We start from the raw sequence: 57,344 nt of genomic DNA, 5'->3' as shown, positions 1-57,344 counted from the left end.
AGGTCCGCGACCTGCCACTCCGGGCAGGTCGGCACCTTGGCGCCGGTGCCGGCCTCCTCGGCGGCCGCGGCCAGCAGTCGGCCCTCCTGGTCCAGGATCGCTACGTACTCGGCAGTCTCCATGGGGGTGAGTGTGCCGGATGGAGTGTGCTCCATCCAGAGCTTCAGCGAGGTGGCGCTGCGCACCGGTTGCTCCGGGGCCACGCCGTCACCGCGGTAGGCCTTGCCCGGGTCGTTCGGCGCATCCACGTGCTCCATGCCCTCAGCTGCGGCCGTGGGTTCAGCCCTCTGCCGCACGTCGCGTGACGAAGCCGATGACGGCTGCCGTGGCGGCCAGGGCCGCGACACTGGTCAAGGCGACCGGGAGGGAGAACCAGTCCGCCATGAACCCGATGGCGGGCGGCCCCAGGAGCATGCCGCCGTAGCCGAGAGTGGACGCGATCGCGACTCCGTCGGGGCCGGCCAGCGCCCCGGCGCGTTCCACGGCGACGGGGAAGAGGTTGGCGAGGCCGAGCCCGGTGATCACGAACCCGAGGATCGCTGCCCACAGAGAGGGGGCGAGGGCGCCGAGGAGCATGCCGGCCGCGGCGGTCGTGCCGCCGGATATCAGGGTGCGGGTCCGACCCAGGCGTTCGAGCAGCCTCGTGCCGGTGAGCCGGCCGATGGTCATGGCGAGCGCGAAGCAGGAGTAGCCGACTGCCGCGGCGCCTGGTGAGGCATCCAGGTCCTGCTCGATGTGCAGGGCGCTCCAGTCGGCCAGGGCTCCCTCGCCGTAAGCCGTGCACAGTGCGATCAGACCGAAGGTGATGACGAGTCCGCGTGTGCGGGTGTCCAGGCGCCGTGGCGCGGAGTCCTGCTGCGGTGTGCTCTCCGATGGCGCCGGGGGCGGGACGCGTAGCAGGGGACGGCCTGCCAGGGCGGTGACGAGCAGGCCGATGAGAGTCAGGCCGAGTAGATGGCGGGCCGGGGACAGCTGACCGGCGACCAGTCCGCCGAGCCCGGCGCCGATCATGCCGCCCAGGCTGAAAGCGGCGTGGAAGCTGGGCATGATGGGCCGTTGCAGCGCCCTCACCAGGTCGACGGCCGCGCTGTTGAACGCCACGTTCAGCCCGCCGTACGCGCTGCCGAAGACCAGGAGTACGGCGCCCAGTGCGAGCGCCGAGTGGGTGAGAGGTGGCAGGGCGACGCTGAGGGACAGGAAGGCGGCGCAGACGACGGTGACCCGGTGGCTGCCGTAGCGGCGGCAGAGCCGGCCGGTGAGGATCATCGTCACCACCGCGCCCGCGGAGACGCCGAGGAGGGCGAGGCCGAGGGTGCTGGCGGAGGCGCCGGTCTGCTGCTTGATGGCGGGGATGCGGACGACCCATCCCGCGAAGATGAAGCCGTCGAGGGCGAAGAAGACGGTGAGGGTGATGCGGAGCCGGGTGAGGGCGTTGCCCGGCACGGCGTTGTGCGTTCGGGCTTTGTTTATAAGCGGCACAAAATCAGGCTAGGGGGGTGCCTGAGACAGAGACAAGAGGGTGGAGCGGTCCTGTCGCAGCGCCGAGGGAGCGGGCGGCGCGGCTTCAGGAGCGGAGGCGGAGGCAGAGGCGGGGCGGGGGCAAGGGGCGGGGCGGGGGACAAGGGGCGAGGGACAAGGGGTGGGGCGAGGGACAAGGGGCAAGGGCTGGGCGTCGTACGGCGTTTCGCGTACGAAGCCGAGCCCGTAGGGAATGATGGCGGCCGTGCCACCTGATCATGTGACCGGGCGTGAGACACGTGCCGGAGTGGGCCGGGCCAGCCGTGCCGGAACGTGTACGCGGGCTGGTCTGTTCGCCGTGCTCGGGACCGTGCTTGCGACGTTCGGGCATCTCACGGTCGCCGAAGGCCCGGTGCCGTGGCGGCTGGTGGCCGTGTTGGCCGGGGCTCAGTGCGCGGCGGTGTGGCCGCTGGCCCGGCGTCGCTACGCCCCGGTCGCGACGGTCGGGTTCACGCTGCTCGTGCAGGGCATGCTGCATCTCGTCCTGTCCTGCGCGGACGGTGACACCTCGATGGCACCGCAACCGCACGCGACGCACGCCGGGCAGACGGCCGCCGCTTTTGGGGACGACCATGCCTGGCATCACGCCGGAGCGGCGATGACCACTGTGCACATCGTCGCCGCACTGGTGGTGTCCTGGCTGCTGCACCGGGCCGACGCCCGGATGACGGCGGCGCTCGAGACGCTGGGCACGCTGGCCAAGGCCGCGGTGGCCGCTCTGGCCTGCGTGCGGCCCCGGCTGTTGGTGGACCCGGACGGGGCGCTGCCCACGCTGCCGGGCGGGCGAACGGGCGCGTTCGCGGTGGCGGCGCGGGCGTGGGAGGAACTACTGGAGTACGCGGTGGTGCGCAGGGGGCCACCGCGGCGGGAGCACCTTCCTCCCGTCACCGGCCCCGGTTCCCGCGGGGCCGGATTCTCCCGTACCAGCAAGGAGTTTCCCTGTGTCGTCCCTCTCTGCCCATCTGGTGGTTCACGGCGGCCGTCGTGTCGCCCTCGTCGCTGCAGCCGCGCTGACCGCCACGCTCACCCTGGCCTCGCCGGCGGCCGCTCACGCGGAGGTCGAGGCTGACCGTCCGCAGGCGCTCGCGGAGAACGTCACGCTCACCTTCGTCTCCGAGGCGGAGTCCGCCTCCGCGGGCTTCAGCGAGCTGCGTGTCGTACTGCCCGAGGGACTCGCCCCCGCTGACGTCACCCTTGGCGAGGCCCCCAAGGGCTGGAAGCTGAAGGCCACCGCCGACGGCTACACGGTGGGCGGCCCGGCGTTGAAGGCCGGTGTCGACGCCGAGCACAAGATCAAGGTCCGCCAGCTGCCCGACGAGAAGGAACTCGCCTTCAAGACCGTCGAGACCTACAGCGACGGCGAGGTCTCCCGCTGGATCGAACTGCCCACCGGCGGCAAGGAGCCGGAGCAGCCCGCGCCGGTGCTGAAGCTGGAAGCCGCGGCCCCGGGCGCCCGGCCGGTCAGCCCGAGTGCGAGTGCGAGTCCGAGTTCGCGCGCGACTCCGACGCAGAGCGCCACGTCCGGCGCCGCGGCGCCGACCGCCTCCGCCGAAGCGACGGACGCGGACGCCTCACCGGCGGCGGAGGACTCGGCCGCCGACGACGACGGCATCTCCTCCGGCGTCCTGGTCGCCGTGATCGTCGTCGTGCTGCTCGCGCTTGGCGGCGGGGCCTGGTGGCTGGTCAGGCGCCGGGCGGCCTCGTCCGAGAGGTGAGCTGAGGTACGCCGGTGTCGCCCTGGAGCGGAGCTGCCCTGGGGCGACTGCCGGCAGGGCCCGGTACGTCATCAACTTCTACGCGTCGACGTCCGCCTCGTTCGCTGCCCCGGCGACGGCGCCCATCCGCAGATTCCAGCGGCCGTTCCGGCCGGTGAGCCGGCAGGCGGACAGCGGTGGGACGTCGACGCGCCAGAACGACCGTTGTGGTGCCCCCAGTGCGTGCACCACCGCAGCGCGCGCGACCGCCTGCTCGACCACGGCCAGGACCCGTCCCGTGTCGGTCGGCAAGTCGTCCAGCCAGGCAGCGAGGCGGTGGCACAGCCGGGCCACGGACTCGCCGCCGTGCGGGGCCGCTTCGGGATCCGACATCCAGGCGGCGAGCCCGGCACCGTCATCGGCCGCGACCTCGTCGAGGGTTCGCCCCCGCCAACCGCCCATGTCCATGTCGCGCAGCGCGGGTTCCACCGCGGAGGTGTCCCACCCGAGGGCCCGAGCGGTCTGCCGGCACCGTTGCGAAGGCGCCGTGTACCGGGCGCCGGCCGTGGGCAGAGCTCCGGCCGTCGCCCGCGCCTCTCGCAACGCCCGCTCGTCGAGCGGTGTGTCCGCGCCGAAACGCACGTCGTGCTCGGTGGACGCGGCGGCGCACACCAGCGTGAGTCGCACAGTCATGAAGGCCCTTTCCCCGGGTCGGTTCAGCGTAGGTGGCGTACGCCATGTTGGCCGATGACCTTATTACCCCTACCATCTGGGACGACAAGGACGACGGCGCCACGGAAGTCCGGTGCAAGCCCGGCACGGTCGCGCCACTGTGTGCCACCCCGCCGACCAGGCGAGGGTGGCGAGTCAGACCCAACGCCGTCGTCGCGTGCTCCACACGATGCGGGACGCGATGTTCCCGAGGAGGTCTCGCCATGGCGCAGTCCACCGCCGCCCCCACCCCCACCCCCACCACCCAGACCCTCACGCCGCTGCCGCTGCGGTCGATAGCCCCCTGGGCCGTCTTCTTCGGCGTCCTGATGCTGGTCCTGCTGTACTTCGTCGGCGCCGAACAGGGCGCCACCGCGCTGGTCTCCGGTGAGGGCGTGCACGAGTGGGTGCATGACGCCCGCCACCTTCTCGGCTTCCCCTGCCACTGACGGAGTCCTCCCTCATGAACTCCGTCACCGTGCGCACCCTGCTGGTGCGTGGCATGCTCGCCGGCCTGGCCGCCGGCGTGCTCGCCTTCCTCTTCGCCTACCTGGTCGGGGAAGGCCCCGTCGACGCGGCCATCGCGTTCGAGGAGGCCAACTCCCATGAACACGGCGGCGAGGAACTCGTCAGCCGCTCCCTGCAGTCGACGGCCGGGCTCGCCACGGGCGTGCTCGTCTTCGGTGTCGCCATCGGCGGCATCGCGGCACTCGCGTTCTGCTTCGCGCTCGGGCGGATCGGCCGGTTCGGTGCGCGGGCGACGGCCGGACTGACCGCGCTCGCAGGGTTCTTCCTGGCCTACCTGGTCCCGATCCTGAAGTACCCCGCGAGCCCGCCCGCCGTCGGCAGTCCGGACACCCTCGGCAAGCGGTCCATCCTGTTCGTCCTGATGATCGCTCTGAGCGTACTGCTGGGCACAGCGGCCATCCTGCTGGGCCGCAGGCTCGCCGTGGCCTGGGGCAACTGGAATGCCTCCACCGCCGCCGGTGTCGCCTTCGTCGCGGCCATCGCGGTCGCGATGGCCGTACTGCCGCACGGGGGCAACACGCCCAAGGGCTTCCCGGCGACCGACCTGTGGGAGTTCCGTCTCGCCTCGATCGGTATCCAGGCCGTCCTCTGGGCGGCGTTCGGGCTGCTCTTCGGCTACCTGGCCGAACGGGTCCTGGAACCGCAGACCGTGCGGGGCCGGGTCTCCACGAGGGCTGCCTGAACCGAAAGCCACATCCAGCGGGGTCTGCCGGGGGCGCGCCCGGCAGACCCCGCGCCCGACAAACCCGCCCCCCTCGGTCATGCGCGGACGGCGGGCGCGCGATCACACATCCCGGTGGTCGATGCCCAGCAGACTCGCGGCGGCCCGGAAGTCGGCGGTGTGGTGGCCGACCGCGAGGGACCAGTGATGGCCGACGCCCGTGGCGCTCCACGCGTCGACCCACTCGCCGGGATCACGGCCGAAGTCGACGCGGCTGGTGGTGTTGCCGATCTCCAGCAGCGGGCCGGGCACGACGGTGCCCTCGGAGGTGAGGAACGACAGGCTGCCGTCGGCGTCCTGGCCGAGGCCGAGGAGGGTGACGGGGCCGTGCTGGACGTCGAACTCCACGCTGACGCCCCAGCCGCGTTTGCCATGGTAGACACCCAGACCCCGCAGCAGCGGATCACGGGCGCTCACGGCGAGGTGGGCGGGCCCGTCGTGCCCCATCTCCACGACGCCGTCCTCGAAGTCGAGGGCCTGGATCTCGGTGAAGGAACCCCCGGCCCCGATGCTCTGCGAGGCCAGCTGGGCGACGCTGGTGCGCAGTTCGTACTCACCGGCCGCGGGCACGCCCCGGGCCGTGAGCAGGGAGGCGCCGAGGATCATGCCGGCGCCGAGCCGCTCGTGCAGCTCGCCGTCCAGACCGCGGTGGTAGTACGCGAGGGTGTCGAGGCCGAAGTCCTCGACGAGCCGGTCGAGTGCGACCGACACGGTCGCTCCCCACGCGAAGTCCTCGTTCACCACGCTGTCGTCGAGGGTGAAGACCTGGCGGGCGAGCGCCATGCGGTCCCATGTCTCCGCCTCGGTCACCTTCTCCACCCGGTGCCGCAGGTCGTCGAACTCCAGTACCTCGACATGCGAGCCGAACGTCGCCGGAAGCAGCGTCAGGTCGGTCGACACGTCGAGCATGCCGGGATACAGATGCCCCATCAGCCCGTGCCGGGCGTGTCGGAGCGCGGCGCGGACGTGCGCTGCCCGGACCCACTGCTCGATGCGCCGCCACGCGGACTCCTGGCGCAGCCACCCCGACACCGACCGGAAGGGGATGCCGGCGCGGCGGAAGACGTTGCCGACCTCGGGTACGGGGCACTGTCCGCAGTACGCCAGCCAGGCACCAGTGTCGAAGGAGGCGTGGTCCATCCGCTCGGACGGCTGGAGGTCGATGACCAGGACGGGCGTGTGCGAGCGCTGGGCGATCGGCAGGACCATCGACGAGGTCAGATACGTCGTCAGGAACAGCACGATCAGATCGCAGTCCGCCCGGCGCAGCTCCTCGGCGGCGACCGCGCCTTCCCCGGCGTCGGAGATGAAACCGACGTCGGTGACCTCCGCGTCCATCTGCTTCAGCCGCTCGGTGACGTAGCCGGCCGACTCCCGCAACTGCGGGAGCAGTCCGGGGAACTGCGGCCAGTACGTGCCGAGGCCGCCCGCGACCAGTCCGATCCGAGGCCGACGGCGGGGCGCCGGGGGGAGCAGCTCGCGCAGCGTGGCGGCGCGGTCCGCGGTCACGGTGGTGGGTTCGGTCGTTGCCATGGTCGGTGATCCTTCCGAGGTCCGGTTCGGATTCACGCCCTGGCCACTCCCGCATTCGCCGGGGCGTCGGCGGCATCGGGGGAACGCGCGATGAGGACACGGACGACGTACACGCCCGCGACCCCCGATGCCGCCATGCAGAGGGTGATCGACCAGAGCAGAAGGGACACGCTGTACTCCATCAGGGCGGGCGTGACGAACGCGACGCCCGCGAAGACCCCCCGCGACAGGGCGTAGGTGAGGCCCTGCGTGGTGCCGCGGGTGTCCGCGGGCAGTAAGAGCTGCGACCACACCTTGTAACTGGCCTCCCCTGCGAAGGGGTTGGAGATCTGGTAGAGCACGAAGAAGACGAGCATGCCGACGAGGGCGCCGGCCGTGAGGGAGGCGATGCAGAAGGCGACGACCTGCACGACCGTGAACGCGTAGAACAGCCGGTCGCGCCAGGGGGTGTCGGCGATCCGGACGAAGACGAAGGTCAGCACCAGCGCGATCGGGAGGAAGGCCAGGTTGATCCCGGTGGCCAGCCGCTGCGAGGCACCGCTGACCGTGACCAGCAGATAGGTGCCGAACTGGCCGAAGGTGTTGGCGCCGATCCCCCAGGTGACGTAGTAGACGAAGGTCGCGGCCATCGGCAGCAACGCGGCACGGTTCCACACGTTCTTGAGCGCGGGGCCGCGTGACGCGGCCGACGCGACCTCCTCCTCCTCCTCCTCCTCCTCCACCACCACCACCGCCGTCGCCTCCACCGTTTTCACCGCCGCGACCGACTCCACCGCCTGGTCCGACGGCTCGTCGTCCAGCTTCAGACGGGCGCGGAGCTGCCAGGTGACCAGCGCGGCGACGGCCAGATGGCCGGTGATGATGCGCGCCCCGGTCATGCCGGTGTCCGACAGGACGTAGCCCAGGAAGATGACGACGACGATGCCCAGAACCCACATGACCTGCGTGAAGGACACCAGACGCGCCCGGCCGTGGGCGGGCGCCGCGTCCGAGACCACGGCCAGGGACGTCGGCAGATCGGCACCGGCCGCCAGCCCCGCCAGGAGCACGCCGACCAGGAGCACCAGGTCGTTCGGCGCCAGCGTGATGACGACCGCGCCCAGCGCGAAGCAGAGGATGTCCAGGTTGTAGACACGGCGGCGCCCGAACATGTCGGCCAGCCGTCCGCCGACGAGGGAGCCGACGGCGATACAGCCGGTGACGATCGCGCTGATCGCGCCCGCCATCCACACGCCCATGTCGTAACTGTCCCGGTAGATGGCCAGGTTGACGGAGATGCTGACGATGAGGGCGGCGTCGAGGTAGGAGGCCATTCCCGACAGGGCGGCGACTCTCCACAAGTGTGCGGGGATGGGCGGCTGGTCCGGGTGATCCGGGGCGGTCGAGGTGCGGGCCATGATGCGACTCCGTCGTCTGGGGATGGGCCGAGCGGAGGGGAACGTCGCGGCTCTGGGGCCGGGTCGCAGTGAATATAGAGTTCGAAAAACGTTCCAACAAGCCCTCTTGCACAGACGCGCCGGAAGAAGTTCCAGAGTCTTCTCGGGCCCTGGATTCGGTGCGAACATTCCAGGTGGCCTGCCTTCGAGAGTCGTATAAAACGTTTTCAGAACCCTGAGGTGTCCGAGCCGAACGCGGAAGGACCGCATCCGTGATCTCCCCTGGACTGCAGCAGCTGTTCGACGACCCGCCCCGCGACTTCGGCCCCACTCCGCTGTGGTGGTGGTCCGGTGCGAAGGTCACCCGTGAGCGCCTCGCCTGGCAGATGCGCAGGTTCGCCGAGGGCGGCATCCACAACCTCGTGGTGATCAATCTGGCGCCGGCCGGTCCGACGTTCGGCGCCCGGACCGACAATCCGGTGTGGTTCGGTGAGGAGTGGTGGGACCGTTTCACCGACGCCTGCCAGATCGCCGGGGACCTCGGCATGCGGCTGTGGTTCTACGACCAGATCGGGTTCTCCGGTGCCAACATCCAGGGCGGCGTCACCCGTCGGCACCCGGAGGCGACGGGCCGGGCGCTGCGGTGCCGTAGGGCTACCGTCTCCGGGGGCACGGTCGCGCTACGGGGCCCCGAAACCCCGGTCGCCACGTACGAGGTGACGGGCCGACGCCTGTCCATGACCCCCGATTCCCGTCCCGGCACGGCCCGGATCGCGGCAGCCGACGGGACGGAGGTGCTCCTCGTCGTCGCCGTCCCCACGGCGTTCGACTACCTGGACCCCAGCGCCGTCCGCCTGCTGCTGGACACCGTCCATCACGCATACGACCGCCGCGTCCCGCAGTACCTGGGCAACGTCATCGCCGGGAGTTTCCAGGACGAGCTGCCCGGCACCAACTCCTGGAGCCACCGCTTCCCCGACGAGTTCCGCGCCCGGCGCGGCTACGACCTGCTCGACCACCTGCCCGCCCTGTTCGGCCCGGCAAGCACCCGGGCGGCGAAGATCCGCGGCGACTACTACGCGGTCCGCGCCGAACTCACCGAAGAGGCCCTGTTCAGGCCGCTCGCCGCCTGGCACGACGAGCGCGGCATGCTCATCGGATCGGACCAGAGCCACCCCGCCCGCGCGGGCTTCCCGGCCCAGTCCACGCAGATCTACACCGACTACTTCCGCACCCACCGCTGGTACGGTGCCGCCGGCAGCGACCATCACGGCGACTCCAAGGTCCACTCCTCCATGGCCCACCTCTACGGCCACGAGCGGGTCTGGATCGAGGCGTTCCACTCCTCCGGCTGGGGCGGCACCCTGGAGGACACCTACGACTGGCTCCTGCCGTTCCTGCGCAGCGGCGCCAACCTGTACAACCCGCACGCCAGTTACTTCGGCACCGCGGGCGGCTGGTTCGAGTGGGCGCCGCCGTCCACCGACTGGCGCCAGCCCTACTGGCACCAGTACCCGGCGTTCTCCCGGGCCGTCGCCCGGATCTGCTCGATCATGTCCTGGGGCACCTACAGCGCCGACGTCGCGGTCCTGCACCCCACCGCCACCATGCAGTCCCTCATCCCCCTGGACGCGCCCGTCCAGCACTTCGGCGACGGCCGCCTCGGCGACGGCCACACCGACGTCGACGAGACACAGCGGCACTACCTGGAGCTGTGCGGCACGAACAACTGGCTCGAGCCCGCCGTCGGCGCCCTCGACCGCCACCGGGTCTCCTTCGACGTCATCGACGACGCCTCCGTGCAGCGGGCCAAGGCCGCCGAGGGCGCCCTGCGCGTCACGGACCTCGCGTACGCCGTGGTTCTGCTGCCGTCGGCGAGCGTCCTGGAGGAGGAGACAGCACGTCGGCTGACCGAACTCCTCGACGCCGGCGGCCGGGTGGTGGTCGTCGGCCGTCCGCCCGCGACGGCGGCCGGGGTGGCCGGTGACGACTCCGTCGTCGCGGCGCTGGTCGACCATCCGCGACTGGAACGGGCGAGCGACGCGGAAGCCGCGGCGGCGGCGGTGGCCGACGCCGCCGGACACGCGACGGGCGAGGTGCCGCTGCTCGTCAGGAGGTACGGCGACCAGGCGGTCGCCCTGGTCACGGGAACCTTCCCCGATGCCCGCACGCATCCGCCGAGGGGCAACCACGAGATCGACCCGGCGCGTTACGCCCGGACATCCTCGGTCACCGTGCGCGCCCCGGTTGCCGAGGCCGAGATCTGGAACCCGGCGACCGGGGCCCGCCGCTGCGCGCGCGTCACCCTCTCCGAGAGCCTGTCGACCATCGAGGTGCCGCTGGACGGCGCCCCCGCCGCCCTTGTCGTATGGCGCGAAGGCACCCCACCGGACCGGACGACCCCACCGGACCGGACGACCCCGCCACCGCGACGGCCCGCCTCGGCCCGGACGCTGGACCTGTCGACCGGTTGGCAGGGCCGTCTGCTCCCCACCATGGACAACACCTGGGGCGACCTGGCTCTGCCCGCGGGAGTGTCCGTGGCGGAACCCCAGATCTGGACCATGCGGTGGACCGAGACCGACGCCCCTGAGGCGCGGGCGCGCGTGACCTACGGCAACCGGGTGCGCGTCCTTGCTCCGGTGCCCTCCGCCCAGGCCCCCGACCCGTTGGACCGCGCCGGTGCCGAACGGGTCCTGGCCGGCGAGCTGCCTCTGGCTCCCCAGGACTGGGAGGTCGCGCTGTACTCGTCGAGCCGTGGGATCCCGGAACCGGACGGTCTGCTCGGCAACAAGGGGTTGGTGCCCGAGGAGTTCGTGCGCGTCCCGGTGCCCGCGGCCGGAGCCGTCGCCCGGGTCCGGGCGATCGTGGAGACCGACCACCGGGGACCCGCCGATCTGCATCTCGGTGCGGCGGCGGCCAAGCGGGTGTGGTGGAACGGCGAGAGGCTGGAGACGGGCGTCGGCTACCTGGCGTCCGCCCGGGTGGACGTGGCACGGCCCCGCAACGTGCTGGAGTACGAACTGACCGACGCCCAGGACCGGCCGTCGCTCATCTCAGGGGCCTCCGGCACACCGTTGGGCAGCTACTTCTGCCTCTCCCGCCCGGACGGGTTCGCGAGTCGGCCGCAGTTCATGTGCCTGCCCGACGAGGTACGACCGGATGGCACCGTCACCTACCGCGGCCGGCTGCGCTCCCCGCGCGACGGCACGGAAGCCGTGCTCGTCGTGGGTGCCGCGGCGGGCGTCAGCGTGCTGCTCGACGGCGCGGCCGTGGCGCGGCAGGAGAAGGTGGAGTACTACGAGTCCGACTGGGGCGCGGTGCCGATGTTCTTCCGCCACCAGCTGACGCTCGGGGCGGGCGAGCACGTACTCGAGGTCGTGGCCGACAGCGTCCACGCACGGGACGCGGTGTTCGTCGACCTCGTGGCGGGCACCGAGCCGACCGCGTTGGTCAGCGGCCCCGGCTGGCAGGCCGAAACCGGCGGGTGGCACGGACGGACCGTCGAACACGAGGGCCGGTGGGGCGAGTTGCAGCACTGTCACGCCGCGCCGCGCCCTCACCCGCTGCCGGACGCCGGGTGGCTCACCGGTGTGCCGGCGCCCGGCGCCGCCGTACTGCCGCTGCGGTCCACGGACGACGTCCGCGAGGCCGCACAGCGCTTCCGCTTCACCGTGCCCCCGGGCACCGTGTCGCTGCACCTTCCGCTGATGCTTCCCGCCCGGGTGCGGGTCGGTAGTGGTACGGAACGTCCCTTCGCCGGGGCGGAGTTGACGCTGGATCAACCGCTGTGGGAAGCCACGGACGTGGAGATCGTCACCGTTCCCACGGCCGTGCTGCGAGGCGGCTCCGCCTGGCGCGGACCGGTGCGCGTGCGCACCGTACCGGCGCCGCTGCCGCTGGGGGACTGGCGGGAGTCGGGGCTGGGCGGTTGGAGCGGGGGCGTGACCTACGCCCGTGATCTGGAGGTGCCTGCCGGATGGGATCCGGTGCTGGATCTCGGGCGGGTCCGCGGCAGTGTCGAGGTCCTGCTCGACGGGGAACCTGTCGGTGAGGTGTTCTGTCCTCCGTACCGTTTCCCGCTCCCGGGTGCCGCCGGGCGTACCGTCCGGCTCGACGTGACCGTCCGCAACACGCTGGCCCCGTATCTGGCTGAAGCCACGCCCACCGCCTGGGCTTTCCCGTACCAGTGCTCCTCAGGTCTGCTGGGGCCGGTGACGCTCCGGGACGGGGGCTCAGGTGCCGGAGGATGATGCCCGCGTGGAGTCGCGTACGACGAGATCCGGAGCGAACACCCGTGTCTCGTGGGTGTGTTCCGCGCGGGCCTCCACCTCGTCGAGCAGCATCTCCACGGCTGCCCTGCCGAGTTCCTCCACAGGCTGCCGGACCGTGGTCAGGGCGGTCTCCACGAAGCTCGCGAGGTCGAGATCGCCGTATCCGACCACCTGCACCTCCTCGGGAATCCGCACGCCTCGTTCGCCCAGTCCACGGCACAGCCCCGCGGCGAGGAAGTCGTTGGTGCAGAAGACCCCGTCGGGCAGGTCGTCGAGCCGGTGTGCGGTCTCCACGCCGCAGGCCACCGTCATCTCCTTGGCGACGGCCTGGCCCAGCCGCGCCTCTCGTCGGCTGCGCACGGCCTGGCGGGCGCCCTGGTACCGGTCGGCGCACTGCCGGATCCCGCGTTCCCCGTTCAGGACGAGGATGTCGCGTGCTCCGCGGTCCAGGAGATGCTGCACGGCGGTACGGCCGCCGGCGATGTCGTCGACGGAGACGGAGCAGCCGTCCTGGGCGGAGATCGCCCGGTCCGCGAGCACCAAGGGGATGCCGCGCTCGCGCAGCCGCGTCAGCCGGGTGGGATCGGCGCTCAGCGGAACCACCACCGCCCCGACGGCCCGCTGCTCGACGAGCATGGTGAAGTAGCCCTGCTCCCGTTCCGGGGCGTCCCCGCTGTCGCAGAGCACGAGGGCGTAACCGTGCTCGTACGCCGCGTCCGCGGCACCCCGCGCGATGCGCGAGTAGAAGGAGTTGGCCACGTCGGGCAGGACCAGGCCGATCGAGGACGAGTGTCCGGTCCGCAGACCGGCGGCTCCCGGATGGGGTACGTAGTCGAGCGCGGCCACCGCGTCACGGACCCGCTGGGCGGTGCGGGCGTTGACGCGCTCGGGCCGGTTCAGGACGTTCGACACCGTGGACACCGAGACCCCCGCGGCGGCGGCGACGTCCTGGATACGGGCGGGGCGAACCGGCATGTCGTCCATCCCCTCGCTGTGACGGCCGGGCGGCCGGGCACGAAGCGGTCCTCGATGAGCGGCGCAAGTCTACCGCGACCACGGTTAAAACGTTTTCCGAAACCATTCCCGGTCCAGGTCGCCCTCTATCCGCTAACATAGAATAATTAGATAGATGAATAGACCAGTCTGGCGAGGAGTGGCCGTGGACTTCGGGCTGACCGACGAGCAGGACCTGTTGCGCGCGACGGCACGGCAGTTCGTCGCCGACGTGTGCCCGGCCGAGAAGGCCAAGCAGTGGGACGAGCAGGGTGTCGTACCGCCCGAGCTGTTTCGCGGAATGGCCGAGCTGGGGTGGTTCTCCCTCCCGTTCGGCGAGGAGGAGGGCGGCGACGGCGGCGGGCCGCTGGAGCTCATCCTGATCGCCGAGGAGTTGGGGCGGGCCAGCTTCGACGTCGCCATGTGCTACATCGGGGTGCTCATCCCCGGGATCACGGTGTTCCGGTGGGGCAGCGAGGCGCAGCGCGACTTCATCCGTGAGCAGGTCATGACGGGCCGGCACCGGCTCGCCGTCGGCCTCAGCGAGCCGGACAGCGGGTCCGACGCCGCGGCACTGCGCACCACCGCCGAGGACCACGGGGACCACTTCCTGGTCCGTGGCCAGAAGGCCTGGTGCACGGGCGGCGGTCTGCCCGACACGACCATCGCCACCTACGTGCGCACAGGGCCCCGCGAGCCCAAGCACGGCGGCATCAGCCTGCTGCTGGTCGATCCGTCGACGGAGGGCGTCGAGGTGCGCCGGACACCGACGCTGGCCCGGCACATCCTGGGCACCAACGAGGTCTTCTTCAATGACGCCCTGGTGCCCAAGGAGAACCTCGTCGGCCCGCGTGACGAGGGCTGGAAGGTGATGCTCTCCAACATCGAACTGGAGAAGGTGATCATCACCGGCGGGTATCTGGGCGCGGCGCAGGCCACGCTGGACGAGATGCTGGAGTACGCCCGCACTCGGCACGCCTTCGGCCGTCCGATCGGCACCTTCCAGGCCCTCGCCCACGCCATGGCCGATCTGCAGACCGAGATCGACTCCGCCCGGCTGCTCGCCCACCGCGCCGCCTGGCTGCTCGCCCAGGGCAAGCCCTGCACGCGCGAGGGCTCGATGGCGAAGCTGAAGGGGTCGGAGACCTATGTGGCCGCCGCCCGGCTCGGGATGCAGGTCTGCGCCGGGCACGGCTTCTCCACCGAGAGCGTGATGAGCTTCCGCTACCGGGAGTCGATCGTGGCCACGATCTCCGGGGGCACCAGCCAGATCCAGCGCAACGGCATAGCCCGCAGCATGGGGCTCAGGTCCTACTGAGGCCCTGCCGGGTTCAGGTGCTGCTGGGCCGCTGTCGGGTTCAGGTGCTGCTGAGGCCCTGCCGGGTTCAGGTGCTACTGAGCCCCTCCCGGACTGAGGTGCTGCTGAGGCCCGTCGCCCGTGTCCTGTTCGGCCAGCCACTCCTTGTGCCGGGCGAAGTGGCCCTGGTCCCGGAGCACCCAGATCCCGGATGCCCGGGCCAGCACGGCCCGGGTCGGCAGCAGTACCATCTCGCCCGCGATGTACCAGCGCCTGCCCTCCCGCTTCTCCACCCAGGCGCGGACCTCCAACGGCCGCTGCACCGGCACCGGCTTCACGAAGCTCACGCTCAGTTCCGCCGTGACGCTCAACACCCGGTGCAACAGTGGCAGATGGCCGAGACAGTCGTCCAGGACGGCCGCCGTCCAGCCGCCGTGCGCGACATCGGGACCGCCCTCCTGGTCCCGCGGGCAGGACAGCTCGAACCGCGCCGTCCCGTCCTCGTCGAGCCGCTCGTGCTCCACCCCCAGCCGGCAGGAGCCGGCGGCGCGACACGCCCCGCACAGGGCCACCCCGCCAGGGGTCCGGGGCGGCTCCTGGAAGTCCGCCCCGGCCCAGGGACCCGTCGGTGACGTCGTGGACATGCTGTGACTCCTCGTGTCAGACGTCGGCAAGCAGCGGACGCAGCTTCCCGGCGATGAGCTGTACCTGGCGGGCCACCGCCTCCTCAGGCATCCCGGCCAGCGAAGCCCACAGGAACACCCCTTCCACCGGCAACCCTGCCACGTACGCCCTGATGGCGTCGGCGGTGTCCTGCGGGGTGCCGTAGAGGAACTGGCCGACGCCGGACGCGCTCAGCCCCGTCTCCCGCCACTTCTCGGGATCGATGGGGCGGGGGGCGGGCCGGTCGGTGCCCTCGACCATGTAGCGGCGGTAGCTGTCCCACTGGTACGACAGATGCCCGCGGACCATCGGCCAGTCGGCCTCCGGGTCCTCGGTGACGAACGTGGTGAACGAGCCCTGCATCCGGCCCGCCGACACGTCGTGCCCGCTCTCCGCGAGCCCTTCCCGGTACGGCGTCAGCAGCGCCGGGTTGAGCGACAGCAGCCCCGTGCCGAGCCGGCCGGCCCGGCGGGCGCCCTGCGGGCCCTGGTAGCCGAGCCAGATCGGCAGCGGATCCTGGACCGGACCGGGGGTGACCAGGGCTTCGTCCCACAGGCCGCGGATATCCCGGACCCGCTGGTCGGTCGTGGTGTAGCGCTTGGCGAGGTCGGCCCCGTACAGCCGGTACTCGGGCACCCGGTAACCGGTGCCGAGACCGAGGTCCAGCCGGCCGGCGCTGATGATGTCCACGATCGCGGCCTGTTCGGCGATCTCGGGGGCCGCGTGCAGGGGTGCGGGGATGACGGCGGTGCCGAGGCGTATCCGGCGGGTGCGGGCGGCCGCCGCGGCGGCCATGGTGAGCGGCTGGGGGAGATAGCCGTCCTCGAAGCCGTGGTGCTCGGAGAACCACACCGAGTCGAGGCCGAGGCGGTCCGCCTCCTCGCACATCTCCAGGGCGAACCCGTAGACCCGGGACCAAGACCGCTGCCAGGGCGGGGGGTTGCGCATGTCGAAGTAGATGCCGACTCTCATGAGCGGCCTCCCTTTGTGTTGTCGGCCAGTCGGATCGTCGCGTGGGCGACGGCCACCCCGTTCCCGGGCGGCAGCAGTCGTACCGGGCGCAGTTCCAGCGCCTCGATCTCGGGCAGGTCCTCGACCATCGCCGAGATCCGCAGGACGGTCTCCTCCAGCGCCGCCAGATCCACGCCCCGGCCGCCCACCCGGCCGTCCAGCAGCGGGGCCGCCCGCAGTGAGCGGACCATCTCCCGGGCGTCGCGGTCGCTGAGCGGGGTGACGCGGTGCACGACGTCCGCCATGAGGTCGGCGTAGTCCCCGGTCAGCCCGAAGGCGACCACCGGGCCGAAGACCGGGTCGGCGCGGACGGAGAGGAACGCGTCAGGGCCCCGGCCCGGTTCGGTGTCCCGTACGGCGATTCCGTACGCGTCCAGCAGTTCGGCGGCGACCGCGGCGAGGACCGGACCGGGGGCGTGGCCGGCGATCAGCGCTCGGGCGCGCTCGGCGTCGACCCCCGCGAGGTCCGGCACGACGCCCGCCGGGGTGCTGCGCCACGCCTGGTAGGCCGCCGCCTGCCCGAGCGAGACGGCCGCCGCTTCGGGGAACGTGTATGTCGGCACCACCAGGTCGCCCCGGTGCAGGAGGTCGGCGACGCCCGCGCCGCCCAGGAAGCTGGCCACCACCGGTTTGTCGGGCCGGCCCGCTGCCGCGTCGAGGATCGCCGACGCGACCTCGTCGGGCTTGTCCGCCAGCGGCGGCATGAACAGGACGACGACCGCGTCGATGTCGTCGTCGGCCAGGACGGTGTCCAGGGCGCGCCGGTAGTGCGCGGCGGTGGCCATGGGGGTCAGGTCGACCGGGTTGGCGACCTCCGCACGCGGCGCCAGAGCCGCACGCAGCGTCTGTCGCGTTCGCTCACCGAGCGCGGGGACGCACAGACCGCTGGCCGCGCACGCCCCCACCGTCAGTGCGGCCGGACCGCCCGCGTTGGTGATGACGGCGATCCGGTTGCCGGGCGGGGGAGGCTGGTGGGCGAGGAGCAGGGCGACGTCGAAGAGTTCCTGGAGACTGCGGGTGCGGATCACGCCGGACTGGGCGAACAGCGAGCTCACCGCCGAGTCCGTGTGGCCCGGGTGGACCGCGACGATCGGTTTGCGCGGGGCGATCCGGCGGGCGACGCGGGCGAACCGGCGCGGATCGCCGAAGGTCTCGACGTGCAGGAGGATCACCGAGGTCCCGGGGTCCTCCTCCCACCACTGGAGCAGTTCGTCGGTGGACACGTCCACGGCGTGCCCCACCGACACGAATCCGGAGAAGCCGAGCCGCAGCCGCCGGGCGAAGTCGAGCACCGCGAGCCCCAGCGGCCCGGACTGGCTGGACATCGCCACCCGGCCCGGCGTCGGCAGGGCGGGCGAGAAGGTCGCGGCCAGCCGCGCCGCGTGGGTCGTGTTGACCACGCCCATGCAGTTCGGGCCGACCAGCCGCATACCGGAGGCACGGGCGAACCGGGCCAGCTCCAGCTCGGTGGCCCGCCCCTCGGCTCCGGTCTCCCCGAAGCCGGTGGAGACGACGACCACCGCCTTGACGCCGGCGTCCGCGCACTCCCGTACGACCTCGGGCACCGCCGCGGCCCGTACGGCCACCAGGGCCAGGTCGGGCGGCTCGGGCAGGTCCCGGAGGTTCGCGTACGCCCGCACCCCGGCGATCCGCTCGGCCCGCGGGTTGACAGGGAACACACTGCCGCCGAAGCCGCCCCGCAGCAGGTTGGCCACGATCTCGTGGCCGATCGTCAGCGGATCGCGGTTGGCGCCGATCACGGCGACCGAGCGCGGTTCGAGCAACGGCCTGAGTGAGCGCCGCACCGCCGTGTGCTCGCGGCGCTCGGCCCGGGCCACTGCCTGGGCCTGCGGGTCGATGGCGATCTCGAAGTGGATGATCTGGCCGGGCGGCCCGCTCTCGATCCGGTAGCCGGATCCGAGGAACACGTTGATCATCCGGGTGTTGTCGGCGAGGACATCGGCCTCCAGCACCCGGATGCCCCGCGCGCGGGCGGCGGCGGCGATGTCCTCCAGGAGCAGCCGGCCGAATCCCTCGCTCTGGTGGTCGTCCCGGATGGTGAAGGTGACCTCGGCGTGCTCCGGCTCCTCGGGGTCGCGGACATAGCGCACCAGACCGGCTATCTCGTCCCCGGCCAGGGCGACGAGTGCCAGCTCGTTCAGGTAGTCCACGTGCGCGCCGCGCCTGATCACGTCGTCACGGGCGCGCACCACCGGGCCGAGCGAGCGGTAGGCCAGGGTGGCCCGGGACAGGCCGCCGACGAACGCGACCAGACGGTCGGCGTCCTCGGGCCGGACGGGCCGGACGAAGGTCGACCGTCCGGTCCTGACGAGCCCGGGCCGTTCCAGGTCCTCGGGATACGGGGGAGTGGTCACCGGAGCGGTTCCGCCGTCGGCGCCGCTCAGACGGCCGCCTCCCGGGGAGTCTGCTCGGGCAGGCCGAAGAGCTCGTTGAAGGTGCCGCGCGTGACGCGGTCGCGGATGTCGTCGGACACGCCGTCGAACAGCTCCCGCAGCGTGGACTGGGTGTGACCGTAGGTCCCTTCCAGGTGGGGGTAGTCGTCGCCCCACATCACGTTGCGGTAGCCGGTCGACTCGACGATCTCCACCGAGCTCTTGTCGTGCTGGAAGGAGGCGTACACCTGCTGCCGGATGATCTCGCTGGGCAGCCGGCTCAGCTTCGGCCGGACGAACATCCCGTGCTGACGGTAGGCCTCGTCCATCCGGTCGCCGATGGCGGGCACCCAGCCCGCGCCGCCCTCCGCGATGAGGATCCTGAGGTCCGGGTGCCGGTCCAGCGCACCGCCCGCGACCATGTGGGACACCACCCGCATGCCCGGGTAGGTCGTCTCCATGTAGTTGACGACCGCGCCGCCGGGTCCGCGGAACACGACGTTCTGACCGCCCGTGCCGATGTGGAAACCGAGCACCAGACCGGCCCGCTCGACCGCCGTCCACAGCGGCTCCCAGCGGTCGAGCGCGTACTCCTCGCCCTCCCGGGTGGAACACGGCAGGAAGATCGCCTTGAAGCCCAGCTCCGCCACCCGCTCCACCTCGGCGACGGCGTCGTCGATGTCGGCCGTCGAGACGCAGGCGGTGGTGATGACCCGCTTGTTCTTACGGAGGATCTCCTCGTGGGCCCAGTCGTTCCAGGCCCGGACGGTCTCCCGGGCGAGTTCCCGGTCGGTGATCGACACCAGCCAGAACCCCATGGAGGGGAAGGCCAGCTGGGACCACACGCCCTCCTGGTCGAGGTCCTTGAGGCGGACCTTCAGGTCCCAGGCGCCCGGCGGACGCATGGCGTCCATGAAGTCGCCGAGCTGGCGGTCGATGCGTTCGCCGTCGATGTAGAGCATCTCGTACTTCTCGCCGCGTTCGCTGCGGGGCGCCCTGGCGCCGAGCCGTGCGGGCAGCCTCTCGGTCCACACGTCGGCGGGTTCCATCACATGGGAGTCCCCGGAGTTGACCCAGATCTTCGTCATGACACCCCTTCGAGTCAATGGATGCAATCAGTTAGCGATTTTAGTTGTATGGGCGGCTGAATGGAAGGCCGAACGGAAGACCGGGAGGAGGGAAGATCAGCTCCGACGCCGCTCGATCTCGTCCACCAACTGCGGCAGTACCGCGAAGAGGTCACCGACCACGCCGTGGTCGGCCAGCTCGAAGATCGGTGCGTCGGCGTCCTTGTTGACGGCCACGATCGTCTTGGACGTCTGCATCCCCGCCCGGTGCTGGATCGCCCCGGAGATACCGGCGGCCAGGTAGAGCTGCGGGGAGACCTGGGTGCCGGTCTGGCCGACCTGGTGGCTGTGCGGGTACCAGCCCGCGTCCACGGCGGCACGGGATGCCCCGACGGCAGCGCCCAGCGCGTCGGCGACCCGCTCGATGAGGGCGAAGTTCTCCGCCCCGTTCACGCCGCGGCCGCCGGAGACCACGATGTCGGCCTCGGTCAGCTCGGGACGGTCGCCGCGCTCGCGAGGCGTGCGGGACAGGATCCGGACGGCGGCGGAGGCCGGGCCGAAGACGATGTCCTGCTTCTCGACGACGGGGGCGGCGGGAGCGGGCTCGGGTGCGACGGCGTTCGGCTTGACCGTGATCACCGGCACGCCCCGGGTGACATGCGCTTTGACCTGGTACGTCGCCGCGAACACCGCCTGCTCGGTGACCGGTCCGTCCGGTCCGGCGGTGACGTCGACGGCGTCGGTGATCAGTCCGGAGTCGAGCCGGAGCGCGACCCGTGCGGCGGTCTCCTTGCCGTCCGGCCCGGACGGCAGCAGGATCGCCGCCGGACCGGTGCGCTCGGCGATCTGCGTGAGGGCGTCGACGGCCGGGGTGACGAGGTGCTCGTCGATCTCCGAGGTGTCCACGACATAGACCTTCCGGGCGCCGTACCCGCCGAGAACCGCGGTCGCGGCGTCCACGCCCGGCCCCAGGAAGACGGCCGAGGGCTCGCCCAACCGGCGGGCCAGGGTGAGCAGTTCGAGGGTCGGCTTGCGTACGGCACCGTCGACGTGGTCGACGAGGACGAGGATCTCGGCCACGGTGATGCAACTCCTTCTGGACGGGAGGTGGGACGGGGATGGGACGGGGATGGGACGGCAGGTCAGATGAACTTCTTGGTGGTCAGGAACGCGGCCAGTCCGGCGCCGCCCGCTCCCTCGTCGGTGACGATCTCGCCCTTGGTGCGCGGCGGGCGCCGGGTCGCGGTGTCCACGGCCGACCGGGCGCCGGCCGGACCGACCTGCGCGGGCTCGATCCCGAGGTCGGCGAGATCGAGGGTCTCCATCGGCTTCTTCTTCGCGGCCATGATCCCCTTGAAGGAGGGGTAGCGGGCGTCACCGGAGCGGTCGGTCACCGAGACGACGGCCGGCAGGGTGCCCTGGATCCGCACCGTCGCGCCGTCACCCTCGCGGCGGCCGGTCACGGCTCCGTCCTCGACCGCCAGGTCTTCGAGGTGGGTGACGGCGGGGACGCCGAGCCGCTCGGCCAGCAGCGCCGGTACGACGCCCATGGTGCCGTCCGTCGAGGCCATCCCGCACAGCACGAGGTCGAAGCCGTGCCGCTCGATCGCCCTGGCCAGCACGAGCGACGTGCCGAACGCGTCGCTGCCCTCGATGTCGTCGTCGCTGACATGGACCGCCGAGTCGCCGCCCATGGCCAGCGCCTTGCGCAGGGCGTCGCGCGCGTCGTCGGGGCCGACGGTGAGGTAGCTGATCTCGGCCTCGACGCCCGACTCCGCGATCCGCAGGGCCTGCTCGACCGCGTACTCGTCGAGCTCGGACAGCAGTGAGTCGACCGACGCCCGGTCGGTGGTGCCGTCCTCGGTGAAGGTGCGGTCCGCCGTGGCGTCGGGCACGTGCTTCACGCAGACAACGATCTTCACGGCACCCTCCTGATGGATGACTGGTAGATGAATGAGTGCTAAGAGTTAACTATATGGATCGACCGAGCGCGAGGTCTGGCCTTGAATCCGTCCAATTGGTTGACTGATTGCCCTGATAGTTGGAAGATCTGGGCACTGAGCCGCGAGGAGGCGCCATGGTCGGTGACCGGGACACCGCTGACAGGTACTTCGAGCCCCAGGTGGAGACCATGCCCCGCGAGCAGCTGCGCGCGCGGCAGGAGGAACGGATCCTGGAGCTCGTCGGGCACGCCTACGGCAACTCTGCCTTCTACCGTGAGCTCTGGGACGAGCACGGGGTGCATCCGCGCGACATCCGGTCCCTGGAGGACTTCCGGGCCCGGGTGCCGTTCATCACCAAGGACATGGTGCGCGCCCACCGGGCCCGCACGGGCGACCCCTTCGGCGGTCTGCTCTGCGTCCCGGTCGACGAGCTGACCTCGGTTTCCTCCAGTTCGGGCACCACCGGCGACCCGGAGTTCTTCGCCGAGATCTGGCAGGACGCACCACCCCTGGTGACCGCGCAGGTGCGGGACCTGTGGGAGCTGGGCCTCAGGCCCGGGGACCGGGTGCTGAGCCCGCCCGGCACCTTCCGCAACCTCATGGACCCCGGCTACCAGGCCCTCGGCGCGGTGGTCATCGAGGTGGACACCTGGCTCGGGAAGATGCACGAGGTCGTCGAGGCCCTGCGCACCTACCGCCCCGCCTATCTGCAGATGATGTACCCGCAGATGGTCGAGCTGGAGCACCTGGCCGAGCAGACGGATCTGAAGGAGGCGTTCTCCTCCCTCAAGGGCGCCTCCTGCGCCGGCCAGCCCCTCAGCCGGAAGATGCGTGAGCGGATCCGCGACGACTGGGGCATCGACGTCTACGAGTACACCAGCGCCGCCGACACCGGCACCGCCTGGGAGTGCCGTGAGCACGACGGCTTCCACCTGTGGGAGGACACCGTCTTCGCCGAGTGCGTCGAGGTCGACGAGCACGGCTGGCAGGACGTCCCGGAGAGCGACCTCGGCGAACTCGTCGCCACCGACCTGGACAACCGGGCCGCGCCGCTGATCCGTTACCGCAGCGAGGACCTCGTCCGCCTCTCCCGCGACACCTGCGGCTGCGGCCGTACCCACGCCCGGATGTGGGTCGCCGGACGACGCGGCGACGAGACCCTGGTCCAGGGGCGTTCCGTGGTCCTGCGGGACATCTGGCAGGCGGTGGAGGACCAGCCGGAGACCGTCGCGGGGGTCTTCCAGATCGTCCGGGACCGGCGCGAGGTCGACGAACTGCGGCTGCGCGTCGGCTACGACCCCCATCTCACCGCGGACGTCGATGCCCTGGCCGGGCGCCTGAGCGAGGCCGTGCGCGAGCGGACCGGGGTCAAGCCGGTGCTCGACATGCGCACCGAGGAGGACCTGTTGAAGACCATGACCAGCGTCGCCAAGTTCCCCCGGGTGGTGAAGCGCTGATGGCCCGCGCCGACACCCTGGCCCGGGCCAGGGAACTCGACCGCCCCGAACTCGCCTACCTCGTACGCTTCCCCGCGGCCGACGGCATGCGGAAGACGGAACTGACCTGGGCGGAACTCGCCCGCGACACCGACTGGGTCACCGCACGGCTGCGGGAGCACGGCCTGGCCGCCGGGCAGCGGGCTCTGCTGACCGCGTCCGGTTTCGAGGGCTTCTGGGGTCGCGCGGTGATCGGCGCCCTGAGCGCGCTGAAGGTGACGTACGGCATCGCCGAGGCGATGGGCTGGGACCACCGCCGCACCGCGGTCTTCCATCGCGAACTGAACCCGCACGCGGTGATCGGCCTGTCGGCGCAGACCCTGGAGGGACTCGCCGGGACGGCGGACCTCGGTGAGATGTTCCGCTCCACGTCCGTGGTGCTGGCCAGGCCCGCAGCCGTACCGCTGCTGCGCGGGGTGGGTGTGTCCGCCGCCCTGATCTCGGCCGTGGGACCGGCCCTCGCACTGGAGTGCCCCGAGCGGGCCGGCGCGCACGTCAACGCCGCCGAGTGGCGGGTCGGCGAGCGGGACGGGCAACTGTTCCTGGCGGCGGGGGAGGCCCGCACCTCGCCGCTCCCCGAGACACCGCTCGGCATCGCGGGCCGCGCCATCACCGGCCGGTGCGGCTGCGGCAGCGAGGACCCGCGGGTTCTGTTCGCCGAAGCCGACCGGCCTCAGCCATCAAGGAGTTGAGCATGTCTGCAGGAGTGGCCGACGGCCGGGTCGTGGTCGTCACCGGCGCCGGCAACGGGATCGGCCGGGCGCATGCCCTGGCGTTCGCCGCGCAGGGCGCGAAGGTCGTCGTCAACGACCTGGGCGGCTCGCGGGACGGGGCGGGAGCCTCGGCCGGGCCTGCCCAGACCGTGGTCGACGAGATCGTCGCCGCCGGTGGCGAGGCGACGGCCAACACGGACGACATCGCCACTTGGGAGGGCGCCGGCCGGCTCGTCCGGCAGGCGGTGGACACCTATGGCGGCCTGGACGTGCTGGTCAACAACGCCGGCATCCTGCGGGACCGGATGATCGTGTCGATGACCGAGCAGGACTGGGACAGCGTGATCGCCGTCCACCTCAAGGGCAGTTTCGCCACCCTGCACCACGCGGCCGCGTACTGGCGCGAGCGCGCCAAGTCCGGTCACGACAACGACGCCCGGGTGATCAACACGACCTCCCCGTCCGGCATCTTCGGCAACCCCGGCCAGTCCAACTACGGCTCCGCCAAGGCCGGCATCGCCGGCCTCACGATCATCGCCGCGGCCGAACTCGCCCGCTACGGCGTGACCGTGAACGCCATCGCGCCGACCGCGCTCACCCGGCTCACCGAGGACATCGAGATGATGAAGCGGGCCGCCGAAGCCCAGGACCTCACCCCCGAGGCCATCTCGCCGCTCGTGGTGTGGCTGGGCTCGGCCGCCTCGCGCGAGGTCACCGGCCGGGTCTTCGGCGTCGTCGGCAACCAGATCACCGTACTGGAGGGCTGGGTCAACGGCCCCGGCGCGAGCGCCGAGTCCCGGTGGACACCCGAGGAGCTGTCCTCGGTCGTCCCGAACCTGGTGGCCAAGGCGGCTGTGAACGCCGACGCCCTCGGCAACCGGAACGGGGCGTGACATGACGACACCCCGACGGCCGGTCGCCGACGGCCTGTTCACCTGGCCGCCCACCACGGGCCCCCTTCGGCTGATCGGCTCCCAGTGCACGGAGTGCGGCCTGGTGAGCTTCCCGTCCGCCCCGGACTGCGTCCGGTGCGCGAGCACGGAATCGAAGGAACGGCTCCTGTCGGACCGCGGCACGCTGTGGACGTACACGACCCAGGACTTCCGCCCGCCGTCCCCGCCGTACGACGGCCCCGAGGCCTTCGAGCCGTACGCCGTCGGATACGTCGAACTCCCCGGTGAACTGCTGGTCGAGGCCCGCCTGACCGAACCCGACCCCGTGAAGCTGCGGATCGGGCAGGAGATGCGGCTGACCCTCGTGCCCTACACCGTGGAGGACGACGGCACCGAGGTCCTCACCTTCGCGTTCGCCCCGGTCGAGGAGTCCGTGCAGGTCGAGGAGTCCGCCCCGGTCGAAGAGCCTGTCCAGGTCGAGGAGGAGGCGTCATGACCGAGGCCGTCATCATCGGGGTGGGCCTCCACCCCTTCGGCCGGTTCCCCGGCAAGCCCGCGCTGGACATGGGCGCGGACGCGGTACGGCTGGCGCTCGCCGACGCGGGCGTGAACTGGCCGCAGATCCAGGGTGGTTACATCGGCAGCTACGAGGTCGCCAACCCGGACGCGATCGTCGGCCGGCTCGGCCTGACCGGCATACCCCTGCGCGGTGTGTTCAACGGCTGCGCCACGGCCGGTACGGCGGTGGCGCTGGCCGCCCGCGCCATCGAGACCGGCGAGCACGACCTGACCATCGCGATCGGCCTGGACAAGCACCCGCGTGGCGCGTTCGCCGCCGATCCGTCCGTGGCGGGCATCCCCTCCTGGTACGGGCAGACCGGGCTCTTCCTCACCACCCACTTCTTCGGCATGAAGATCAACCGCTATATGCACGACCACGGCATCTCCCACGAGACGCTCGCCCGCGTGGCGTCGAAGAACTTCCGCAACGCGGCCGGGAACGAGAAGGCCTGGCGCCGTACGCCCTTGTCGGCGGAGGAGGTTCTCGCCTCCCCTGTTCTCAACCACCCCCTCCGCCAGTTCATGTACTGCGGCCCGAACGAGGGCGCCGCGGCCGTCGTGATGTGCCGTGCCGACCAGGCCCACAAGTACACGTCCACCCCCGTACGCGTCCGGGCCACCGCCCTGCGCAGCCGCAGGCTCGGCGCCTTCGAGGTGCAGAGCCCGTCGTTCCCGCTCGGGGAACCCGTGGACAGCCCGAGCGTGGACGCCTCCCGGGCGGCGTACGAACACGCGGGCATCGGCCCCGAGGACGTCGACGTCGCCCAACTCCAGGACACCGACGCGGGGTCGGAGATCATCCACATGGCGGAGAACGGCCTCTGCAAGGACGGTGAGCAGGAGCGCCTCATCGCCGAGGGCGCCACCGAGATCGGCGGCCGGCTCCCGGTCAACACCGACGGCGGGCTGCTCGGCAACGGGGAACCGATCGGCGCGTCCGGACTGCGCCAGATCCACGAGATCGTGCTCCAACTGCGCGGTACGGCGGGCCCCCGACAGATGCCCGGCACGCCTCGCGTCGGCTACACCCACCTGTACGGCGCGCCCGGCGCGTCGGCGGTGACGATCCTGTCGACCTGACAGCACAGGGAACCCGTTATGGACCAGGACATGCAGGACTTCGCCGCCGAAGCGCGCCGCTTCCTCGACGCGCACGCGGCGAAGGCCCCCGACCGCACCGCCCTCACCTGGGGCGAGGGCGACGACTCGATGGCGTACTTCAGCAGCCTCCCGCCCGAGGAGGAGCGGGAGTTCGTGCGACGGGCCCGGGAGTGGCAGCGGATCCGCCACGAGCACGGCTTCGGCTGGATCACGGGGCCGCGGGAGTACGGCGGCCGGGGCCTGACCCCTGTCCACGACCTGCTCTACGACGCCGTCGAGTCGGAGTACGACGTCGCCGACACCGGTGTGCTCGGCGTGATCGGCCTGGGCATGATCGGGCCGACGATCCTGGCCCACGCCCAGCCCCACCTCAAGGAGCGCTGGCTGCCGGCGATGTACCGCGGGGACGCCATCGCCTGCCAGCTGTTCAGCGAACCCGGCGCGGGATCCGACCTGGCGAGCGTGGCCACCCGAGCCGTCCGCGACGGCGAGGACTGGGTGCTCAACGGGCAGAAGGTGTGGACGTCGGTCGCCCAGCACAGCCAGATCGGCCTCGCCCTGACCCGGACGAATCCCGACGCCCCCAAGCACCGCGGCATCACGGCCTTCCTGGTCCCCATGGACACCCCCGGCGTCGAGGTCCGGCCGCTGCGGCAGATGACCGGCGGCGCGGACTTCAACGAGGTCTTCCTCACCGACGTCCGCGTCCCCGACGACCACCGCCTGGGCGAGGTCGACGGCGGCTGGACGGTCGCCCTGACCACCCTGATGAACGAGCGCGCGACGGTCGGCAGCGAGGGCGCGGGCCCGGTGGCCGCGGCCCTGTCCCCGGACCACCTCTCGGCACTCATGCGGGCCACCTGGACCTGGGACGACCGTGCCCTGCGCGCCCGCCTCGGAGAGCTCCTGGTCGACGTCCTGGCCACCGAGCACCTCAACGCCCGTGCCCTGCGCAAGGTGCGCGGCGGCATCGCGCCGGGGCCCGAGATGTCCGTCTCGAAGCTGATGTACGGCCAGAACCTGACCCGCGCGGCGCACTTCGTGTCCGACGTGCTCGGCCCCCGGCTCATCGCCGACACCGGCCGGTGGGGCACGTACGCCTGGACCGAACTGCTCCTGGCCACCCCGGCGTTGCGCATCCTCGGTGGCACCGAGGAGATCATGAAGAACATCCTCGCGGAACGCGTCCTCGGCCTGCCCAAGGAACCGGTGACCCCCGCTGCCAAGGAGGTGCGGTCGTGACCGCCGACGAGCGCGAACTGCGGGAACTGCGGGCGTCCGTACGGGAGTTCCTGGACGCCAAGTCGCCCGAGGAGGCCGTACGCAAGCTCATGGAGAGCGAGCCGCGCTTCGACCCGGCGGTGTGGGCCCAGGCGGCCGACCAACTTCGGCTGCCGGGCCTGGCGGTCCCGGAGGAGTACGGCGGTGACGGCTTCGGGCTGGTCGAACTCGGCGTGGTCCTGGAGGAGATGGGCCGTGCGCTGTTCTGCGCGCCCTTCTTCGCCACCGTCGTCCTGGCGGCCCAGGCGCTGCTGGCTTCCGGAGACCAGGAGGCGTGCGCGCGCCACCTCCCCGGCATCGCGTCCGGGCGGACCACGGCCACCCTCGCCGTCGCCGAGGACAGCGGCTCCTGGGACCCCGCCATGGTCTCCGCGCGGGCCGTGCCGGACGGCGACGACGGCTGGATGGTGCGAGGCCGCAAGTGCTTCGTCGTCGACGGTACGACGGCGGATCTGATCCTCGTCGTCGCCCGTACCGTCGCCGGCCCCACGCTCTTCGCCGTGGACCGGGAAGCCACGGGACTCGCGGCGGATGCGATGGAGACGCTGGACGCCACCCGGGCCATCGCCCGCCTGACGTTCGACGCCGTGCCCGCGACGCTCGTCGGCGCGCAGGGGGCGGGCGGGCGCATCATGGCCAAGGTCCTGGACGTCGCCTCGGTGGGGCTGGCCGCCGAGCAGGCGGGAGGGGCCCGCCGGTGTCTGGAGACGAGCACGGAATACGCCCGGGTCCGTCATCAGTTCGGCCGGCCGATCGGCTCCTTCCAGGCGGTCAAGCACAAGTGCGCCGACATGCTCGTCCAGGTGGAACTGGCCGAGGCCTCCTCCCGTGAGGCGGCGCGGCTGGCCGACGAGGGCTCCCCGGAGTTCCCGGTCGCCGCGGCCGTGGCACACGCCTGCTGCTCACGGGCGTACCTGGTCGCCGCCATGGAGAACATCCAGGTCCACGGCGGTATCGGCTTCACCTGGGAGCATCCGGCCCACCTGTACTTCCGGCGGGCCAAGTCCTCGCAACTGCTCTTCGGCGGCCCGGCGGTGTACCACGAGCGGCTGTTGGACCGGCTCGGTATCTGACGTCTCCCGAGCGGTTCGGCCCGCGGTGGTCATGGATCTGCGGCTGCCATCACCCCTTCACCGCACCGGACAGCATTCCGGAGATGAAGTGCCGCTGCAGGAAGACGTACAGGACGACGACCGGCAGGGCGACGATGACGGAGGCCGCGGCCAGCAGGGAGTACTGCGTGGTGTGCGCGCTCTGGAAGAACGCGAGGCCCAGGGGTGCGGTGCGCTTTCCCTCGTCGGTGATCATGACGAGCGGAAGCAGAAACTCGTTCCAGGTCCACATGAACACGAGCATCGCCATGGTGAGCAGCGCGGGGCGGCTGAGGGGCACCAGGATCTGCCACAGCACCCGCCAGTCCGACGCCCCGTCGAGCCGCGCCGCCTCGATGACACCGGCCGGCACGGAGCGGAAGAAGTTGCGCATCCAGAAGACGCCGAAGGCCAGCGACTGGGCGGTCTGCGGGAGGATCAGCGACCAGTACGAGTCGGTGAGACCGACGTCGCGCAGGTTGAAGTAGAGAGGAATGACGAACGCCTCGGGCGGGACCATGAGCCCCACCAAGGTGACGTAGAACAGCAGCGAGCGGCCGGGGTAGTCGAACCGCGCGAAGGAGTACCCGGCGAGGATCGCCAGCACGCCCGTGATCAGGACGACGCTCACCGCGACCAGCAGGCTGGAGCGCAGGTACGTGGCGAAGTGGCCCTGCGCCCAGGCCGTGGAGAAGTTGCTCCAGTCCAGGTGGTGCGGCCAGGTGAAGGCCGGGGAGGACTGCGAGCGCGGCGTCAGCGACGAGGCCACCACCCCGACCAGCGGGACAAGGGCCAGCGCGGCGAAGACCGTGAGGACGGCGTAGTTCAGCGCGCGTTCGCGCCGGGAGATCATGATCCGTCCTCCTCGGGCTGGAGCTTGGTGATCAGGAAGGTGAGGAGCAGGATCACCCCGGTCAAAGCGACGGCGATCGCGCAGGCCGAGCCGACCTGGCCGGTGTTGAACGCCCGGTTGTAGACCTCGAAGGCCGGCAGGCTGGTGGCGTTGCCCGGGCCGCCGTGGGTGGCGATGTACACCAGGTCGAAGGTGCGCAGCGCCGCGATGACGGTGAGGGTGAGCGCCACCGTGATCTGTCCGCGCAGTCCCGGCAGCGTGACCGCGAAGAACTCCCGGACCGCCCCGGCACCGTCGACCTTGGCCGCCTCGTACAGCTCGCGGGGGATCTGGCCGATGCCGGCGATGAACAGCACCAGGCACAGGCCGATCTCCAGCCAGGTGCCGATGAGCCCGACGGCGGGCAGCGCCGTGCCGAAGTCGCCGAGCCAGGAGCGGGTGACGCTCTCCAGACCGACGGCGTTCAGCGCCTTGTTGAGCACGCCGGCGGGTGCGTAAACGGCCGTCCAGGCGGTGGCGGTGACGACCATGGCGACGACCTGGGGCAGGAAGATCACCGCCCGGAAGACGGACACCCCGCGTAGTCTGGCGGCGCGGGTGGTGACGGCCGCGAGGAGCAGGGCGAGAGCGATCGGGACGACCGCGAAGAAGAAGATGAGCACGAAGGAGTGGCCGAACGCGGCCCGCAGCTGCGGATCGTGGACGATCTCGCTGTAGTTGCCGAGTCCCGCCCAGGTGGAGGCGGACAGGCCGTCCCAGTGGTAGAGGGAGATCCGCACGAGCTGACCGAGTGGGACGAGCAGGAAGACCGCGAGGACGGTCAGGGCGGGGAGGGCGTAGAGGTAGCCCTTCCACTGGACGCGGTCACGGCGCCCGGCCGTGCGTCTGCGGGAGGCGTCGGCCGGGCGCTTGCGCGCGGTCGGGCGGGGTGCGGTGACAGCCATCGGTCGCGTGGCCTTATGTGCTCTGCTGGAAGGAGGAGTAGTCGCTCTGCAGCGTCTCGCCGAACTTCTGCGGCGTCAGCTGTCCCGCCGTCAACTCCTGTATCGCGGCGGTGAGCGTGTCGTAGAAGGTCGGGGTGGTGTAGTCGAGGTACGGCAGCAGGCCGTCCTTCTCACTGACGGCTTTCCACTCGGCGAGGACGTCGGCCTGGACACTGCCGGCGGCAGGCCGGTAGCCGGCGGGCGGGAGGGCGGGGAGGTTTCCGTTGTCGGCCGAGACCTGCATGCCGTGCTGGTCGACGAGGAAGTTGAGGTAGGCGGCGGCCACGTCAGGGTGCCTGGACTTGGAGGTGACGGCCCAGGCGAGGCCCTCGCCGCCCTGGGTGAGTGGGGACCCTCCGGCGCTCGGACTGAGCGCGGTGAATCCGACGTTCTTGCCCATCTTGGGGGCGAGTGTGGCGGCCTGCCAGGTGCCGTCCACCAGGAACAGGGACTTGCCCTGGGCGAAGGCTGCTGCCGCCTGGTCGCCGCTCTGACCGTTGAAGCCGGAGCTCAGGTAGCCCTTGGTGGCCCAGTCGCGCAGTGTCTGGCCGGCCTTGACGGTCCCTGAGTCGGTCCACTTCGCGCCGCCCTCGTTGAAGACGAGCCCCCGGACCTCGTTCTTGCCCGCGGTGGCGGCCTGCACGACGCCGAAGAGGTGAATGCCGGGGCTCTTGTCGGAGTCGCCGTAGGAGATGGGCAGCAGGCCGGAGGCCTTGGCCTTGGCGAGCGCGGTCTCGAACTGGGCGAGGGTGGTGGGCACGGCGAGACCGAGGGACTTCAGCTTGGTCCTGTTGTAGTAGACACCGACGATCTCGCCGGTCTGGGAGACGCCGTAGAGGCTGCCGGTCTTCCAGGTCTTTCCGTCGGTGGAGAACTTGTTGAGGTCGAGCAGCTGGGACGGGAAGGCGGTGTTCCAGCCGTAGGCCTTGGCGTAGCGGTCGACGGGCTGGAGGAGCTGGGCCTTCACGAAGGCGCCCATGTCGGGATAGCCCTGGTTGGCCTGGACGACGTCCGGGGGGCTGTCCGAGGACAGCGCGAGTTTCAGCGTCGTCTTGAGGTCGGAGAAGGAGCGGGAGACGCGCTTGACGGTGACGTTCGGGTACTTCTTCATGAACGCCTTGTTGAGCGCCACGGTGGAGGCGTCGGTGCCCGTGTCGGTGTTCTGGTCCCACTCGGTGAGGGTGACCTTGCCTGCCGTGGCGGGGTCGGTGGAGACCGGGCTCGCGCTGTTCTTCGCGGCGTTCTTGGAAGAACTGTTCGGCCCGGGCGCGCATGCCGCCGCTGTGGCAAGGCAGGCGACGGCGAGCACGGCTGTGGCGAGCCGGCGGGGCCACGCAGGGCGCGTTCTGTCGCTCATGGGCTGTTCTCCTGGTGCTGATCGGCCGGCCGGGGACGGGCGGCCCGGGGAGGGGGGCCTTGCTCGTCCCGGACCACATCGAGCACGGAGGTGATCTCCGTTCCGCCGCATCCTTCATGGCGTGCTCAACTGTGAGCACTCTTGCAGCCGGATGACAAGGTTCGGTCAGTAAAATGAGTGTTTTCGTTCGAAGATGACTGAAGTTGCGCATGGAGTGCTATTTTCGTTGCGTGACATCGAGCAAGCGGCACGCGAAGATCAAAGAGGCGCTCCGGGCGACAGGGGTTGCCTCGGTACGTGAACTGGCCGAACGGCTGCAGGTCAGTCAGTCGACGATCCGCAGGGATCTGACGTTGTTGGACCGCGACGGCGAGCTCCTGCGCACCTACGGCGGCGCCGCCCTGCCGCCGCGCGGGGCGGCGGAGGGCGCGGCCGACGAGGAGCCGTTCGACGTCTCCGCCTCGCACGACCGGGCGACGAAGGAGGCGATGGCGGAGCAGGCCGCCGCACTCGTCACCGACGAAAGCGTGGTCGTGCTGGACATCGGCACGACCACTCCCTTGATCGCACGGCAGCTGCGGGGCCGCCCGGTCACCGTCATCACCAGCAACGTGGCCGTGCTCGACGAGCTGCGCGACGACGACACGGTGCGGCTGGTGATGCTCGGCGGCGTCCTGCGCCGCAACTACCAGTCCCTGGTGGGCTCGCTCACGGAGCGGGCACTGCGCCAGGTCAGCGCCGACATGCTGTTCCTGAGCTGCACGGGCGTACGCGCCAACGGCCACGTGGTGGACGACATGGCCGTGGAGGAACCCATCAAGCACGCGATGATCGAGGCTGCCGACCAGGTGGTCCTGGTCGCCTCGGAGGCCAAGTTCCCGGGCACCGGATCCCTGCGTCTGTGCTCGCTGTCCGACATCGACGTCCTGGTCACCACGGGCGGCGCCGACCCCCGGACGCTCCAACTGTGCCGTGAGGCGGGCGGAAAGGTGTTAACCGTCTGAACTGGGCTGACACGCCGTCACTACGCCCGCCCAGAGCCCCCAGGTCTCGCCACCTGATCACGCACCGGCACCCACGTACCGGTACCCACGCATCGGTACCCACGCATCGGCACCCACGCATCGGCACCCACGCATCGGCACCCCGGCGTCACCTCTCGCAAGGAGTATGCGAAATGCCCGAACGGATCCGAAGATTCTGCATGACCACAGGCAGCACCGCCTGCGCCGCGATCCTCTGCCTGCTGGGGGCCGCGGTACCCGCCCAGGCCGTGGCCGGCGCCACCCCCGGTGGCGCGGCAACCAGCCGTGCCCAGGCAACGGCGGCCGTGGGCGCGATGATGGGCTTCTACGACCGGAACACCGGGCGCTGGGACCCGGACTCTCCGTGGTGGCAGTCGGGAAACGCCCTCCAGGCGCTGCTCGACTACATGTCGAAGACCGGCTCGCGTACGTACCTGCCGGAGGTCAAGAACACCATCGCGCTCCAGCGCCGACCCCTGGACTGGTGGCCCCAGGGCGGTGGCGAATTCCGGGCGGACTCCACCGACGACACCGGCTGGTGGGCACTCGCCATGGTGCGTATGTACGACCTCACCCGCGACAAGCAGTACCTGGACATCGCGCGGACCGACGAGGCCTACATGCGCCAGTACTGGGACGACACCTGCGGCGGCGGCATCTGGTGGGACCTGCCCGGAAAGACGTACAAGAACGCGATCAGCACCGAGCTGTACTTCAAGCTCGTCGCATCCCTGCACAACCGGATTCCGCAGGACACCGTGTATCTGGACCGCGCCCGCCAGTCGTGGAAGTGGTTCAGCAACAGCTCAATGATCAACGACGACCACCTCGTCAACGATGGTCTGAACACCCAGAGCGGTGGCTGTGCCAACAACGGCGGTACCACCTGGACGTACAACCAGGGCGTGGTCCTGGGCGGCCTCGCCGAACTGTACCGGGGCACCCACGATCGTCAGCTGCTCACCGAGGGCCGGAAGATCACTGACGCGGTGATCGCCAGTCCGGCGCTGTCCCCGAACGGGATCCTGACGGAGCCCTGCGAGCCGGCCGGTGACTGCAACGCCGACCAGGCCGCGTTCAAGGGCATCTTCGCGCGCAACCTCGCCGAGCTGGACGCCCTGCTTCCCGGACGCCCCTACCGGGCCTACCTCGCCGCGCAGGCCCACTCGGCCTACGCGCACGACCGCAACAGCAACGATCAGTACGGGCTGAGCTGGGCAGGGCCCTTCGACAGCGCCGCCATCGGCCGTCAGGAGTCCGCGGTGTCGCTGCTCACCGCGGTCCTGTGACCACGACCTGTGGTCTTGGCACGTCCTGCGTTCGGCACCGTCCGTGCGCAGGACGTGCCGTCCGTCAGGCCCGTGCCGCCTCGCCCAGCAGCGCCTTCGCGATGATGACCTGCTGGACCTGACTGGTGCCCTCGTAGATACGGAACAGCCGGGCGTCACGGTAGAAGCGCTCGACAGCGACCCCGCGCATATAGCCCGCACCTCCATGGACCTGTACCGCCCGGTCCGCGACCCGCCACACCATCTCGCTCGCGAAGTACTTCGTGCAGGACGGACCGATCTTCGTGTCCTCGCCCGAGTCGAAGCGCCGGGCGGCCTCCAGGACCGTGGCGCGACCCGCGTAGTAGTCGGTCATCGAGTCGGCGATCAGGCCCTGGACGAGCTGGAAGGAGCCGATGAGCTTTCCGGACTGCTTGCGGGTGCTCGCGTACGCCACGGACTCGTCGACCAGTCGCTCGGCCATGCCGACCATCAGAGCCGAGATGTGCACCCGCCCGTGCGCGATGCAGCCCATCGCGGTGGAGAAGCCGCGGTTCAGGCCGTCTCCGCCGCCGACGAGAGCCTCGGCCGGCACGCGCACGTCGTCGAAGTACACGTCCGCCGTCCAGGCGCCGAACTGGCCCATCTTGTGGTCCCGGGGAGCCACCGTGAGGCCCGGGGTGCCGGCCGGGACCAGGAAGGTCGAGATGCCCCGGGTGCGCGGGGCGGCGGGGTCGGTGCGGGCGAAGACCATGAAGACGTCGGCCAGGGGGGCGTTGGTGATGTAGCGCTTGGCGCCGTTGATCACCCAATCCTCGCCATCGAGGTGGGCCCGTGTGGTCAGCGTCGACGGGTCCGAACCGGCTTCGGGTTCGGTCAGCGCGAACGACGCCAGTACGTCACCCGAGGCGATCCTCGGCAGCCACTGAGCCTTCTGCTCCTGGGTACCGCCGACCATCAGGACGTGCCCGGCGATGCCGTTGTTCGTACCGAACATGGAACGCAGGGACGGAGTCGTGTACCCGAGCTCGAACATCAGCTGGGCTTCCTCGTACATCGACAGTCCCAGCCCGCCGTACTCCTCGGGCAGTGCGAAGCCGAACAGCCCCATCTTCTTCGCCGCCTCGCGGATGTCCGCGGGCATCTCGTCCTTCTCGTCGATCTCTTGTTCCTCTGGCACGACGCGCTCGCGGACGAAGCGCCGGACCTCTGACAGCACCGCGCTGAAGTCAGCCGCGTCCATGTCGACTCCTTGATAGACAGTCCTGATTGCACTCAGTGATCTGATGGGGTCCCGTCCGGCTTCTGCTCCGGCCGGTAGCACACCGCCAGCAGCGCTGCCGCGCTCGCCGTGCCGATGCCGGCGGCCAGCAACGCGGGCCCCACTCCCGCGCGTCGGCGTCGCAGCAGCCCGTCGAGCGAGTACCGGCCGTTGCCCAGCGCGGCCAGCGCGACGGCCGCGCCGCCCACGACACCGACGTACTCCCAGCCGCCCTTGAAGACGAAGAAGCCCTTGCCGCGGTGGTCGGTCCGGGCGGCCACGGTCATGAGGCCGACGGCCGCCGCCGCGGGGAAGGGATTGGCGGCACCCAGGGTGATGCCCACGCCCGCCGCCATCTCGGTCCCGGCGGCCATCCGGGCGTGCAGGTCGGCGGGCTTGAGGCCGAGCGCCTGGAACCAACCCGTCGTCCCTTCCAGTCCGCCCGGACCGGCGACCTTGTTCCAGCCGTGCGCGAAGAGCATCGGGCCGAGGGTCGCGCGCAGGACGAGGGCGGCCGTGTCGTGGCCCTTCACTGGCCGGCTCCCGTCGCCCGGCCGGCGGGGGCGACGCCGTACAACTGCGGTACGGCGTCGACGAGTTCGTCGTAGGTGAGGGCCTGGCCGGACTGGCTGTGGTGCACGCCGCTGACGGTCCAGCCCTGGAGCCGGTTCAGCCGGTTGCCCTCGATGCGCAGGACCTGGCCGGTGAGCCAGGCCGCGCTGTCGGAGGCCAGGTAGACGACGACACCGGAGGCGTTGGCGGGATCGCGCGGGTCGAAGCCCTCGACGGCCCGGAGGGACTCGCCGACGGCCAGCCCGTCCGTCATCCGGGTCGCCGCGATCGGGGAGATGGCGTTCGCGGTGACGCCGTACCGGCGCATCTCCAGGGCGGTGAGGACGGTGAGCCCGGCGATCCCGGCCTTCGCGGCACCGTAGTTGGACTGTCCCTGGTTGCCGAACAGGCCGGTCCCGGACGTCGTGTTGATCACGCGGCCGGCGACCCGCTCGCCCCGCTTCGACGCCTCGCGCCAGTACGCGCACGCGTGCCGGGTCAGCGCGAAGGTGCCCTTGAGATGGACCGCGATCACGGCGTCGAACTCGGCCTCGCTCATCGAGAAGAGCATGCGGTCGCGCACGATCCCCGCGTTGTTCACGACGATGTCGAGGCGGCCGAACTCCGCGACGGTGTCCGCGACCATGGTCTCGGTCGCCGCCCAGTCGGTCACCGAGGCGTGGTCGGCGACCGCCCGCCCGCCGAGCTTGGTGATCTCGGCGACCACTTCGTCGGCGGGGGAGTCGCCGGTCTGCTCGCCGTGTATGCCCGAGCCGAGGTCGTTCACGACCACGGTCGCGCCGGCCTCGGCGAGCGCCAGGCAGTGTGCCCGGCCCAGCCCTCTCCCGCCGCCGGTGACGATGGCGACCTTGTCGTCGAGGATGCCCACGCCGTACCTCCAGATGTGTGAGTTCAGTTGAGTTCGCGGAGCACTTCGTCGGTGTGCTCGCCGAGGGTCGGCGCGCCGCCGCGCGGCTTCTCGTCCACGCCCCAGAAGGCGACGGGCGTGGCCACCGTCCGCAGCGGCGGCGCGTCCCCCATGCCCGGCTGTTCGACGAACGCCCCCACCGCCTCCGCCTGCGGATCGGCCGACACCTCCGCCAGGGTCTGCACGGGCGCCCACCACACGCCTTCGGTGTCGAAGCGCTCGGCCCATGCGTGCAACGGCCGCTGCGCGAACTCCTCGTCGAACACGGCGATCAGTTCGCGTACGTGGCCGCGCCGGGCCCTGCCGGTCGCGAACCGCTCGTCCGTCGCCAGGTCTTCGCGACCGAGTGCCTTGACGACACCGGGCCAGTGCCGGTTGCCCTCCAGGCCGACCAGCCAGAACCAGCGGTCGTCGGCGGCCCGGTAGCTGTTGTAGAGGGGGGACTCGTGCTCCGTGCGGTGGCGGGTACGGCCCCGCTTGCCGAAGAAGTTCTGCAGGGCGAGGTCGTTGCCGTTGGCGTACGTACCGGAACGGAGCAGGGACACGTCGACCACGCCGCCCTCGCCGGTGCGTTCGCGTCGCAGCAGCGCGGCCAGCACCCCGGCGACCAGGTTGGACGCGGCCGTACGGTCGCCGAGGCCGGGCCGGATGCCGGGCGGCGGTTCTCCGGCCGGGTTGAGCATGGCGGCGATGCCGGGCCGGGCCCAGAACGCGGAGACGTCGTAGCCGGCCCGGTCACGCTCGGCGCCCGACCAGCCGTAGCCGGTCAACGTGCCGACGACCAGGCGGGGATGGCGCGCGCGCAGCTCGTCCGGGGACAGCCCCAGCCGCTCCAGCGCGCCCGGGCGGAGGTTGGTGACGAACACGTCGGCCCGCTCCAGCAACCGCTCCAGTACGTCCTTGCCGTCCTCCGAGCGCAGGTCGAGGACGATCCCGCGCTTGCCGCGGTTGTCCGTCTCGAACGGCGGCGCGCTGTCGATCTCCTGCCCGACGTGCTGGAGCGTGTACCGGTTGGGGTCGCCGGTCGGCGCCTCCACCTTCACCACGTCCGCGCCCCAGTCGGCGAGCATGGTGGCCGCGGCCGGTGCCGCCACCCACATGCCCAGCTCGACGACGGCTATGCCCTCCAGTGGCCGCACGGCCCACCTCCAGATCTGTTGCGGCGCCTGTACGCCTGACTTCTGGCGCCTGACTTCTGACGCCTGATGCCTGACGCCCGTCCGTCTGACGTCTGCACGCGCCGCTGTTCACGCCTGCCACGTGCCTGCCACCCGACTGCTACACGCCGCGGAACTCGCCCGGTCGGCGTTCCCGGAAGGCCTTGAGGCCTTCGGCCCGGTCCTCGGTGGAGAACAGCACCGCAACGGTTTCGCGCTCGTACGCGATCGCCGCCTCCAGATCCATGCCGAGGCCGTAGTCGATCAGCCGCTTGCCGGCCGCGAGGGCCAGCGGGGCGCCGGCGGCCAGTCGCCCCGCCAGAGCCTCCGCGGTCCTGAGCGCGCCGCCGGGCTCGGCCAGTTCGTTGACGAGTCCCAGCGCATGGGCCCGCTCCGCGTCGATCGGCTCGCCGGTGAGGATCATCTGCTTCGCGATCGCCGGTGGCGCCAGACGCGGCAGTCGCTGGGTGCCGCCCGCGCCCGGTACGACGCCGAGCTTCATCTCCGGCAGGCCGAGCCGGGCCCCCCGCTCCGCCACCCGGAGGTCGCAGGCGAGCGCCAGTTCCAGACCGCCCCCGAAGGCGAACCCGTGGACGGCCGCGACCGAGGGCTTGGGGAATTCCTCCAGGAGCGCGAACGTCTCGGTCAGCCGGCCCACGAAGGCACGGAACTGTCCGGGTGCCGTGAACGACTCGATCTCACCGAGGTCGGCACCGGCCGAGAAGGCCCGTCCCGCTCCGGCCACGACCAGGGCACGTACCTCGTCGTTGTCGCGCAGGTCGTTCAGCGCACGGGCGAGCAGGTCCGCGGTCTCGGAGCCGACGGCGTTGAGCTGCCCCGGCCGGTCGAGGGTCAACACGGCGATCCGGTCCCGGAGTTCGACACGCACCACGCGGCTCACCTCAGACCATCGTGAGGCCGCCGCTGACCGAGAGCGTCTGCCCGGTCATGTAGGCGGCGTCGTCGGACGCGAGGAAGGCCACCACACCGGCGATCTCGCCCGGCTGGGCGACGCGGCGCAGCGGGATGGCCCGCACGGTCGCGTCGTACATCTTCTGGCTGTACTCGGCGACCTGCCCGAGCAGCGCGGTGTCGGTAGGCCCCGGGCAGACACTGTTCACGGTGATGCCGTACCGGGCGACCTCGCGGGCCAGCGCCTTGCCGAAGGCGATGACCCCGCCCTTCGTCGCGGCGTACACCACCTCGCCGGACGAGCCGACCCGGCCGGCGTCCGAGGCGATGTGGATGATCCGGCCGCCGCCGCGCCCGGTCATCGAGTCGAGCACGACCCGGGTCACCGTGATCGTCCCGCGCAGATTGACGGCGATGATCCGGTCCCAGCTCTCCTCGGTGCTGTCGACGAAGCGGCCGATCACATCGACGGCCGCGTTGTTGACCAGCACGTCCACCGGGCCGAGCTCGGCGCTCACGCGCTCCACGGCGGCATGTACGGCCGCGCTGTCGGAGATGTCCGCACCGACTCCCGTGGCGCGCACCCCGTACCGCTCGGCAAGCCCGGCCGCGACCTTGCCGGCGGCCTCCGGGTCCAGGTCGCAGACGGCGACCGAGGCTCCCCGAGCGGCCAGCGCGTCGGCGATCGCCTCGCCGATGCCGCGTCCCGCTCCGGTGACGAGTGCCACCTTGTCCCGTACGCTCACGCGCCCTCCCTCGCCCAGGTCCCTATACAGCGCTATCGTATAACTACTTCAGCTAAATAAGCGAGATATAGGAGTGGAGTCGAGTATGCGCCGTACGATCTTCACCGCGGAGCATGAGCTGTTCCGCGAGACCGCCCGCACCTTCTACCTGCGCGAATGCGCCCCGTACGCCGAGCAGTGGGAGCGCGACGGTCAGGTGGGCCGGGCCGCGTGGGCGGCGGCGGGCAAGGCCGGGCTCATCGGCTGGCAGTTCCCGGAGGAGTACGGCGGTCAGGGGATCCGGGACTTCCGCTACAACGCCATCATGGCGGAGGAGATGGCGGCCACCAGCTCGGTCGGTATCGGGCTCGGGCTGCAGAACGACGTCATCCCGCCCTATCTGGCGCACCTCACCTCCGTCGAGCAGAAGGAGCGCTGGCTGCCCGGGGTGATCAGTGGCGAGACGATCTGCGCGCTCGCGCTCTCGGAGCCGTCCGCCGGTTCCGACCTCAAGGGCATCCGCACCACCGCCCGCCGGGACGGCGAGGAGTGGGTGATCGACGGGTCCAAGACCTTCATCACCAACGGCATCCTGGCCGACCTGGTCATCGTCGCCTGCAAGACCGACCCGGGGGCCGGTCACAAGGGCATCAGCCTGATCGTCGTCGAGCGTGGCGCCGAGGGCTTCGAGCGCGGACGCAAGCTCGACAAGGTCGGGATGAAGGCCCAGGACACCGCCGAACTCTTCTTCCACGAGGTCCGCGTCCCGGCCGGGAACTTGATCGGACAGGAGGGGCGCGGTTTCTACCACATGATGGGCAACCTCCCTACGGAGCGGCTCGCCATCGCCGTCTCCTCGCTGGCGGCCGCCGAGCGGGCCTACGCGCTGGCGCTGGAGTACGCCAGGACCCGTACCGCCTTCGGGCAGCCGATCGGGGAGTTCCAGGCCAACAGGTTCGCGCTCGCCGACATCAAGGCCAAGCTGAGCGCCGCCCGCGTGTACGTGGACGGCTGCATCATGGCCCTGGTCCGGGACGAGCTGACGCCCGAGGAGGCGGCAGCCGCCAAGTACTGGACCTCGGAGACCGGCTGGGAGGTCATCGACCGCTGTATGCAGCTCTTCGGCGGCTACGGCTACGTCAACGAGTACGAGATCGCGCGCATCTGGCGGGACAGTCGGGTGCAGCGGGTCTTCGGCGGGACCTCGGAGATCATGCTGGAGATCATCGGGCGGTCGCTGGGGCTGTGAGCCGGTTGTCCTGGCGTGTCCAGGCGTGTCCCGGCATGTCCCGGCGTGTCCGGGCGCGTTCCGCTCATTGACTACCTTGGATAAATAGGTTAGCTATTTAACCCGGATGTGCGGCGGTGCCGCACGGGCTCGAGGAGGCATCCGTGGTCACGGTGGATGTAAAGCGGCACCAGGACAGGGCCGAGCACGATCTGCCGCAGCCACGGCTGGTCATCGGAGGCAAGGACCTCACCGACACCAGCGGCGGCCGCTACGAGCACCGGAACCCGGCGACCGGCCTGGTCCAGGCGCACATCCCGCTCGCGGGTGCGAGAGAGGTGGACCAGGCCGTGGCGGCCGCACGCCAGGCCTTCGAGGTGTGGGGCACCATGCGCCCCGCCGAGCGCCGCCGGCTGCTCACCCGCTTCGCCGGGCTGCTGCGCGACCACATCCCCGACTTCGCGGCGATCTGTCCGCTGGAGAACGGCGTCTGCGTCGGCGGCTGGGCTGAGAACGTCGGACCGCACGTCGCCGAGTGGACCGAGTACTACGCCGGCTGGGCCGACAAGATCGAGGGCGTGGTCGGCGCGGCCTACAGCCCGCACGAGAACCTTGAATACACCATCGCCGAGCCGTACGGCGTCATCGGCCACATCATCACCTGGAACTCGCCCGCGCTGTCCTTGGCGATGAAGGTCCCGCCGTCGCTCGCCGCGGGCAACACCGTGGTCATCAAACCGGCCGAGTCCACCCCGTTCTCGGCGCTGCTCTTCGCCGACCTGGCCCGCGAGGCGGGCATCCCCGAGGGCGTCGTCAACGTCGTCACCGGGCTGGGCGACGCGGGCTCGGCCCTGGTGACACACCCCGGCGTCGACAAGATCTCCTTCACCGGCGGTCCCGCCACCGCGCGCCGCATCATGGCCGACGCGGCCCTGAGCCTCAAGCCGGTCGTGTTCGAGCTCGGCGGCAAGTCCGCCAACCTGCTCTTCGCCGACACCGACCTGGACACCGTCGTCCCGTACTGCGCGGCCTTTGCGATGAGCAACAGCGGCCAGGGCTGCGCACTGCCCACCCGGCTGCTGGTGGAGCGTTCCGTCTACGACGAGGTCGTCGCACGGGTCACCGGTGTGGTCGCCCACCTGCCCGTCGGCGACCCGCTCGACCCGGCGACGTACATCGGACCGCTCATCGACGCGGCCGCCCGTGACCGCGTCCAGGGCATGATCGACAAGGCGATCGGGGGCGGTGCGGGCCGGCTGGTGTTCGGCGGGGAACACATCGACTCCGACGGCTACTTCGTCTCCCCGACCGTCTTCGCGGACGTCGACAACCGCAGCGACCTCGCCCAGCAGGAGATCTTCGGCCCGGTCCTGGCCATCACCCCGTTCGACACCGAGGACGAGGCCGTCGCCCTGGCCAACGACACCGAGTACGGCCTGTCCGCCTACATCCAGTCCGTTGACATCGCGCGTGTCAACCGTCTGGTGCCACGCCTGAAGGCCGGGACGGTCTACGTCAACCCCGGTCCCAATCCGATCACTTCGCCCGCCACGCCCTTCGGAGGCGTCGGCCTGAGCGGGTTCGGGCGGGAGGGCGGCAAGGCCGGTCTGGACGAGTTCATCAACGTCAAGGGCGTGGGCATCAGCCGCGTCTGACGGCACTCCACCTCACGAAGCCTCTGGAGCCAACAGCATGCATCCCGCCCGCCGCCTGACGTTCGGCGACATCATCCGTGAGCACCGAAGGTCCTTCCCCGACGCGGTCGCCCTCGTCGACGGCGACGTCCGGCTGACCTGGCCCCAGCTGGACGAACGCACCAACCGACTCGCCCACGCCCTCACCGGCGCGGGCGTCGGCCCCGGCGACCGGATCCTGTGGCTCGGCCAGAACTCCTTCCGCATCTGGGAACTGCTCGGCGCCGCCGCGAAGGTCGGCGCCATGGTCTGTCCCGGCTACTGGCGCTGGGCCGCCCCCGAGATGGCCTTCGCGGTCGAGGACTTCGACCCCAAGGTCGTCGTCTGGCAGGACGAGGAGATCGGCGACACGGTCGGCAAGGCGCGGGCCGAACTGGGCAGCGACCACCGGGCGTTGTGGCTGCGGCATGACGTCGAAGGCGCCGCGAGCGCCGCGGGCGCCGACTCGTACGAGCCCTTCCTGGCCTCCGGTTCGTACGAGTCCTCCCTGACCTCCGGTTCGTACGAGTCCTTCCTGGCCTCCGGCTCGTCCGAGGACCTGTCCGCCGACGTCGACCCCGACGCCGCGCTCCTGGTCATCTACACCGCGGCGATCACCGGTCGGCAGTCCGGCTCGATGCTCTCGCACCGCAACCTGCTCGCCATGGGCGCGAGCGCTGCCTGGATGGGAGACATCGGCACGGAGACCGCCTTCCTCGGTGCCGGACCCATGTTCCACATCGGCAACTACCAGTTCTGGGGCGTCCCGGCCTTCGTCCACGGCGGCAAGAACGTGATCGTCCGCCGCGTGGTCGCCGAGGAACTGCTCCCGCTGCTGGCAGCCGAACAGTGCACCCACGCCTACCTGATGCCGCCGACGATCGCACAGCTCGTCGCGCTGAACCGCGAGGCCGGCCACGATCTCTCCCACCTGCGCGCGAGTGTCGCCGCCCCCCTGTGGCAGGGCACCGTCCCCACCGACACCAGCCGCTTCACCCGCAACGGCGGCGGCGAGGGCCGCGGCTACGGGCAGACCGAGGTGACCGGCTTCGCCGTGACCGGCGCCTACGGCGGGACGGGCACCGGCAACGCCGGTCGCCCCGGCCCCTTCACCGCCGTACGCGTCCTGGACGGCACCGGCCAGGAGTGCGCGGTCGGCGAGGCCGGCGAGATCTGCGTCCGAGGTGACCTCGTGCACCTCGGCTACTGGAACCGGCCCGAGATCAACGAGGAGCGCTTCCGCTTCGGCTGGTGGCACACCACCGACCTGGGGCGGCGCGAGCCGGACGGCACGATCAGCTTCCTCGGGACGACGACCCGCATGCTCAAGTCGGCCGCCGAGAACATCTTCCCGGCCGAGGTCGAGAACTGCATCGAGTCGCACCCGGCGGTCCGGGAGGCCGCCGTGATCGGCGTCCCCAACGAGCGCTGGGCCCAAGATGTCAAGGCCGTGGTGGTGCTCCGGCCGGACGCCGACGGGGTCACGGCGGCGGACATCATCGAACACTGCCGGGCGCGGATCGCCTCGTACAAGAAGCCGAAGACGGTCGAGTTCGTCGAGGCACTGCCGCGCACCAAGGACCACGCCAAGGACTACGAGGCGCTCGACGGGCGCTTCGGCGGTGGTGGCTACCCCGGCGGCGACACGCTCGGCGCGGGACGGTGACCGCGTGAACGACCGCCGCCCCGTCGTCGTCGGCGTCCACGCCACCGAACAGGCGCTGTCCCTCCCCGGCCGCGACGCCATGGACCTCGCCCTCGAAGCGGTGCGCGGCGCGATCGTGGACGCCGGGCTCACCCCGGCGGACGTCGACGGCGCCCAGGTCGACTGGCCCGGCCCCGGTGGCGTGCCCGGCGAGGGCAGCTCCTGGGCGCGGATGCTCGGCCGCGACCTGCGCTGGACCAGCGACTCGATGCTCGACAACGCGGGCTCCCGGGGCCTGCTGAAGGCGGCCGCCGCCATCAGCGCCGGATACGCGGACACCGTCGTCGTCGGCGGCTGCAAGCTGGTCTCCCGCGGGGCCGGTCCGGTCGGGGCCGGTGTGCCGCTGGAGTTCGCCGATGTGTGGGGCAGCTACGTCGTCGCCCAGTTCGCACTGGTGGCGGCGCGGCACATGCACGAGTACGGGACGACCTCCCGCCAGCTCGCGGAGGTCGCCGCCACCATCCGCAACAACGGCACCACCAACCCGGAGGCGATGATGTACGGCCGCGGCCCGTACACCGCCGAGGACGTTCTCGTCTCCCGCATGGTGGCCACGCCCTTCCATCTGCTGGACTGCTGCATCGTCGGCGAAGGCGGTGCGGCACTGGTGGTGACCACCGCCGAACGGGCCCGTGACCTGCCGCAGCCCCCCGTCGCCGTGCTCGGCGGCGGAATGGAGTACCACCAGGCCGCGTACGCCAACCCGGCCCTGTACCGGGAGGTCGGACAACTCGGCCGGGAGGCCGCCGACCGCGCCTACGCCATGGCCGGTGTCAGCCCGCAGGACGTGGACGTCTTCTCGCTCTATGATCCCAACTCCTTCGAAATCATCAGGCAGTTGGAGATCCTCGGGCTGTGCGGGGAAGGTGAGGGCGGACCGCTCGCCGCCAGTGATGCCATCGCTGTGGGCGGCAAGCACCCCGTCAACCCGGACGGCGGCTGCCTGGCGTACGCGTGGAACGGGACCCAGCAGATGACCCTCAAAGTCGTCGAGGCCGTACGGCAGTTGCGGGGCACCGCCGTGCACCAGGTCGAGGGCGCGGAACTGGCGGTCGTCGGCAACGCCGGCTCCGGCGCGCAGCACTACGAGATGAGCGTGCTGGGGAGGACCCGATGAGTCGGCCCGTACCCGTCCCCACCCCGCTCTCCGGGCCGTTCTGGGACGCGGCCCGCCGCGGCGACCTGGTCGTCCCGTACTGCCCGAGCTGTGACCTGCGGTTCTTCGTTCCCGAGCCCGCCTGCCCCGGGTGCCTGGCGTCGGACTGGCGGTACGTGCCCAGCGCGGGCCGGGGCACGGTCTACTCGGTGACGGTGGTGCACCGCGCCCCGGGCCCTGGTTTCGACACGCCTTTCGCGCTGGCCGTGATCGATCTGGACGACGGAGGCACCCTGCTGTCGCATGTCGATGCGGGCGATGCGGGCAGCGTTGCCATCGGCCTTCGCGTCCGGGTGGATTTCCGCGTGCTCACCGACGAGATCACACTGCCGTACTTCGTACCGGATGCTGGTGACTGAAGGAGATGGACGCCGTGGCGAACACGCCGGTACGGGTCCCCAAGATGGCCGAGCTGGTGGCGGCACAGCTGCGCCGCAAGATCGTGCGCGGGGAACTGGCGGAGGGAGAGGCGCTGCCGGCCGAGACGGCGCTGATGGCGGAGTTCGCCGTGTCCCGGCCGACGCTGCGGGAGGCGTTCCGGGTGCTGGAGTCCGAGTCCCTGATCAGCGTGCGCCGGGGCGCCCGGGGCGGGGCACGGGTGCAGACCCCGGAAGGCACGGTCGCGGCCCGCTACGGCGGCGTGGTCCTCGAATACCGGGGCACGACCCTCAAGGATGTCTACGACGCCCGTACGGTGATCGAGGCGCCGTGCGCCGGGCTGCTGGCCGAGCGGCGCACGGACGAGGACCTTCAGCGGCTGCGGGCCGCCGTCACCGAGGCCGAGCGGCTCATGGACGACCCGTCGGCCTTCATCCGCGCCCACATGGAGTTCCACGCCCTCGTCGTCGAACTGGCGGGCAACGAGACGCTGAGCGTCCTCAACGGCATGGTCCGGCACATCATCGACCAGGCGAACTGGTCCCACGTCGACCTCGACGCCGGCAGCCCCGAGAACGTACGGGCCAACCGCCGGGGCTTCCGCGCCCACGGCGCGCTCGTCGAACTGGTCGCCGCGCGCCGGGCCGAGGCCGCCGCGGAACTGTGGCGTCTCCACCTCCAGGAGGCCGAGGACTATCTGCTGCAGAGCAGGTCCATGACCACCGTGCTGGACCTGCTCGGCTGACCGTCACCCGGCCCATGATCACCGTGCCGGGACCACCGTGCCGGACCTGCTCGGCCGACCGTCACCCGGGCGTGCGCAGCTCCTGCACGACGGGCTCCCACACCTCTGCGTCGATCTCGTACGCGGTGTAGAAGGACACCCGGTCGACCAGTGCCCCGTACCGGTGCCGGATCTCGCCCGCCACCCGCTCAGGCTCCGCCACGACCGCGAAGGTGTGCAGCACCTCGTCGTCCACGAGCCCGCTCATCGCCTCCCACTTGTCCTCGCGCCGGGAGGTCGACAACGCGTGCAGCTCGTCGCCGAGTTCGCCCCAGCCGTGCAGCTCCAGTACCCCGCGATAGGCGGGCGTGCTGCCGTAGAACGCGATCTGACCACGGGTGCCGTCGATCGCGCGGGTCATCTCCTCCTCCGTCCGCCCGGTCGCCGTCAGGAGCAGATGGGAGACGGAGAAGTCGGCCCGGGTACGGCCGGACGTGGCGAGCCCCGCCTCCACGGTCGGCAGGGTCACCTCCCGCAGATACCGCTCGGTGGTGAAGCCGTGCGCGAGGAGGCCGTCGGCGACCTCGCCCGCCACCCGGGTCATCGCCTCACCGACCGCGGCCACGAACACGTTGGGCGCCCCGCCCGGGGCGGGCGGGGGGGAGAAGAAGGGCGACATCAGGGTGTGCGAGTAGAAGTCGCCGCGGAAGTCGAGCTTCTCGCCCTCGTTCCAGGAGGCCCAGATGGCGCGCAGCGCGCTCACGTACTCCCGCATACGGGCCGCGGGCCGGCTCCACGGCATGTCGAAGCGCCGCTCGATGTGCGGCTTGATCTGGCTGCCGAGGCCGAGCGAGAACCGCCCGCCCGCGTAGGTCTGCAGGTCGTGCGTGGTGTACGCGAGCTGCATGGGGGAGCGGGCGAAGGCGACCGCGATGGCCGTCCCCACCTCCAGCCGGTCGGTGTGCTCGGCCGCCAGCACCAGCGGCAGGAAGGGGTCGTGCTTGGACTCCGACGCCCACAGGCCGTCGTAGCCGGCCTTCTCGTGGTGTTGGGCCTCCTCCACGACCTCCGGGGTGCTCCACACGTTGAGCTTGCCGTCGACCTTCATGCCGCTCCCTTGTCCGTTCCCATGCCGATTCTCCGTGCGAGCAGCTCCCGGTGGTACGCCGGATCGCCGAACAGCAGTTGTGACGTCTTGGCCCGCTTCAGATACAGGTGGGCCGGGTGTTCCCAGGTGAAGCCGATGCCGCCGTGGACCTGGATGTTCTCCTCCGTCGCCTGCAGACAGGCCTCGGAGCAGAACGCCTTCGCCAGACTCGCCACGGCGGGGAGGGCCGGGTCGTCGTTCCCGGCGTTCCCGGCGTTCCCGGCGTTCTCGGCGTTCTCGGCGGCGAGCAGCCCGTAGTGGGCGGCGGCGCGCGCCGACTCCACCTCCAGCAGGACGTCGGCCAGCAGGTGCTTGACCGCCTGGAAGGAGCCGATGGGCCGCCCGAACTGGTGCCGCACCTTGGCGTGGTCCACCGCCATGTCGAGCGCCCGGGAGGCCACCCCGACCTGCTCGGCGGCCAGCGCCACCGCGGCCCGGTCGAGCACCTCCCCGACCAGGCCCCAGCCGTCCGCGTGCGTACGCAGCCGGGTCGCCGGTACGTCGTGGTAGCCGAGGCGGGCCTGGCGGCGGGTCGGGTCCATCGTGGGCAGCGGTTCACGGGTCAGGCCGGCCGCTTCGGCGTCCACCCAAAAGACTCCGATGCCGTCGCCGATGCCGTCGTCGGTGCGGGCGACGGTGAGGATCACATCGGCGGTGGCGCCGTCCAGGACGAACATCTTGTGTCCGGTGAGCAGCCAACTCCCGTTGCTCTCACGGGCGATGAGCTGGACACCCGCTGCGTCCCAGCGGGCGGAGTCCTCGGTCAGGGCCAGCGTTCCGACCAGTTCGCCGGAGGCCAGGCCCGGCAGCAGGCGCTTGCGGGCGTCCTCGTCGGCCGAGCGCAGCAGCGTGGTCGTCGCCAGCACGGCCGAGGACAGGAACGGCGCGCAGAGCAGCGCACGGCCCATCTCCTCCATGACCACGCCCACTTCGACCGGCCCGCACCCGGCGCCGCCGTACTCCTCGGGGACGGCCAGCCCCTGCAGCCCGAGTTCCGATCCCATCCGGCGCCACAGCGCCCGGTCGAAGCCCTCCGGAGTCTCCATCAGGCGCCGTACCTCGATCTCGGGCGAGGTGTCCGCGAGGAACGCCCGTACCGTGCGCCCCAGTTCCTCCTGCTCCTCGCTGAACGCGAAGTCCATGCCTCAGCCCTCCTGACCGGCCCGGCGGCGGCCGCGGGACGCGATGATCTTCTCGACGACGGCTATGTGGTCCGGTGCGTGCATGCTGTTCCGTTCGGCCAGCAGGGCGGGTTCCAGTACCGTCGTGAGCGCCTGCTCCAGATGCAGGTTCACCGCCCGCTTGGTCTCGCGCAGCGCCTGCGCGGGCAGCGCGGCCAGCCGTCCGGCCAGGTCCATGGCCTCGTCCAGGAGCTTGTCCTTCGGTACGACGCGGTTGGCGACGCCCAGCCGGACCGCCTCCTCGGCGCTTACCCGGTCGCCGAGGAACAGCAGTTCCTTCGCGCGGGTCAGGCCGACCAGCAACGGCAGGACGAGCGCGCCGCCGTCGCCCGCGACCAGCCCGACCTGGACGTGCGGGTCGGCCACATAGGCGTCGTCGGCGATCAGTACCAGGTCGCTGAGCAGGGCCAGGCTGCAGCCGAGGCCGACGGCGGGACCGTTGACCGCCGCGATCACCGGCAGCGGGCAGCGGACCATGCCGGTGATGATCCGCCGGGCCTCGTCGATGTTCTGCTGCCGGAAGGCGCGGTCGCGCTGGACCCGGGTCATGATGTCGAAGTCGCCCCCGGCGCTGAACGCCCGGCCGCGCCCGGTGAGCACGACCGCCCGGGCCTGTGGATCGTCGGCGACCGTCTCCCACACCGCCGCGAGCCCCGCGTGCAGCTCCTCGCTCATCGCGTTGAGCTGGTCCGGCCGGTTCAGCTCGATCAGCCGGACCGGCCCGACGGCCGTCACCACCAGGTCGGTCATCTCCACCGCCATCAGTCATCAGTCATCGGTCATCGGTCATCGGTCATCGGTCAGGGTCATGGGCCATGGGTCATCAGCCAGGAACGAGTCAGTAGAGTTGAATGCTATAACTAATTAAGCTTTCTGGAAACGGCTCGCTGGAGTGACGGAGGACGCGTATGCCGGAGCAGGAGTACGAGACCGTGCGGGCCGAGGTGGCGGACCGGATCCTCACCGTCACGCTCGACCGGCCCGAGAAACTGAACGCCTTCAACCCGCAGATGATGGCCGACCTCCTCGACGTCCTGGACGCGGCCGACGCCGACGACGACATACGCGTGATCGTCGTGACCGGCGCCGGACGGGGCTTCTGTGCGGGTGCCGACGTCAGCTCCGGCGGCTCCTCCTTCGACCATCGCAAGGCGGGTGCCCGGCACCGGGACACCGGTGGCCGGGTGGCGCTGCGGATCTTCTCCAGCACCAAGCCGGTCATCGCGGCGATCAACGGTCCGGCGGCGGGCGTCGGAGCCAGCATGACCCTGCCCATGGACATCAGGCTGGCGTCGACCTCGGCGAAGTTCGGCTTCGTCTTCGCCCGCCGCGGCATCGTGCCGGAGTCTGCGGCGAGCTGGTTCCTGCCGCGGGCCGTGGGGATGCAGAGGGCCATGGAATGGGTGGCGACCGGTCGGGTCTTCGGCCCCGACGAGGCTCTCGCGGCCGGGCTGGTCCGCTCCGTGCACCCGCCCGAGGAACTGCTGCCGGCGGCGTACGCACTTGCCAGGGAGATCGCCGAGAACACCTCCGCGATCTCGGTCGCCCTGTCCCGTCAGATGATGTGGCGGATGCTCGGCGAGCCCCACCCCATGGCCGCGCACCGGCTCGACTCGCGGATCATGAGCCAGATCGGCGGCGGCCCGGACCCCGTGGAGGGCGTCCAGTCGTTCCTCGCCAAGCGGCCGCCCGCATTCCCCGGCCGGGTCAGCAAGGACATGCCACCCCTTTTCCCCTGGTGGCAGGAGGAGGAGTTCCGTCCCTTCGGGGAACAGGCGCCGGCACCTGAGCGCCGGGTCTGACGGCGTTCGGCCACATCGTGTGGGCGCGGGTTCCGTGGGCTGGGTGCTCGCCACTGTGTCTCCGAGAACCCGAAGACGTCCGTGCTGCTCCTCGACGACGCCGATCGAGGCGGGCGGCCGGGACTCGACTCCGCTGAAACGGGCCGGTCAGGGGCATGACCTGGCGGGCGGCCGACCTCGTCCTCGGGGAGCTTGATCCGGAACGCGGAGATCCGGCCGAAACATTGTCGTAGTTTGCTCGAAGTGTTAGCGTCCGAACGGCGGACATTCAGTTGAATGCGCTAACCATTCACCGCTGGACGGTAACCATGACCGATGGTTCCCTGTATGAATCCCTTCGCGGTGTCGACTGGGGCGTCGCCACCGCCGACACCCTCGCGGCTCCACTGCCGCCCCTGCCGGAGCGAGGCGGACACTTCCGGCAGTGGACCGACGACCTCCGACAGCTGATCGGCGTCACCGTCGGCACGTACCGCATGGTCGCCGGATGGCGGCAGCTCCAGCCCGACGGCCCCGGCAGCTGGGACCGGCAGGGCCTGGACCGCTGCGACCGCGCGCTCGACGCCGTGCTCGCCGACGGTATGCGGCCCTGTGTCACCCTGCTCGACCGTGCGCTGCCGCCGTGGCTGGACGACACCGGCGGCTGGCTCGCCCGCGACACCGCCGAGCACTTCGCCGCCTACGCCGCCGAACTGGGCCGCCGTTTCGGCGACCGGGTGGAACGCTGGGTCACCTCCACCGACCTCGCCGGTCCCACCCTCGCGGACCACGTGGCCGGAATGTATCCGCCGAGCCGGGGCGCGGGCCGGGCCGGGCTGCCCGCGGTCCACCACATCCTGCTGGCCAACGGACTCGCCGCCCAGGCCCTCAGGGCCACCGGCGCGCGGGGCCGGATCGGGACCACGGTCACCCTCGTCGGCGGCTACCCGGCCACCGACGACCCCTACGACCGCCTCGCCCTGGAGCGTCTGGAAAGCTGGACCAACCGTCTCTTCCTCGACCCCCTGCTGCTCGCTGAGCACATGGTGACCGAGGACGATGTGTCACCGGTCGAGGCCACCGGCTGCGTACGCCCCGGTGACCTGGAGACCATCGCCACCGAGCAGGACCTGCTGGGCCTGTCCTGGCACACCCCGTTCCGGGTCACCGCACCGGAGAACCTGCCCCGCGTGCTGCCGGCGAGGATGTGTCAAAGCGCCCTCAACGAGGTGAACCGCCTGCTCGTGGGCCTCGGCTTCGCGATCGTCCCCTTCGACGACGTGGAGACCACCGCCTACGGCTGGCCGATCATCCCCGAAGGGCTCGCCGACGCCGTCGCCGACCTGTACGAGCTGTACGGCGACGTGCTGCCGCCGCTGTCCGTCGTCGACAACGGCATGGGCGACCTGGACCTGGTCGACGACACGGGACACCGTGACGACGAACGGCGCCGGGCCCTGCTGCGGGCCAGGCTCTCCTGGCTGGCGGGACTCGTCGCGGCCGGGGTGGAGGTGTGCGGCTACGAGTACTGGTCGGTCCTGGACAACCTGGAGGCCAAGTTCCGCTACACCCGCCTGTACGCGATGGCGGTCCCGGACCGCGAGGCCCCGCCGCGCCCCCCGATTCCCTCCGACTGGCTGCACCGCGGCGCCTTCGCCGGCGCCGCCGTACCCGAAGCGGGCCGCGCGGCCGGTCTGAGTCTGGTACCGGCCGCGCCCCGGGCTCAGGGGGCCGGAGCCTCGTAGTCCCTGCCCCGGATCAGTCGCACCGGGGTGTAGACGAGCACGTCCTCGTCCCGCTGGTTGCGTACGGTGATCCGGCTGGTCACCACACCCCGGCCGGGCTTGCTGGAGGGCCGGGACTCCGTGGTCTCCACGACGGCGTACACGGTGTCGCCGACGTACACCGGACCCCGCACGGTGAGCTCCATGTGCAGGAAGGCGAGCCCTGTGCCGTGCAGCACGTTCGTCTGGAGGACGAGCCCTTCGGCGATGCAGTACGTCAGTCCCCCTGGGACCAGTCGCCCGGTGTAGCCGCCGTCCGCGGCGTGCGAGGCGTCCCAGAAGAGGGGCTCGGTGAAGCCGCCCCAGGTGACGAAGTTGACCAGGTCGGTCTCCGTGATGGTGCGGCGGGCGGTCCGGAAGACCTGCCCGACCGGCATTTCCTCATAGGTCAACCCCCTTACCAGCGCGGGGACTTCGGTGGTGGTCCGGTCCGACGCCATGATCGGTTCCTCTCGTACGGTGGTCACAGGTCGAGCGGGTGCTTGGCGCTGACGCCCTCGAAGTCCGGGGTGCGCTTCTCACGATGGGCGGCGAGTCCCTCGACGACCTCGTGCCCGCCGAACCCGAAGAACTCCAGCCCGAGCGAGGCCTCGAAGATCGGCTGGGCGGTGCGGTACCAGTGGTTGAGGGACCGCTTGGTCCAGCTGATGGCGCCGGCCGGTCCGGCGGCCAGGGCGGTCGCGACGCGCAGGGCCTCGGTGTGCACGTCCGCGTCGTCCACGCACTTCGACACCAGCCCGATCCGCTCGGCCTCCTCGCCGGTGAGCGTCTCGCAGGTGAGGAGGTAGTACTTGGCCTTGGCCATGCCGCACAGCAGCGGCCAGCAGATGGCGGCGTGGTCACCGGCCGCGACCCCGAGACGCGTGTGTCCGTCGACGATCTTCGCCGTGCGGGCCACGACGGAGATGTCCGCCAGCATCCCGATGACCAGCCCGGCCCCGACCGCCGGGCCGTGGATCGCCGAGACCACCGGCTTGGAGCAGTTGAGCACCCCGTAGACCATGTCCCGCGCCTCCCGCATCACCCGGGCGCGCACCGCGTACTCCTCGGTCAGGGCCTCGATGGAGTCGAAGGTCCCGCCCGCCGAGAACGCCCTGCCCGCGCCCTGGACGAGCACCGCGCGGGTCTCCTCGTCCCGGTCCACGACGGGCCAGATGTCGGCGAGCTCACCGTGCATCCGTGGATCCACGGCGTTGAGGTTCGGGGCGTCGAGCACGATCCGGAGCACGCCCGGCGCGGGCCGCTCGAAGGTCAGGCTCGTGAACGGGGCGTAGAGATCGGTCACGTCGCGCTCCTGGTGTATTCAGTGCGGATACTATAATTATCTAACTGTATCGAGGGGTGGGCGGCAAGCGGGCCGTACGTGACGTTGCACCGAGGACGGGAAGCTCGGCATGGATCTGACCTTCAGCGAGGAGCAGGACGAACTGCGCAAGGTCGTACGCTCGTTCTTCGCCAAGCACTCCGACGAGGCGAGCGTGCGCCGCCTGGCCGCCGACCCGCGGGGTCACGACCCCGTCCTCTGGCGGCGGACGGCCGGCGAACTCGGCCTGCAGGGGCTCGCCGTACCGGAGGAGTACGGCGGCTCGGGCTTCGGCTACGTCGACCTCGGCATCGTCTTCGAGGAGGCGGGCCGCGCGCTGCTGTGCGGGCCGTACTTCGCCACGGTCGCCCTGGCCGCCGAGGCGCTGTTGCGCTGCGCCGACGAGCAGGCGCGACGCGACCTCCTGCCCGGCATCGCGTCCGGCGAGACCGTGGCCACGCTGGCGCTCACCGAGGACAGCGGCCGCTGGGACGAGACGGGTATCCGGCTCACCGCCCGCGACACGGCGGACGGCTGGCGGCTGACCGGCACGAAGACCTACGTCCCCGACGGACACCTCGCCGACCTGCTCCTGGTCGCCGCCCGCACCCCCTCCGGCATCAGCCTCTTCGCGGTCGAGACGGTCGAGACGGCCGAGACGGTCGAGAGGGGCGAGAGGGGCGAGAAGATCGAGAGCGCCGACTGCGCCAAAACCGCCACCGCACCCGGCCTCACCCGTACCCCCCTCCCCACCCTCGACCAGACCCGCAAACAAACCCGGGTCGAGTTCACGGACACCCCCGCCCGCCTCCTGGGCCCCGAGGGCGCGGCATGGCCCGCCCTCGAACGCACCCTCGCCACCGCCGCCGTACTCCTGGCCGCCGAACAGGTCGGGGGAGCCGCGGCCGCCCTGGACGCCGCCGTGGCGTACGCGAAGATCCGCGAGCAGTACGGCCGGCCCATCGGCTCGTTCCAGGGGATCAAGCACAAGTGCGCCGACATGCTCATGGAGATCGAGTCCGCCCGCTCGGCCGCGTACGGCGGGCTCTGGGCGCTGGACGCGGGCGACGAGACGGAGATCGCGATCGCCGCCGCCCTCGCGCAGGTCTTCTGCTCGGAGGCGTACACCAAGGTCGCCGGCGACAACATCCAGGTGCACGGCGGTATCGGCTTCACCTGGGAGCACCCCGCACACCTGTACTTCAAGCGAGCCAAGAGTTCCGAGGTACTGCTCGGCACACCGTCGTACCACCGGGAACTACTGGCCACCCGGCTCGGCATCTGATCATCGGCAGGGAGGAGCCGGCATGGAGCTCGACGGCAACGGAGCCTGTATGGAGCACGACGGCAAAGGAACTGGCATGGAGCTCGACTTCGGGCCCGCGGTACGCGACTTCCGCGACGAGGTGCGGGACTGGCTGGCGGACCACCTGGTGGGGGAGTTCGCCGCGAACCGGGGCGTGGGCGGCCCCACCGACGGCGCGGCCTGGGACGTCCGCCTCGCCTGGGACCGTGAGCTGTCCGCCGGTGGCTGGCTGGGCGTCGGCTGGCCCCAGGAGTACGGCGGACGTGGGCTCGGACTCCTGGAGGAGATCGTCTTCGAGTACGAGTACGCCCGGGTGAACGCCCCGTACCGGGCCACCGTCAACGCCCTCGACCTGCTCGGCCCGATGCTCCTCGCGATGGGCGGCGAGGCACAGAAGCGGCGTTTCCTGCCGCCGATCCTCGCCGTCGAGGAACTGTGGGGCCAGGGCTTCAGCGAACCCGGCGCCGGCTCCGACCTGGCGTCCGTGCGCACCCGGGCGGAGCGGGACGGCGCCGCATGGGTGGTCAGCGGACAGAAGGTATGGACCTCGTTCGGCATCCACGCCGACTGGCTCTACGTCCTCACCCGCACCGACCCCGACTCCCGGCGGCACAAGGGCCTGACGATGCTCCTGGTCCCGACCGACCAGCCGGGCGTGGAGATCCGCCCCATCCGCAACCTCGCCGGCCAGGACGAGTTCGCCGAGGTCTTCCTCTCCGACGCGCGCACCGACGCGGACCTGGTCGTCGGCGAGGTCGGCCAGGGCTGGCGCACGGCCATGGCCACGCTCGGCATCGAACGCGGCACCACGCTCCTGCCCCAGCAGCTCACCTTCGAGCGGGAGGCCGAGGCGCTGATCGGCCTGGCCCGCGAGCGGGGCGCGCTCGACGATCCGATGCTGCGCCGCCGCATCGTCGACGCCTGGATCTCCGTACGCATCATGCGCACCACCAACCTGCGGACCATCGCCGAACTGACCGCCGGCCGCACCCCGGGCGCGCAGGCCACCACCGCGAAGCTGTACGCGTCGACCCGGCACCAGCGACTCGGCCAGCTGGCCACGGAGCTGGCGGGGCCCGCCGGGCAGATCGTCGGCGAGGACTACGGCCTGGACACCCGGCAGCGCTCCTTCCTGCTCTCCCTCGCGGAGACGATCTACGGCGGGTCGAGCGAGATCCAGCGCAACATCATCGGGGAGCAGGTCCTCGGTCTGCCGAAGGAGCCCCGGTCATGACCACCGTCGAGGAACGCGTCGACCGCATCGAGTCGCACCTCGCCATCCAGCAACTGCCCATCCGTTACGCGCTCGCCGTGGACGGCCGCGACCTCGACGCCTGGGCCGGCTGCTTCCGGCCCGACGTGGACATGGGGCGCCACGGGCGCGGCCGGGATGTCCTGCGGCAGCACATCGAGCCCCTGGTCCGTGGCTTCCACCGGTCGGTCCACCAGATCTGCGGCCACCGGATCGAGTTCACCGACCGCGACACGGCGACCGGCGCCGTGTACTGCCGGGCCGAGCACGAGGTGGGGGAGCGGTGGATCGTGATGGCGATCTGCTACTGGGACGACTACGCGCGCGTGGACGGCGAGTGGTACTTCTCCCGGCGCCGTGAGCGGCACTGGTATGCGGCCGACGTGACCGAGCGCCCCCAGGCGACGGGGTTCAAGGGCTGGGAGGGAGCCGGAGAACCGGCGCTGCCCGAGGCATTCCCCTCCTGGGCCGCCTTCTGGAAGGAGACGACGTGATGCAGCGAGGTACACGGCTGGGAGGTACTCGGCTGGGAGGCACACGACTGGCCGGGAAGACGGCTCTGGTCACCGGCGCAGGGCAGGGCGTGGGTCGCGGCATCGCGCTCGCGCTGGCCGCCGAGGGGGCGGCCGTGGTGCTCGCCGGCCGCACCGAGGGCAAGCTGAAGGACACGGCCGGGGAGATCACCGAGCGCGGCGGCCGGGCGTACACCGTGGTCGGGGACGTGGGGGAGCGGGACGACGTCGACCGCATGGTGGCGGAGACGGTACGGGAGTTCGGCGGTCTCGACGTGCTCGTCAACAACGCGCAGTCGTCGGTACAGCGCCGGCTGGCGGAGACGTCGTACGAC

53 protein-coding genes (2 of these 53 cut by a window edge) are annotated in these 57,344 nt (G+C 71.1%); 27 read left to right on the top strand and 26 right to left on the bottom strand.

All coding sequences use genetic code 11. The annotated features are described in order from the left end of the window. On the bottom strand, window positions 1-122 hold the 5' end (the start) of the coding sequence (locus tag M2271_RS03280) for a maleylpyruvate isomerase family mycothiol-dependent enzyme (protein WP_280885703.1). It extends 631 nt beyond the left edge of the window; only the first 122 of its 753 coding nucleotides appear in the window; its start codon is at window positions 120-122; its stop codon lies beyond the left edge, outside the window. A 157-nt stretch (window positions 123-279) separates the two neighbouring features. Further along, window positions 280-1,443 carry an MFS transporter gene (locus M2271_RS03275; RefSeq protein ID WP_280885536.1) on the bottom strand — a complete coding sequence of 388 codons (1,164 nt, stop codon included), beginning with the start codon at window positions 1,441-1,443 and terminating at the stop codon, window positions 280-282. A gap of 385 nt (window positions 1,444-1,828) precedes the next feature. Here M2271_RS03275 and M2271_RS03270 point away from each other — a divergent pair, with 385 nt between their 5' ends. Both M2271_RS03270 and M2271_RS03265 read left to right on the top strand, forming a co-directional pair. Then, window positions 1,829-2,587: a hypothetical protein gene (locus tag M2271_RS03270; RefSeq protein WP_280885535.1), complete on the top strand. Its 759-nt coding sequence runs from the start codon at window positions 1,829-1,831 to the stop codon at window positions 2,585-2,587. After that, window positions 2,481-3,233 (top strand): DUF1775 domain-containing protein, encoded by a 753-nt coding sequence (locus M2271_RS03265; protein ID WP_280885702.1) that lies wholly within the window; start codon window positions 2,481-2,483, stop codon window positions 3,231-3,233. Before M2271_RS03270 ends, M2271_RS03265 begins: the two co-directional genes overlap by 107 nt. Before the next feature lie 78 nt (window positions 3,234-3,311). On the opposite strand, the gene M2271_RS03260 is transcribed toward M2271_RS03265, so the two are convergent. Next, complete coding sequence (locus tag M2271_RS03260) at window positions 3,312-3,905, bottom strand: histidine phosphatase family protein (RefSeq protein ID WP_280885534.1); 594 nt, start codon at window positions 3,903-3,905, stop codon at window positions 3,312-3,314. Between the two features lie 242 nt (window positions 3,906-4,147). Here M2271_RS03260 and M2271_RS03255 point away from each other — a divergent pair, with 242 nt between their 5' ends. Together M2271_RS03255 and M2271_RS03250 are read left to right on the top strand one after the other, a co-directional pair. Further along, window positions 4,148-4,372, top strand: a complete 225-nt coding sequence (locus M2271_RS03255; protein WP_280885533.1) for a CbtB-domain containing protein — start codon at window positions 4,148-4,150, stop codon at window positions 4,370-4,372. Window positions 4,373-4,386: 14 nt separating this feature from the next. Then, window positions 4,387-5,133, top strand: a complete 747-nt coding sequence (locus tag M2271_RS03250; RefSeq protein WP_280885532.1) for a CbtA family protein — start codon at window positions 4,387-4,389, stop codon at window positions 5,131-5,133. A gap of 102 nt (window positions 5,134-5,235) precedes the next feature. Here M2271_RS03250 and M2271_RS03245 read toward each other — a convergent pair whose 3' ends face one another. Both M2271_RS03245 and M2271_RS03240 read right to left on the bottom strand, forming a co-directional pair. Beyond that, window positions 5,236-6,705, bottom strand: a complete 1,470-nt coding sequence (locus M2271_RS03245) for an L-fucose/L-arabinose isomerase family protein (protein WP_280885531.1) — start codon at window positions 6,703-6,705, stop codon at window positions 5,236-5,238. Window positions 6,706-6,737: 32 nt separating this feature from the next. Further along, window positions 6,738-8,102: an MFS transporter gene (locus tag M2271_RS03240; RefSeq protein ID WP_280885530.1), complete on the bottom strand. Its 1,365-nt coding sequence runs from the start codon at window positions 8,100-8,102 to the stop codon at window positions 6,738-6,740. Window positions 8,103-8,353: 251 nt separating this feature from the next. Here M2271_RS03240 and M2271_RS03235 point away from each other — a divergent pair, with 251 nt between their 5' ends. Further along, window positions 8,354-12,334, top strand: coding sequence for a glycosyl hydrolase (locus M2271_RS03235; RefSeq protein ID WP_280885529.1), 3,981 nt, complete (start codon window positions 8,354-8,356; stop codon window positions 12,332-12,334). Here M2271_RS03235 and M2271_RS03230 read toward each other — a convergent pair. Next, window positions 12,317-13,339, bottom strand: a complete 1,023-nt coding sequence (locus M2271_RS03230) for a LacI family DNA-binding transcriptional regulator (protein WP_280885528.1) — start codon at window positions 13,337-13,339, stop codon at window positions 12,317-12,319. The genes M2271_RS03235 and M2271_RS03230 overlap by 18 nt on opposite strands. Window positions 13,340-13,484: 145 nt before the next feature. Between M2271_RS03230 and M2271_RS03225 the strand changes: the two genes are divergently transcribed. Further along, complete coding sequence (locus M2271_RS03225) at window positions 13,485-14,666, top strand: acyl-CoA dehydrogenase family protein (RefSeq protein WP_280885527.1); 1,182 nt, start codon at window positions 13,485-13,487, stop codon at window positions 14,664-14,666. A 74-nt stretch (window positions 14,667-14,740) separates the two neighbouring features. Here M2271_RS03225 and M2271_RS03220 read toward each other — a convergent pair whose 3' ends face one another. From M2271_RS03220 to M2271_RS03195, 6 genes are all read right to left on the bottom strand, one after another. Then, on the bottom strand, window positions 14,741-15,289 hold the full coding sequence (locus M2271_RS03220; RefSeq protein WP_280885526.1) for a PaaI family thioesterase: 549 nt from the start codon (window positions 15,287-15,289) through the stop codon (window positions 14,741-14,743). 16 nt (window positions 15,290-15,305) lie between these two features. Beyond that, on the bottom strand, window positions 15,306-16,280 hold the full coding sequence (locus tag M2271_RS03215; RefSeq protein ID WP_280885525.1) for an LLM class flavin-dependent oxidoreductase: 975 nt from the start codon (window positions 16,278-16,280) through the stop codon (window positions 15,306-15,308). Continuing rightward, window positions 16,277-18,694, bottom strand: coding sequence for a GNAT family N-acetyltransferase (locus tag M2271_RS03210; protein WP_280885524.1), 2,418 nt, complete (start codon window positions 18,692-18,694; stop codon window positions 16,277-16,279). Before M2271_RS03210 ends, M2271_RS03215 begins: the two co-directional genes overlap by 4 nt. Window positions 18,695-18,720: 26 nt before the next feature. Further along, on the bottom strand, window positions 18,721-19,800 hold the full coding sequence (locus M2271_RS03205; RefSeq protein ID WP_280885523.1) for an amidohydrolase family protein: 1,080 nt from the start codon (window positions 19,798-19,800) through the stop codon (window positions 18,721-18,723). Window positions 19,801-19,896: 96 nt separating this feature from the next. Beyond that, entirely contained in the window at window positions 19,897-20,859 is a 963-nt protein-coding gene (locus M2271_RS03200) for an electron transfer flavoprotein subunit alpha/FixB family protein (protein WP_280885522.1), read from the bottom strand. A 62-nt stretch (window positions 20,860-20,921) separates the two neighbouring features. Next, a complete protein-coding gene (locus tag M2271_RS03195; protein ID WP_280885701.1) occupies window positions 20,922-21,683 on the bottom strand; it encodes an electron transfer flavoprotein subunit beta/FixA family protein in 762 nt (253 codons plus the stop codon). 173 nt (window positions 21,684-21,856) lie between these two features. On the opposite strand from M2271_RS03195, the gene M2271_RS03190 reads away from it, so the two are divergent. The 7 genes from M2271_RS03190 to M2271_RS03160 are packed head-to-tail and all read left to right on the top strand — an operon-like array spanning window position 21,857 to window position 28,840. Further along, the gene (locus M2271_RS03190; RefSeq protein ID WP_280885521.1) at window positions 21,857-23,179 is read left to right on the top strand and encodes a phenylacetate--CoA ligase family protein; all 1,323 of its coding nucleotides are present in this window, start codon (window positions 21,857-21,859) and stop codon (window positions 23,177-23,179) included. Beyond that, window positions 23,179-23,910 carry a hypothetical protein gene (locus M2271_RS03185; RefSeq protein WP_280885520.1) on the top strand — a complete coding sequence of 244 codons (732 nt, stop codon included), beginning with the start codon at window positions 23,179-23,181 and terminating at the stop codon, window positions 23,908-23,910. Before M2271_RS03190 ends, M2271_RS03185 begins: the two co-directional genes overlap by 1 nt. Window positions 23,911-23,912: 2 nt before the next feature. Beyond that, window positions 23,913-24,824, top strand: coding sequence for an SDR family oxidoreductase (locus M2271_RS03180; RefSeq protein ID WP_280885519.1), 912 nt, complete (start codon window positions 23,913-23,915; stop codon window positions 24,822-24,824). A gap of 1 nt (window position 24,825) precedes the next feature. After that, entirely contained in the window at window positions 24,826-25,320 is a 495-nt protein-coding gene (locus tag M2271_RS03175) for an OB-fold domain-containing protein (protein ID WP_280885518.1), read from the top strand. Further along, entirely contained in the window at window positions 25,317-26,465 is a 1,149-nt protein-coding gene (locus M2271_RS03170) for a thiolase family protein (RefSeq protein WP_280885517.1), read from the top strand. The genes M2271_RS03175 and M2271_RS03170 overlap by 4 nt, the downstream gene beginning before the upstream one ends. 18 nt (window positions 26,466-26,483) lie before the next feature. Continuing rightward, on the top strand, window positions 26,484-27,728 hold the full coding sequence (locus M2271_RS03165; protein WP_280885516.1) for an acyl-CoA dehydrogenase family protein: 1,245 nt from the start codon (window positions 26,484-26,486) through the stop codon (window positions 27,726-27,728). After that, window positions 27,725-28,840, top strand: a complete 1,116-nt coding sequence (locus M2271_RS03160; RefSeq protein WP_280885515.1) for an acyl-CoA dehydrogenase family protein — start codon at window positions 27,725-27,727, stop codon at window positions 28,838-28,840. Before M2271_RS03165 ends, M2271_RS03160 begins: the two co-directional genes overlap by 4 nt. Window positions 28,841-28,889: 49 nt before the next feature. Here M2271_RS03160 and M2271_RS03155 read toward each other — a convergent pair whose 3' ends face one another. From M2271_RS03155 to M2271_RS03145, 3 genes are read right to left on the bottom strand one after another with little or no spacing between them, the layout of a single operon-like run. Next, window positions 28,890-29,711 (bottom strand): carbohydrate ABC transporter permease, encoded by an 822-nt coding sequence (locus tag M2271_RS03155; protein WP_280885514.1) that lies wholly within the window; start codon window positions 29,709-29,711, stop codon window positions 28,890-28,892. Further along, on the bottom strand, window positions 29,708-30,655 hold the full coding sequence (locus tag M2271_RS03150) for a sugar ABC transporter permease (RefSeq protein WP_280885513.1): 948 nt from the start codon (window positions 30,653-30,655) through the stop codon (window positions 29,708-29,710). Before M2271_RS03150 ends, M2271_RS03155 begins: the two co-directional genes overlap by 4 nt. A gap of 13 nt (window positions 30,656-30,668) precedes the next feature. Continuing rightward, window positions 30,669-32,051, bottom strand: a complete 1,383-nt coding sequence (locus tag M2271_RS03145) for an extracellular solute-binding protein (RefSeq protein WP_280885512.1) — start codon at window positions 32,049-32,051, stop codon at window positions 30,669-30,671. Between the two features lie 230 nt (window positions 32,052-32,281). On the opposite strand from M2271_RS03145, the gene M2271_RS03140 reads away from it, so the two are divergent. Continuing rightward, on the top strand, window positions 32,282-33,055 hold the full coding sequence (locus M2271_RS03140) for a DeoR/GlpR family DNA-binding transcription regulator (protein WP_280885511.1): 774 nt from the start codon (window positions 32,282-32,284) through the stop codon (window positions 33,053-33,055). A 200-nt stretch (window positions 33,056-33,255) separates the two neighbouring features. Further along, window positions 33,256-34,365, top strand: a complete 1,110-nt coding sequence (locus M2271_RS03135; RefSeq protein ID WP_280885510.1) for a glycoside hydrolase family 76 protein — start codon at window positions 33,256-33,258, stop codon at window positions 34,363-34,365. Between the two features lie 64 nt (window positions 34,366-34,429). On the opposite strand, the gene M2271_RS03130 is transcribed toward M2271_RS03135, so the two are convergent. The 6 genes from M2271_RS03130 to M2271_RS03105 all read right to left on the bottom strand — a co-directional run bounded on the left by M2271_RS03130 (window position 34,430) and on the right by M2271_RS03105 (window position 39,900). After that, the gene (locus M2271_RS03130) at window positions 34,430-35,587 is read right to left on the bottom strand and encodes an acyl-CoA dehydrogenase family protein (RefSeq protein ID WP_280885509.1); all 1,158 of its coding nucleotides are present in this window, start codon (window positions 35,585-35,587) and stop codon (window positions 34,430-34,432) included. Window positions 35,588-35,619: 32 nt separating this feature from the next. Beyond that, entirely contained in the window at window positions 35,620-36,138 is a 519-nt protein-coding gene (locus tag M2271_RS03125) for a DoxX family protein (protein WP_280885508.1), read from the bottom strand. Next, window positions 36,135-37,046 (bottom strand): SDR family NAD(P)-dependent oxidoreductase, encoded by a 912-nt coding sequence (locus tag M2271_RS03120; protein WP_280885507.1) that lies wholly within the window; start codon window positions 37,044-37,046, stop codon window positions 36,135-36,137. The genes M2271_RS03125 and M2271_RS03120 overlap by 4 nt, the downstream gene beginning before the upstream one ends. 23 nt (window positions 37,047-37,069) lie before the next feature. Continuing rightward, on the bottom strand, window positions 37,070-38,224 hold the full coding sequence (locus M2271_RS03115; protein ID WP_280885506.1) for a CoA transferase: 1,155 nt from the start codon (window positions 38,222-38,224) through the stop codon (window positions 37,070-37,072). Window positions 38,225-38,363: 139 nt separating this feature from the next. Next, window positions 38,364-39,134, bottom strand: coding sequence for an enoyl-CoA hydratase/isomerase family protein (locus M2271_RS03110; RefSeq protein ID WP_280885505.1), 771 nt, complete (start codon window positions 39,132-39,134; stop codon window positions 38,364-38,366). 10 nt (window positions 39,135-39,144) lie between these two features. Next, window positions 39,145-39,900 carry a 3-oxoacyl-ACP reductase family protein gene (locus M2271_RS03105; protein ID WP_280885504.1) on the bottom strand — a complete coding sequence of 252 codons (756 nt, stop codon included), beginning with the start codon at window positions 39,898-39,900 and terminating at the stop codon, window positions 39,145-39,147. Window positions 39,901-39,985: 85 nt separating this feature from the next. Between M2271_RS03105 and M2271_RS03100 the strand changes: the two genes are divergently transcribed. The 6 genes from M2271_RS03100 to M2271_RS03075 all read left to right on the top strand — a co-directional run bounded on the left by M2271_RS03100 (window position 39,986) and on the right by M2271_RS03075 (window position 46,764). Further along, entirely contained in the window at window positions 39,986-41,128 is a 1,143-nt protein-coding gene (locus tag M2271_RS03100; protein ID WP_280885503.1) for an acyl-CoA dehydrogenase family protein, read from the top strand. 143 nt (window positions 41,129-41,271) lie between these two features. After that, a complete protein-coding gene (locus M2271_RS03095; RefSeq protein WP_280885502.1) occupies window positions 41,272-42,762 on the top strand; it encodes an aldehyde dehydrogenase family protein in 1,491 nt (496 codons plus the stop codon). Window positions 42,763-42,799: 37 nt separating this feature from the next. Next, a complete protein-coding gene (locus M2271_RS03090; RefSeq protein ID WP_280885501.1) occupies window positions 42,800-44,446 on the top strand; it encodes an AMP-binding protein in 1,647 nt (548 codons plus the stop codon). 4 nt (window positions 44,447-44,450) lie between these two features. Then, a complete protein-coding gene (locus M2271_RS03085) occupies window positions 44,451-45,602 on the top strand; it encodes a thiolase family protein (RefSeq protein ID WP_280885500.1) in 1,152 nt (383 codons plus the stop codon). Next, a complete protein-coding gene (locus M2271_RS03080) occupies window positions 45,599-46,000 on the top strand; it encodes an OB-fold domain-containing protein (protein WP_280885499.1) in 402 nt (133 codons plus the stop codon). Before M2271_RS03085 ends, M2271_RS03080 begins: the two co-directional genes overlap by 4 nt. A 5-nt stretch (window positions 46,001-46,005) precedes the next feature. Next, window positions 46,006-46,764 (top strand): FCD domain-containing protein, encoded by a 759-nt coding sequence (locus M2271_RS03075; protein WP_280885498.1) that lies wholly within the window; start codon window positions 46,006-46,008, stop codon window positions 46,762-46,764. Between the two features lie 61 nt (window positions 46,765-46,825). On the opposite strand, the gene M2271_RS03070 is transcribed toward M2271_RS03075, so the two are convergent. From M2271_RS03070 to M2271_RS03060, 3 genes are read right to left on the bottom strand one after another with little or no spacing between them, the layout of a single operon-like run. Then, a complete protein-coding gene (locus M2271_RS03070; protein ID WP_280885497.1) occupies window positions 46,826-47,851 on the bottom strand; it encodes a TIGR03617 family F420-dependent LLM class oxidoreductase in 1,026 nt (341 codons plus the stop codon). Then, a complete protein-coding gene (locus M2271_RS03065; protein WP_280885496.1) occupies window positions 47,848-49,032 on the bottom strand; it encodes an acyl-CoA dehydrogenase family protein in 1,185 nt (394 codons plus the stop codon). The genes M2271_RS03070 and M2271_RS03065 overlap by 4 nt, the downstream gene beginning before the upstream one ends. Window positions 49,033-49,035: 3 nt before the next feature. Then, window positions 49,036-49,833: an enoyl-CoA hydratase/isomerase family protein gene (locus tag M2271_RS03060; protein WP_280885495.1), complete on the bottom strand. Its 798-nt coding sequence runs from the start codon at window positions 49,831-49,833 to the stop codon at window positions 49,036-49,038. Between the two features lie 146 nt (window positions 49,834-49,979). Between M2271_RS03060 and M2271_RS03055 the strand changes: the two genes are divergently transcribed. Together M2271_RS03055 and M2271_RS03050 are read left to right on the top strand one after the other, a co-directional pair. Then, window positions 49,980-50,873 carry a crotonase/enoyl-CoA hydratase family protein gene (locus M2271_RS03055; protein ID WP_280885494.1) on the top strand — a complete coding sequence of 298 codons (894 nt, stop codon included), beginning with the start codon at window positions 49,980-49,982 and terminating at the stop codon, window positions 50,871-50,873. A gap of 308 nt (window positions 50,874-51,181) precedes the next feature. Beyond that, entirely contained in the window at window positions 51,182-52,597 is a 1,416-nt protein-coding gene (locus M2271_RS03050) for a family 1 glycosylhydrolase (RefSeq protein ID WP_280885493.1), read from the top strand. Here M2271_RS03050 and M2271_RS03045 read toward each other — a convergent pair. Next, window positions 52,576-53,076: a MaoC family dehydratase N-terminal domain-containing protein gene (locus tag M2271_RS03045; RefSeq protein ID WP_280885492.1), complete on the bottom strand. Its 501-nt coding sequence runs from the start codon at window positions 53,074-53,076 to the stop codon at window positions 52,576-52,578. The genes M2271_RS03050 and M2271_RS03045 overlap by 22 nt on opposite strands. Window positions 53,077-53,099: 23 nt before the next feature. After that, window positions 53,100-53,921 (bottom strand): enoyl-CoA hydratase/isomerase family protein, encoded by an 822-nt coding sequence (locus M2271_RS03040; protein WP_280885491.1) that lies wholly within the window; start codon window positions 53,919-53,921, stop codon window positions 53,100-53,102. Window positions 53,922-54,030: 109 nt separating this feature from the next. Between M2271_RS03040 and M2271_RS03035 the strand changes: the two genes are divergently transcribed. From M2271_RS03035 to M2271_RS03020, 4 genes are all read left to right on the top strand, one after another. Beyond that, window positions 54,031-55,224, top strand: a complete 1,194-nt coding sequence (locus tag M2271_RS03035) for an acyl-CoA dehydrogenase family protein (RefSeq protein WP_280885490.1) — start codon at window positions 54,031-54,033, stop codon at window positions 55,222-55,224. A gap of 76 nt (window positions 55,225-55,300) precedes the next feature. Then, window positions 55,301-56,479, top strand: coding sequence for an acyl-CoA dehydrogenase family protein (locus tag M2271_RS03030; protein WP_280885700.1), 1,179 nt, complete (start codon window positions 55,301-55,303; stop codon window positions 56,477-56,479). Beyond that, window positions 56,476-56,991, top strand: coding sequence for a nuclear transport factor 2 family protein (locus M2271_RS03025; protein WP_280885489.1), 516 nt, complete (start codon window positions 56,476-56,478; stop codon window positions 56,989-56,991). Before M2271_RS03030 ends, M2271_RS03025 begins: the two co-directional genes overlap by 4 nt. After that, window positions 56,991-57,344 carry the 5' end (the start) of an SDR family oxidoreductase gene (locus tag M2271_RS03020; protein WP_280885488.1) on the top strand. It continues 441 nt past the right edge of the window, so only the first 354 of its 795 coding nucleotides appear in the window; its start codon is at window positions 56,991-56,993; its stop codon lies beyond the right edge, outside the window. Before M2271_RS03025 ends, M2271_RS03020 begins: the two co-directional genes overlap by 1 nt.

Source organism: Streptomyces sp. LBL (genome assembly GCF_029893585.1).
Classification (GTDB): domain Bacteria; phylum Actinomycetota; class Actinomycetes; order Streptomycetales; family Streptomycetaceae; genus Streptomyces.
This window is presented reverse-complemented; position numbering and strand designations above follow the sequence as displayed.

Coding starts and splice junctions, on each gene's coding strand:
- M2271_RS03260 (WP_280885534.1), bottom strand. CDS start 3,905: ATGACTGTGCGACTCACGCTGGTGTGCGCCGCCGCGTCCACCGAGCAC.
- M2271_RS03255 (WP_280885533.1), top strand. CDS start 4,148: ATGGCGCAGTCCACCGCCGCCCCCACCCCCACCCCCACCACCCAGACC.
- M2271_RS03250 (WP_280885532.1), top strand. CDS start 4,387: ATGAACTCCGTCACCGTGCGCACCCTGCTGGTGCGTGGCATGCTCGCC.
- M2271_RS03245 (WP_280885531.1), bottom strand. CDS start 6,705: ATGGCAACGACCGAACCCACCACCGTGACCGCGGACCGCGCCGCCACG.
- M2271_RS03240 (WP_280885530.1), bottom strand. CDS start 8,102: ATGGCCCGCACCTCGACCGCCCCGGATCACCCGGACCAGCCGCCCATC.
- M2271_RS03230 (WP_280885528.1), bottom strand. CDS start 13,339: ATGGACGACATGCCGGTTCGCCCCGCCCGTATCCAGGACGTCGCCGCC.
- M2271_RS03225 (WP_280885527.1), top strand. CDS start 13,485: ATGAATAGACCAGTCTGGCGAGGAGTGGCCGTGGACTTCGGGCTGACC.
- M2271_RS03220 (WP_280885526.1), bottom strand. CDS start 15,289: ATGTCCACGACGTCACCGACGGGTCCCTGGGCCGGGGCGGACTTCCAG.
- M2271_RS03215 (WP_280885525.1), bottom strand. CDS start 16,280: ATGAGAGTCGGCATCTACTTCGACATGCGCAACCCCCCGCCCTGGCAG.
- M2271_RS03205 (WP_280885523.1), bottom strand. CDS start 19,800: ATGACGAAGATCTGGGTCAACTCCGGGGACTCCCATGTGATGGAACCC.
- M2271_RS03190 (WP_280885521.1), top strand. CDS start 21,857: ATGGTCGGTGACCGGGACACCGCTGACAGGTACTTCGAGCCCCAGGTG.
- M2271_RS03185 (WP_280885520.1), top strand. CDS start 23,179: ATGGCCCGCGCCGACACCCTGGCCCGGGCCAGGGAACTCGACCGCCCC.
- M2271_RS03180 (WP_280885519.1), top strand. CDS start 23,913: ATGTCTGCAGGAGTGGCCGACGGCCGGGTCGTGGTCGTCACCGGCGCC.
- M2271_RS03175 (WP_280885518.1), top strand. CDS start 24,826: ATGACGACACCCCGACGGCCGGTCGCCGACGGCCTGTTCACCTGGCCG.
- M2271_RS03170 (WP_280885517.1), top strand. CDS start 25,317: ATGACCGAGGCCGTCATCATCGGGGTGGGCCTCCACCCCTTCGGCCGG.
- M2271_RS03165 (WP_280885516.1), top strand. CDS start 26,484: ATGGACCAGGACATGCAGGACTTCGCCGCCGAAGCGCGCCGCTTCCTC.
- M2271_RS03155 (WP_280885514.1), bottom strand. CDS start 29,711: ATGATCTCCCGGCGCGAACGCGCGCTGAACTACGCCGTCCTCACGGTC.
- M2271_RS03150 (WP_280885513.1), bottom strand. CDS start 30,655: ATGGCTGTCACCGCACCCCGCCCGACCGCGCGCAAGCGCCCGGCCGAC.
- M2271_RS03145 (WP_280885512.1), bottom strand. CDS start 32,051: ATGAGCGACAGAACGCGCCCTGCGTGGCCCCGCCGGCTCGCCACAGCC.
- M2271_RS03135 (WP_280885510.1), top strand. CDS start 33,256: ATGACCACAGGCAGCACCGCCTGCGCCGCGATCCTCTGCCTGCTGGGG.
- M2271_RS03130 (WP_280885509.1), bottom strand. CDS start 35,587: ATGGACGCGGCTGACTTCAGCGCGGTGCTGTCAGAGGTCCGGCGCTTC.
- M2271_RS03100 (WP_280885503.1), top strand. CDS start 39,986: ATGCGCCGTACGATCTTCACCGCGGAGCATGAGCTGTTCCGCGAGACC.
- M2271_RS03090 (WP_280885501.1), top strand. CDS start 42,800: ATGCATCCCGCCCGCCGCCTGACGTTCGGCGACATCATCCGTGAGCAC.
- M2271_RS03080 (WP_280885499.1), top strand. CDS start 45,599: ATGAGTCGGCCCGTACCCGTCCCCACCCCGCTCTCCGGGCCGTTCTGG.
- M2271_RS03075 (WP_280885498.1), top strand. CDS start 46,006: ATGGACGCCGTGGCGAACACGCCGGTACGGGTCCCCAAGATGGCCGAG.
- M2271_RS03070 (WP_280885497.1), bottom strand. CDS start 47,851: ATGAAGGTCGACGGCAAGCTCAACGTGTGGAGCACCCCGGAGGTCGTG.
- M2271_RS03065 (WP_280885496.1), bottom strand. CDS start 49,032: ATGGACTTCGCGTTCAGCGAGGAGCAGGAGGAACTGGGGCGCACGGTA.
- M2271_RS03060 (WP_280885495.1), bottom strand. CDS start 49,833: ATGGCGGTGGAGATGACCGACCTGGTGGTGACGGCCGTCGGGCCGGTC.
- M2271_RS03055 (WP_280885494.1), top strand. CDS start 49,980: ATGCCGGAGCAGGAGTACGAGACCGTGCGGGCCGAGGTGGCGGACCGG.
- M2271_RS03050 (WP_280885493.1), top strand. CDS start 51,182: ATGACCGATGGTTCCCTGTATGAATCCCTTCGCGGTGTCGACTGGGGC.
- M2271_RS03045 (WP_280885492.1), bottom strand. CDS start 53,076: ATGGCGTCGGACCGGACCACCACCGAAGTCCCCGCGCTGGTAAGGGGG.
- M2271_RS03035 (WP_280885490.1), top strand. CDS start 54,031: ATGGATCTGACCTTCAGCGAGGAGCAGGACGAACTGCGCAAGGTCGTA.
- M2271_RS03030 (WP_280885700.1), top strand. CDS start 55,301: ATGGAGCTCGACTTCGGGCCCGCGGTACGCGACTTCCGCGACGAGGTG.
- M2271_RS03025 (WP_280885489.1), top strand. CDS start 56,476: ATGACCACCGTCGAGGAACGCGTCGACCGCATCGAGTCGCACCTCGCC.